Origin of the sequence: Streptomyces gelaticus (assembly GCF_014649535.1) — a bacterium.
GTDB classification, from domain to species: domain Bacteria; phylum Actinomycetota; class Actinomycetes; order Streptomycetales; family Streptomycetaceae; genus Streptomyces; species Streptomyces gelaticus.
The window spans coordinates 15,829-70,466 of sequence record NZ_BMTF01000032.1 but is presented as its reverse complement, the minus strand read 5'-3'; the positions used below and the strand labels follow the sequence as shown (position 1 = coordinate 70,466).

The following is a 54,638-nucleotide window of genomic DNA, read 5'->3' as shown; positions in this document are numbered from 1 at the left end:
GCATCGAGAAGAACACCCACGACAACCCCTTCGGCGCCGTCCTCTCCTTCCGCGGCACCGTCACCGACACCACCGTCGAGCACGCGCTCTCCGGCAAGGTCATCGAGCTCACCGACACCTTCCCGGTCCCCGACGCGGGGGCGTTCGAGGTCGGTCAGTGGTGGTCCGTGCAGGTCGCCCCGGTCGCGGGCGGCGGCCGTGACGAACGCGAGCTGCAGAAGCTGGTCGAGATCACCGAGATCGTCGACGCGCGACACATCCGGATCGGCTACCTCAACGGCTGGGAACTCGCCGAGGGCCGCAAGCTCACCTGGACCCGCATCGAACCGGTCCGGGGCACCCACATCCGCAACATGGTCTTCGAGGGCGCCGGCCCCGACGAGTACACCGGCTCCCACCCCGTCAGCTTCGAGTACGCCGTGGGCTGCGACGTCTCCGGAATCCACGCCACCGGCACCTTCTGGCCGGTCATCATGCGCCGCTGGTGCACCCGCTTCCGCACCGAGGAGTGCTCGCTGAAGAACCCGCCCACCGTCGAGTACGGCGGCGCGGGCTATCTCACCCAGCAGATCTACTGCCTGTACGGGCGGGTCGCGGACTGCACGACCAGCAATGTGCGCCACCTCAACGACCTCACCGCCTCCGCCTACTGCACCGTCGTGAACTGCCACGGCGACGGCGACGACGCGGGCGGCAACCCCTTCACCACACACGGGCAGTACGAACACGATCTGCTCTTCGACGGCAACTCCGGGCTGATGGACATCGCCAACTCCGGTGCGCAGTGGGGGATTTCCGCCAAGCGGATCACGGTGCGCAGACATGTCTGCTCCTGGTTCACCGCCAACACCAAGATCACCGATCTGACCCTCGAAGACATCACGGTGATCGCGCGCCCCACCTTCGACCAGGCCGGCACCCTCACCGTCAACGCCGACGGCGCCCAGGTGCGCGGCTGCACCGCGAAGACCTTCGCCGTCGCCCAGCGCTCCGCCCGCTCCACCCGGCCGACCACCATCAGCGACTGCTCCTTCGAGCCGTCCGCGGGCGCCGTCCTCGTCCAGACCCCGGTCACCACGCCCGTGCACTTCGTACGCTGCACGTTCAAGGGTGTCGACGGCGCGATCCTGCGCGGGGCGGGGCCCGTCCACTTCACCGACTGCACCGTCACCGGCGCCGGGAACGCGGCCCCGCTCTCGGTGGGATCCGCGGATCTGCGCATCGACGGCGGCAGTTACGACAACACCGGCATCGAACTCAGTGCCGTGCGCGACCAGCGGATCACCGTCACCGGCGGCGCCCGGCTCACCGGCAGCAACAAGGCCAAGGCGCTGCTCGGCCGCGCCGCCGGTCCGGGAAGGGTGACCTGGCACATCGGCGCGCTCAGCAGCGCCACCTCCGGAGCGGACACCGCCCATGTCCGCATCGCCGACGGCAGCAATCACTACGCGGCGACGGGAGCCCGCTTCACCGGCGGCACGCTCCACCTCGCCCCCGGCGCGCTGGACTCGGTCCTGCACACCTCGTGCGTGGAGGACGGGACCGAGCGCGGCACCATGCCCGCGAACAGCGAAAAGGTGCGTACGGACGGGAACCTGATCCTGTGAGCGCCGTGATCCGCACCGCGACGCCGGCCGACGCCCCGGCCCTGGCCGCCCTGTGGCAGCGGTGCTTCGACGCCCCGCAGATCACCGATCTGCACGCCCTCGACCCGGACCGCCACCGGCACACCTTCGTCGCGCAGAACGCCGCCGGGGACGGGATCGACGCGGTCGTCGTCTACGTACCGAGGCTGATCCGCGACGCGGGCGGCACCCCGCGACGGGTCGGCGGCATCGGCAGCGTCGCCACCCGCCCCGAGGCCCGCGGCCAGGGACTGGTGCGGCGGCTGCTGGTGGCTGCGGAGCACACCATGAGGGCCGAACAGTGCGACTGGTCACTGCTGTTCACCGGGACCCCGGGCGTCTACCGGGGCTCGGGATGGCAGGAGTTCGGCAGTTCGTACACCGAGGGGCGGCTCGCGCCCCCGTCCGCCGCCGGGGAGTTCCGGATCCGCGAGGCGACCGCGCGGGACGCCGCGGAGGTGGCCGCGCTGCACCACGCGTACAACGTGAACCGGCCGCTCAGCTCCTTGCGCGGTCCCGAGGACTGGGCGGTGCGGGTGCCCGCCTGGTACGGCCCCCTCGAACGGTCGTCGCTCGTGGCCGAGGACCCCCGTTCCGGGGCGCTCGTCGGCTGGATGGTGGCCCAGCACGAGGGGGAGTGCGTGGAGGTGCGCGAGTTCGCGGGCGCGTCCGGGGCCCTGGGCGGGCTGTTCGCCGCCGTCGGTGAGCGGGGCCGGGCAGCAGGACTGGGCCGGGCCCGGGTCCGGCTTCCCGACGACCCGGAGATCCGGGCGGCGCTCCCGGCCCTGCTGGCGGACGCCCGGCAGGTGACGGAGCACGTGGGGATGGCCCGCCCGCTGCACGCCGGCGCGGACACCGTCCGGGCCACGGTCACGGCACCCGGCGCGGTCCACTGGTACGGCGACTGCTTCTGAGGTCCCGGCGGGGCGCCGTCAGCGATGCGGCGCGAGCGGACGGCGCCCCGCCGGCCCCGCCTCGACCGCTGTCGGAACTCCTCGGCCGACAGCGGCACATCTCACAGCCGCCACAGCACCGGCAACAGCCGCGGCATACACCCGCACCGGGCGTCGTACCGGCCCCCGTTCCGGTACGGCAGGAGCCCTACGCCTCGTGCTTCGGCGCCTGCTCGCCGTACGCCGACGTGCCCGAGTCCAGCAGGGGCTCCTGGGTCTTGAGGTGGGCCGGGGCGAAGGCGCGCAGCACGTGGTAGCCGGTGATCACCACGATGGTGCCCAGCGCGATCCCGCTCAGCTCGAAGTTGTCGGTGATCTTCAGGCTGACCCCGCCGACGCCGATGATGATGCCCGCCGCGGCCGGCACCAGGTTCAGCGGGTTGCGCAGATCGACCTTGGCGTGCAGCCAGATCTGGGCGCCGAGGAGGCCGATCATGCCGTAGAGGATGACGGTGATGCCGCCGAGCACACCGCCGGGGATGGCGGCGACGACCGCGCCGAACTTGGGGCAGAGGCCGAAGAGCAGGGCGAAGCAGGCGGCGGCCCAGTACGCGGCGGTGGAGTAGACCCGGGTCGCAGCCATGACGCCGATGTTCTCCGAGTACGTGGTGTTCGGCGGACCGCCCACCGCGGTCGACAGCATCGACGCGGCGCCGTCCGCGGCGATCGCGGTGCCCAGCTTGCCGTCCAGCGAGGCGCCGGTCATCTCGCCGACGGCCTTCACATGTCCGGCGTTCTCCGCGATCAGCGCGATGACCACCGGCAGGGCGACCAGGATCGCCGACCACTCGAAGCTCGGCGCGTGGAAGGAGGGCAGCCCGATCCAGTCGGCCTTGGCGACACCCGACAGGTCGAGCCGCCAGTGGTCCACGGCCTCGGCGCCGCCGACCGGGGAGTGGATCTTGCCGAAGATCCGGTCGAGGACCCAGGACAGCGCGTACCCGAAGACCAGGCCGAGGAAGATCGCGATGCGCGAGAAGAATCCGCGCAGGCACACTACGGCCAGTCCGGTGAACAGCATGACCAGCAGCGCCGTCCACTGGTCCTGCGGCCAGTACGTCGACGCGGTCACCGGAGCGAGGTTGAAACCGATCAGCATGACGACGGCACCGGTGACGACCGGCGGCATGGCCGCGTGGATGATCCGGGCGCCGAACCGCTGCACGGCGAGACCGGCGAGGAAGAGCACCACGCCGACGGCGAAGACCGCGCCGGTGACCACTGCGCTGTCGCCGCCGCTCGCCCGGATCGTCGCCGCGACCCCGACGAAGGAGAGCGAACAGCCGAGGTAGCTGGGCACCTGACCGCGCGTGGCCAGCAGGAAGATGGCCGTCGCGACACCCGACATCATGATCGCCAGGTTCGGGTCCAGGCCCATCAGCACCGGGGCGACGAACGAGGCGCCGAACATCGCGACCACGTGCTGGGCGCCCAGTCCGAACGTACGGGGCCAGGAGAGCCGTTCGTCCGGCCGGACCACGGCCCCCGGTGCGGGGGTCTTCCCGTCGCCGTGCAAGGTCCAGCGCACGCCGAGGCCCATGGTCGCTCCCTGTTGTGTAGGTGTGGAGTCGAGCGCCTCGCCGGGCACGTCGCTGCCGCAGAAATGATCAGCGCCATGGTAATGCCGGACCGTGGCGTGCTCGCGGCCGGGCCATGGCCCCTGAGCACGGCCGATGCGCAGGACGCGGGGGTTCAGGGACGCCGCTCGGCCGCCGCCGTGCCCGGGGCACCGGCGTCCGAGGACGCCACCGCCCTGCGGTCGCCGGCCCGCAGCACCCCGGCCCCCAGCACCAGGCCGAACGCGAGCACCGTCACCAGGCCGAAGGAGACGACCAGCGAGGTCGCCTCGGCCAGCGAGCCGATCGCGGACGGCGCGATCAGCCCCGAGGTGTACGTGATCGTGGCGACGCCCGCGATCGCCTGGCTCGGGTTCGGACCGCTGCGCCCGGCCGCCGCGAAGGCGAGCGGGACGACCACCGCCACACCGAGGCCCAGGAACCCGAAGCCGCACATCGCGAGCGCCGCGTCCGGCGAAGCGACCACGAGCACCCCGCCGAGCGTCGCGAGCACCCCGCCGACCCGTACGGTCCGGACCGCGCCGAAGCGGTCGACGACCTTGTCACCGGCGATCCGGGCGACCGCCATGGTCAGCGCGAACGCCGTGGTGGAAGCCGCGGCGAGCCCCGCGGAGGTGTCCATGACGTCCCGGAGGTAGACCGCCGACCAGTCCAGGCTGGCGCCCTCGGCGAACACCGCGCAGAAGCCCACCGCGCCGATGATCAGCGCCGACCTCGGCGGCAGGGTGAAGCGCGGCGGCGGCTCCTCGTCCGGCTCGCTGCGCAGGTCCAGCACGCCCTGGCAGGCGATCAGGCCGAGCGTGGTGAGCACGAGGGCGGCCAGTGCGTGGTGCAGCCGGGCATCGGCGCCCAGATGGGCGGCCACCGTGCCCGCCGCCGAACCGATCAGCGCGCCCACGCTCCACATCCCGTGCAGCCCGGACATGATCGACCTGTCGAGGCGGTTCTCCACCTCGACGCCGAGGGCGTTCATCGCCACGTCCGACATGCCGGCCGTCGCCCCGTACACGAAGAGTGCGGCGCACAGCGTCAGCAGGTCGGGGGCCATCGAGGGGAGGACCAGTGCCAGCGTCCACAGGGCGAGCAGTCCGCGCAGCGCGGTCCTGGCGCCGAAGCGGTGGCTGATCGCACCGGCGAGCGGCATGGCGAGCGAGGCGCCGATCGCCGGGAAGGCGAGGGCGAGGCCGAGCTGGCCGGCACCGATCCCGGCGTGATCCTGGATCCAGGGCACCCGGGTGGCGAAGCTGCCGGTCACCGCGCCGTGCACGGTGAAGACGGCGGCGACGGCGAACCTGGCCCGTTTCACCTGCTCCATGCCGAAGACCGTGTCTGTGGAATCCGTCGTCATGCCGCCGTGCCCTCCCTTGGGAAATCCTCTGCTGCCGGTGGCCCCGGCGCCCGTCTCCACGGTGCGGGCCGTAAACTATCAGGAACCCTGCCTGATAAATAGTGCGCCTGTGCGTCCCGTACGCCAGTGATCTGGAAGGATCCCGGCATGCCCGCATCACCGAGCACCGCACGGGCCATCAACGACCGGCTCGCCCTGCGACTGCTCCAGCAGGAGGGCCCGCTGACGGCCACCCAGCTGAAGACCCTGACCGGCCTCTCCCGGCCCACCGTCGCCGACCTCGTCGAACGGTTGCAGGGAGCCGGTCTGATCCGTGTCGTCGGCGAGGCCGGTGCCGAGCGCCGCGGCCCCAACGCCCGGCTGTACGGGATCGCCGCCGACCGCGCCCATCTCGCCGCGCTCGACGTACGCACCGGCAGTGTCGCCGTCGTCGTCGCCGACCTCCTCGGCACCACGCTCGCCGAGGCCACCATGCCCATCAGCGGCGACACCGGCACCGAGGCCGCCGCCGAACAGGCCGCCGCACTGCTGGAACGCACCGCCCGCGAGGCCGGTGCCGGACCGCTGCACAGCGTCGGCATCGGCGCACCCGGGCTGATCGACCCGGTCACCGGCGATCTGCGCGACACCACCGGACTGCCCGCCTGGCACCGGCGGCTGGTGCGGGTGCTCCAGCAGCGGCTGCCCGCGACCGTGCTGGTGGAGAACGAGACCAATCTCGCCGCCGTCGCCGAACACCGCGACGGCGCGGCCACCGACCGCGACACCTTTGTGCTCTTCTGGCTCGGCCACGGCGTCGGTGCCGGCGTCATGCTGGACGGGAAGCTCCGCCGCGGAGCCTCCGGCGGCGCGGGCGAGATCGGCTTCCTGCCGGTACCGGGCATTCCCGGCACGCCCTCGGCCCTCAACTGCGACGGCGGCTTCCATGCGCTGGTGGGCTCGGCCCCGGTCTGCGAACTGGCCGCCACCCACGGAATCGCCGTGCCTCCGGGTACCGCAGAGGGGGACAAGGAGCCGGGCGCGGCCGTCGCGGTGCGGGCCGCGCTGGCGGGGGAGGGGGACGGCGAGGCATTCCTGGACGCCCTCGCCGGCCGTCTCGCCCTCGGCGCCGCCGCCATCGCCGCGGTCCTCGACCCGGGCTGCGTGCTGCTGGCGGGCGAGGTCGGCCACGCGGGCGGCGACGCGCTCGCGGCCCGGGTCGAGGAGCGGCTCACCCTGATGTCACCGCTGCGAACCGAGGTCAGGGCCGGACGGCTCGGCGGCGCGGCTGTGCTCCGCGGCGCGCTCCTCACCGCACGGGAGGCGGCTCAGGACGAGCTGTTCACACCGTCCGGCTGAACCGCCGGGTGGGGCCCCGCCGGGCACGGCCGAGCCGTCGGCGTCGGCCGCCATCGAGTGGAAGCCGCCCGGATCCACCCGCCTGCCGCTGTCTTCGAAGTAGCCGCTCCGCCCAACCGCCCACCGGCACCATGGACTTCACGCCCGAGTGCTTCATCTTGAACTTGTTGAGCAGGTTGAAATGGCCCTTGTAGAGAGGTCCGGGTCCATCTCGGCGCCGGCGACAACCGGCCAGGGCGAGCCGGTCGAGGCGTTGTCCGGCCCTTCGGCGCCCACGGGGGCCCGTTGCCACCGTCGACATGGGCGAACGCGTCATTCAAATGGGTGACTTTGTCCCAGAGGATGCCGGAGGCGAGGGAGGCGGGCTTGCCGTCCTTGCCGGTCCGTCGACCGGTGAAGTATCCGACGACCCGCCGCTGGTGGTCGGCGCCCATCTTCTCCCGGCCCTCGGTGTCGTAGATGGCAGAGCAACTGGCCAGGGGGCGGGGCGTGTTGGTGCCCCGGGTGTGCGCATAACCGTGGGGGGCTCCTCGAAGACGGCGCAGAGATCCAAGGGTCCAGACCCATTGGGTCAACGGGGCTGGACCCCCGGATGGCGACTTCTTCGGCCGCACCCCTCGTCGCGGTCGTCCTGTGAGCCAGTCCACAGGTCCTCACCCGCATGGCCCGCCGCCGGGCGTGGCACACTGATCGTGTACCAGCAGCAGCGCACTCCGGGGTCGGTGCAATTCCGAACCGGCGGTTATAGTCCGCGACCCGTCCGCATCCAGCGGCCGGTTGACCAGGTGGGATTCCTGGACCGACGGTTAAAGTCCGGATGGGAGGCAGTGCGCGGCGGGCCGTTTTGCGGGTACGCCGCCGTCGGCGGATGGTTTTCGGGCGACCGATCCATCCGCGCTTTCCGGCATTTCCGGCGTTCCTCCTGGCGTTCCCGCTTCATCTGTCGTCATCGACAGGCCCCGGAGTCCGTGCCCGAAGAGGCAGGAGGACCCGGTGGACACCGCAGCCGACATCACCGCCATGCGCCGTGCGATCACGCTCGCCGCCCGCGGTCTCGGCTCCACCAGCCCCAACCCCGTCGTCGGCTGCGTCGTCCTCGACGCCGCGGGCCGCCACGCCGGGGAGGGATTCCACCAGCGGGCCGGCGGACCGCACGCCGAGATCCACGCCCTGCGCGACGCGGGCGACAGGGCCCGCGGCGGCACCGCCTACGTCACCCTCGAACCCTGCAACCACACCGGCCGCACCGGCCCCTGCGCCCGGGCGCTCGTCGACGCCGGGATCGCCCGGGTCGTCTACGCGGTCGGCGACCCGGACCCGCAGGCCACCGGCGGTGCCGGCACCCTGCGCGCGGCCGGGATCAAGGCCGAGCAGGGACTCCTGGCGGCCGAGGCCGAGGCGGGCAACGCGGCCTGGCTGACCTCGGTGCGCCTGGGCCGCCCGTACGTCCTGTGGAAGTACGCGGCGAGCCTCGACGGCCGGATCGCGGCCGCCGACGCCACCAGCCGCTGGATCACCTCTCCGGAGTCCCGCGCCGACGTCCACCGGCTGCGCGCCGAGGCCGACGCCGTCGTGGTCGGCTCCGGCACCGCCCGCACCGACGACCCGCAGCTCGGCGTGCGCGGCATCGAGGACGCCGTGCAGCCGCTGCGGGTGGTCGTCGACACCGGCGCCACCGCCGTACACCCCGGCGCCCGCGTCCTCGACGGCAGCGCGCCCACCGTGATCGCCGTCGCCGAGGACGCCGACGCCCGGCATCTGCCCCGGGCGGCCGTCCTGCGGCTGCCGCGCGCCGCCACCGGCCCCGGCCTCGACATCCCCGCCCTGCTCCGTGCCCTGCACGGGCGCGGCATCCGCTCCGTACTCCTCGAAGGCGGCCCGACCCTGGCCGGGGCCTTCGTCGCCGCGGGGACGGTCGACAAGGTCGTCGGCTATCTCGCTCCTGTGCTCCTCGGCGCCGGCCCCGCGGCCCTCGCCGACGCCGGAATCTCCACCATCGCCGAGGCGTTGCGCCTCGATGTGACCGAGACCGTCCGTATCGGCCCCGATCTGCGCATCACCGCCGTCCCCGGCCCTGCCCGGAAGGGAAACTGAGTGTTCACCGGAATTGTCGAAGAACTGGGTGAGGTCACCGCCGTCGAGAAGCTCGGCGACGCCTCCCGATTCCGCCTGCGCGGCCGTGTGGTCACCGAGGGCGCCAGGCACGGCGACTCCATCGCCGTCAACGGTGTCTGCCTCACCGTCGTCGACCTCGGCGACGGCGAGTTCACCGCGGACGTGATGGCCGAGACCCTCAACAGGTCCAGCCTTGGCGCCCTGGACACCGGCTCCCGGGTCAACCTGGAACGCCCCATGGCGGTCGGCGGCCGGCTCGGCGGCCACATCGTCCAGGGCCATGTCGACGGCACCGGGCGCATCGTCGAACGCAGGATCTCCGAGAACTGGGAGATCGTGAAGGTCTCCCTCCCCACGGAGCTGGCCCGCTACGTGGTGGAGAAGGGCTCGATCACCGTCGACGGCGTCAGCCTCACCGTCGTGGAGGCCGGACCCGACTACTTCACCATCAGCCTCATCCCCACCACCCTGGCCCTGACCACGCTCGGCATCAAGGAGCCCGGCGACCCGGTCAACCTGGAGGTGGACGTCATCGCGAAGTACGTCGAGCGGCTGCTCGGCCACCCCGCGCAGGAGCCCGAGGAGCCGGCGAAGTGACCACCCTGAACTGGCTGAACTCGGAGGCGTTCACCGTCTTCGGGCAGCACATCATCTGGTCCGACATGATCGGCAACACCGTCGGTCTGATCGCGCTGACCCTGGGCTGGCTCCGCTCGATCTGGACCTGGCCCGCCCAGCTGCTGTCCGGCGTCGTCCTGGTCGCGGCCAACGCCTCCGTGCACCAGGCGGGCAGCGTCGGCAAGCAGGTCGTCGTCATCGCCGTGGCCGTGTGGGGCTGGCGGCAGTGGACCCGGGGCAGGCAGCAGGCCCAGGACGGCTCCATCGCCGTCCGGTTCGCCACCTGGCGCGAGCGCGGCTACCTGCTGGGCGGCGCCGCACTCGGCACCCTCGCGGTCGGCGGCCTGTTCACCGCGTTCCCCTCGCTCTCCTGGAGCCCGTGGGCGGACGCGTACATATTCGCCGGCACGCTCGTCGCCATGCTCGCCCAGGCCCGCGGCATGGTCGAGTTCTGGTTCGCCTGGCTGCTGGTCGACCTGGTCGGCGTACCGCTGAACTTCCACAGCGGACTCGCCTTCTCCGGTCTCATCTACGTCGTGTACGGCGCCCTCGTCCTGTGGGGCATGCGCGACTGGTGGCTGCGTTCGCGGACACCCGCTCTGGAAGGAGCCACGGCATGACTGCCCAGCCCACCTGGCTGCACCGGGAATACGAGGACGCCGCCGAGGACCTCCGCCTGGATCCCGTAGAGCAGGCGATCCGCGACATCGCCGCCGGCCGGCCCGTCGTGGTCGTCGACGACGAGGACCGGGAGAACGAGGGCGACCTCGTCGTCGCCGCCGAGAAGGCCACCCCCGAGATCGTCGCGTTCATGATGAGCGAATGCCGCGGCCTGATCTGCGCGCCCATGGCGAACGACGAGCTGGAACGGCTCGAACTGCCGCAGATGGTCGACCACAACACCGAGTCGATGCGCACGGCGTTCACCGTCTCCGTCGACGCTTCCGCCGCCCACGGCGTCACCACCGGCATCTCCGCCGCCGACCGGGCCACCACGCTCCGGCTGCTGGCCGGCGGCGAGGCCGGCCCCGGCGACTTCGTACGGCCCGGCCACATCTTTCCGCTCCGCGCCCGCTCCGGCGGTGTACTGGTCCGCAACGGCCACACCGAGGCCGCCGTCGACCTCGCCCGGCTCGCCGGAATGCGGCCCGCCGGGGCCATCGTGGAGATCGCCGGCGAGGACGGCGTGATGCTGCGGCTGCCCCAGCTGGTCCCGTTCGCCCGCAAGCACGGCCTCACGATCATCTCCATCGAGGACCTGATCGCCTACCGCCGCAGCTCGGAGCCGACCGTCCGCCGCGAGGCCGAGGTACGGCTGCCGACGAGCTTCGGCCCGTTCACCGCGTACGGCTACCGCTCCGCCACCGACGGCGTCGAACACGTCGCGCTCGTCCACGGCGACCTCGGCGACGGCAGTGACGTCCTGGTCCGGGTCCACTCCGAGTGCCTGACCGGTGACATCTTCCAGTCCCAGCGCTGCGACTGCGGACCCCAGCTGCACGCGTCCATGCGCCGGATCACCGAGGAGGGCCGCGGCGTCGTCGTCTACCTGCGCGGCCACGAGGGCCGGGGCATCGGCCTGCTGTCCAAGCTCCGCGCGTACGAACTCCAGGAGCGCGGCGTCGACACCCTGGACGCCAACCTGGAGCTCGGCCTGCCCGCCGACGCCCGGGACTACGCGGCCGGCGCCCAGATCCTCAAGGACCTCGGCGTCCACAGCCTCAGGCTGATGACCAACAACCCCGACAAGACGGCCGCCATCCTGCGGCACGGACTCGCCGTCACCGGCCGCGAGCCGATGCCCGTCCAAGCCGGTGAACACAATCTGCGCTATCTGCGCACCAAACGCGACCGCATGGGGCACGACCTGCCCTGGCTCGACACCGCCACGGTGTCGACCTGCGGCAACCAGTGAGATCACGGAAACGAGCGACAGGAGAGACATGAGCGGCAAGGGCGCACCCGAACTGTCCGTACGCAACTGCGGTGATCTGCGCGTGGCGGTCGTCGCCGCGCAGTGGCACGAGAAGATCATGGACGGACTCGTCGACGGCGCCCTGCGCGCCCTGCACGAGCTGGGCATCGACGAGCCGACCCTGCTCCGGGTGCCCGGCAGTTTCGAACTGCCGGTCGTGGCCAAGGTCCTCGCCGGCCGCGGCTACGACGCGATCGTCGCCCTCGGTGTGATCATCCGCGGCGGCACCCCGCACTTCGAGTACGTCTCCCACGGCGTCACCAACGGCCTCACCCAGGTCGCCGTCGACACGGGGGTCCCGGTCGGCTTCGGCGTACTCACGTGCGACACCGAGGAGCAGGCGCTCGACCGGGCAGGACTGGAGGGCTCCAACGAGGACAAGGGGCATGAAGCGGTCACCGCGGCCGTCGCCACCGCCGCGACGCTGCGCACGATCAGCGAGCCCTGGCGCTGAGAGCAGGGCGCGGACCCCGTACTCTAAGACCATCATGGCGAACAAAACCTTCGAAGAGCTCTTCGCCGAGCTGCAGCTCAAGGCCGCCAACGGCGATCCCTCCACCTCCCGTACCGCCGAGCTCGTGGACAAGGGCGTCCACGCCATCGGCAAGAAGGTCGTCGAAGAGGCCGCCGAGGTCTGGATGGCCGCCGAGCACGAGAGCAAGGACGCGGCCGCCGAGGAGATCTCCCAGCTGCTGTACCACGTCCAGGTGATGATGGTCGCCCGCGGGATCTCGCTCGACGACGTCTACGCCCACCTCTGAGCACCACCTCCGCACCACGTACGTCCGCACGTCCGCAGAAGAATCCCTCCTCGCAAAGGAAACCTGACCTCATGCTGCGCATCGCCGTCCCCAACAAGGGTTCACTCTCCGGGCCTGCGATGGCGATGCTCCATGAGGCCGGCTACCAGCAGCGCAAGGAGTCCAAGGAACTCGTCCTCGTCGACCCGGAGAACGAGGTCGAATTCTTCTACCTGCGGCCGCGCGACATCGCGATCTACGTCAGTTCCGGCCGGCTCGACATCGGCATCACCGGCCGTGACCTGCTGCTGGACTCCGGCGCCGACTCCGAGGAGATCCTCCAGCTCGGCTTCGCCCGCTCCACCTTCCGCTACGCCACCAAGCCCGGCACGGCCGAGGGCCCGCAGGACTTCGACGGCAAGACGATCGCCACCTCCTACGAGGGAATCGTCGCCAAGCACCTCGCCGACGCCGGTGTCAACGCCTCCGTCGTCCACCTCGACGGGGCGGTCGAGACCGCCATCGAGCTCGGTGTCGCCCAGGTCATCGCCGATGTCGTGGAGACCGGCACCAGCCTGCGCAACGCCGGACTCGAAGTGATCGGCGAGCCGATCATGAAGTCGGAGGCCGTCGTCATCCGCCGCACCGGCGCCCCGGACGACGACCCCAAGGTGCAGCAGTTCCTCCGCCGCCTCCAGGGCGTCCTGGTCGCCCGCTCCTACGTGATGATGGACTACGACTGCCGCGTCGAGCACCTGGAGCGTGCGGTCGCCCTCACCCCGGGCCTGGAGTCGCCGACCATCTCGCCGCTGCACCACGAGGGCTGGGTCGCCGTCCGTTCCATGGTCGCCGCCCGCGAGGCCCAGCGGATCATGGACGATCTGTACGACCTCGGCGCCCGCGCCATCCTCACCACCGCCATCCACGCCTGCCGCCTCTGACGGCCGGGCGCCCCGCCCCGGAAGACAGAAGAACATCATGTCCGCCCCCGCACCCCGGTCCGAACTCCCCACCCTCCCGGTCACGTTCCGGCCGACCCGAACCAGGGTGGTCCTGCTGACCGTGGGGGCGGCGATGTTCCTCGTCATCACCGTCGTCGCCATGACCCTGGAGCAGCTGAGCCCGGGGGAGCGGGCCAGCTTCGTCTTCACGGCACTGCTGTTCTTCGGCGTGCTCGCGCTGCTCAGCCGCCCGAAGATCGTCGCGAACGAGGACGGGGTGACCGTGGTCAATCTCACCCGGACGCGCCGGCTGTCCTGGGCGGAGATCGTCCGGGTCAACCTGCGCGTGGGTGACCCCTGGGTCTTTCTCGACCTGAGCGACGGAACCAGCATGCCGGCCCTCGGCATCCAGCCCGGGATCGCCAAACAGCAGGCCATCCGCGACGCCCGTGCGCTCCGTGCCCTCGCCGAGAACCACGGCACCGGAACGGACATCGGCTGAGCCCCCTGCCCCGCGCGGCCTCTTCTTGATTACTCTGGAGGGCGGCGGTGTCCCTGTGCACCCCGCCCCGCAGCAGAGGTCCAGGAGAATCGGGACCGGCGGGGCTTTCCTGCGACCCGAGGAGTGACTCCTTCCAGCAATGGACGGACCGTCCGGTAGTACCTGCGCCGCCCCTTCCCCGGAGGCGGCGGCATGACCACCCCCTTGCTGCTTCTGAGCGCGGCATTCCTTCTCATCCTCGCCAACGGATTCTTCGTGGCAGCCGAATTCGGGCTCGTCACGGTGGAGCGGCCGGACGCCGAGCGCGCCGCGGCCGAGGGCGACCGGCGGGCCCGCACCGTCGTCGAAGCCCTGCGCGAACTCTCCTTCCAGCTCTCCGGCACCCAGCTCGGCATCACCATCACCTCACTGGTCGTCGGCATGCTCGCCGAACCGGCACTCGCCCAGCTGCTGAAGGGCCCTCTCACCGCGACCGGGCTGCCCGACGGCGCCGTACCCGGCATCAGCGTGGTGATCGGGATGATGGCGGCCTCCGCCGTCCAGATGGTGATCGGTGAACTCGTGCCCAAGAACTGGGCGGTCTCCCGGCCGCTCCAGGTCGCCCGGTTCGTCGCCGGCCCTCAGCACCGCTTCTCCGCCGCCCTGCGGCCGGTGATCACTCTGCTGAACACCGTCGCCAACCGGCTGGTGCGACTGCTGGGCGTCGAACCCACCGACGAACTGGCCTCCGCCCGCACCCCCGGGGAGCTGGTCTCCCTGGCCCGTCATTCGGCCGAGGCCGGCACCCTCGAACAGGACACCGCGGATCTCTTCGTACGGACCCTGTCGCTCGCCGGGCTCACCACCCAGCACGTCATGACCCCGCGGGTGAAGGTCAGCGCCCTGCAGTCCTCGGCGACCGCGCAGGACGTCCTCAACCTCACCCGTGCCACCGGCCTCTCCCGCTTCCCCGTCTACCGGGAGCGGATCGACGAGGTCGTCGGCATGATCCACCTCAAGGACGCGCTCGCCGTGCCCGCCCAGGACCGGCTGCGCACCCCGGCCGGACGGATCGCCGTGCCGCCGCTGCTGGTCCCGGAGACCCTGCCCGTCGAACAGCTGCTCCAGCGGCTGCGCAACGAGCAGCCGATCGCCGTCGTGGTCGACGAGTACGGCGGCACCGCCGGGGTCGTCACCCTCGAGGACATCATCGAGGAACTCGTCGGCGAGGTCAGGGACGAGCACGACGCCGAAGGCGCCGACCGGCCCGAACTGGCCCCCGCCGCCCCGGAGGACGGGCGCCCGGCCTGGGACGCCGAGGGCAGCTGCCGGGTCCTCACACTGCGCCGGATAGGACTCGACGTCCCCGACGGACCGTACGAGACCGTGGCCGGACTCGTCGCCGATCTGCTGGGACGCATCCCCGCCCCCGGCGACCGGGCCGAGCTGCCCGGCTGGCGGATCTCCGTCCGCCAGGTCGGCCACTACCGCGCCGAGAAGGTCCGCTTCGTCCGCACGGCCGAGCCGACCATCCCCCTCACCGGGGACCCGGTGGCCCGGGAAGTCCTGGAGGCCGTGCGATGAGCCTGGTCCAACTGCTCTTCGCCGCGCTCCTGGTGCTGGCGAACGGCTTCTTCGTCGGTGCCGAGTTCGCCCTCGTCTCCGTACGGCGCAGCCAGGTCGAGCCGCTCGCGGCAGCCGGCTCGGGCCGGGCCCGCCAGGTGCTGTACGGCCTGGAGAACCTGCCGCAGATGATGGCCGCCGCCCAGTTCGGCATCACCGTCTGCTCACTGACCCTCGGCGCCGTCGCCGAACCGACCGTCGCCCATCTGCTCGAGCCGGTCTTCCAGGCGGTCCATCTGCCCGAGGGCCTCATCCACCCGCTCGGCTACGTCCTGGCCCTCGTCCTGGTGGTCTTCCTCCACCTCGTCATCGGCGAGATGGTCCCGAAGAACCTCGCGATGGCGGCGCCGGAGAAGACCGCGCTCTGGTTCAGCCCCGGCCTCGTCGGCTTCGCCCGCCTCTGCCGCCCGGTCACCGCCGCACTGGGGGCCTGTGCCCGGCTGGTGCTGCGGATCTTCGGTGTCGAACCGAAGGACGAGGTGGAGGCCGTCTTCACCAGCGAGCAGCTCAACCGGCTGGTCGAGGACTCCGGCCAGGCCGGCCTGCTGGAGCCGGAGGCGCAGGAGCGGCTGGAGGACGCGCTGGAGCTGGGCAGCAGGCCGGTCACCGACGTACTGCTGCGCCGGGCCTCGCTGGTGACCGTGGACCCGTCCGTCACCCCGCACCGGATCGAGGAGCTGACCGTACGCACCGGCTACTCGCGCTTCCCGGTGTGCGCGGAGGGCGGCGGCCCGTTCATGGGCTATCTGCATGTCAAGGACGTCCTGGACCTGGAGGACGGCGAACGGGCCGTCCCCCAGCACGTATGGCGCCCGATGGCGACCGTACGGGCCGAGCTGCCCCTGGACGACGCCCTGACCGTGATGCGCAGGGCAGCCACGCACCTGGCCCAGGTCGCCGACGCCTCCGGCCGGATCCTCGGCCTGGTCGCCATGGAGGACGTCCTGGAGATGCTCGTGGGCGAGGTGCGCGACCCGGCCCACCGGGTGGCGGTACCGCGCCGTGCGGCGGAGCCCGCGCGCACGACGACCGGCTACGGCGAACTCACCGCGTCGGTCCGCTAGGGCCTGTCCGGCGGATCGGGGCCGGGGGCGGTGTACCGATTGCCGGAGGGGCCCGCCGCCCGGTCCCTCCGGCAGCCGGGTACTTCGTGGACCCGGCCCGGGCCTGTCGGGCGGATCCGGGCCGGGCAGGCCCGGGCCCTGTCGTCGGGCGGCAGGCGGCAGTCCAACGACAGGCCTAGAAGGCCGGTGGCTCCTGCGGGCCCCGGTCCGTCGGCCCGCGGCCGGACAGCACCTCGCCGTACGCCTGCATCAGGTCCGGCAGCCGCAGGGTGGCCAGATCGTCCCGGTCCGGCACTGCCGCACAGCCGGAGAGCCGCAGATCGCGGTAGGCGCAGCTCTTCTCGTACAGGGTGCGCAGGAACCGTCCGTTGCCCAGCTCGTCGATCCAGCCCTGCTCGACCACATGGCCGCTGATGGAGCGCAGTTCGTCCAGGGACTCCTCGTCCCACACGTCGCCGTTCTCCGCCGCCAGCACCTCGCCGATCGAGGTGAGCTCCAGCGGCCGGTAGCTCGGGAAGTCCACCCGGGTGGTGAAGCGGGAGGAGAGCCCCGGATTGGTGGCCAGCAGCCGGTCCATGCCCTCCGGGTAGCCCGCGAGAATGACGACGAGATGGTCCCGGTTGTCCTCCGCGCGCTTCAGGAGGACCTGCAGGGCCTCGTCGCCGTACGCGTCGCCCTTGCTGTAGCCGCTGTTGGCGAGGCTGTACGCCTCGTCGACGAAGAGCACCCCGCCGAGCGCCGAGTCGATCAGCTCATTGGCCTTGACCGCGGTCTGGCCGAGGAACTCGCCCACCAGATCCGCCCGTTGGGCCTCGATGAGGTGATCACCGCCGAGCAGCCCCAGCGCGTAGAAGACCCGGCCCAGGATGCGGGCCACGGTGGTCTTGCCGGTGCCCGACGGGCCCGAGAAGACGAAATGGCGCTTGGGCGGCTGCACGGGCAGTCCCTGACCGGCCCTCAGCCGCGCCATGTTCAGCTGCGCGGACAAGGCCTTGACCTGGCGTTTTACCGGCTCCAGCCCCACCATCCGCTCCAGCTCGGCCAGCGCCTCGGCGAGCAGCACCGGATCGCTGGGCCCCGCCGGGAACGGCAACGGCGGCTGTCCGGGCACCGCCGCCCTGCGCCGCGTCCCGCCGGAGGGCGGGGGCATTCCGAGGCCCGGAAGACCGGGCCCCTCACCGCCGGCCCGTGGCTCCCGGCCGTCCACCGGTTCGGTGCCGAGCACCGGATCCGTGTCCGGCTGCGCCTCCGAGACGGTGCCGTCCGTGCCCGGCCCGGCCAGCGACACGGCGGCCAGTCCTGCGGCCTCGTCGGAGTCCAGACCGTCGTAGTCCGCGATCGCGGCGAGCCGCGCCGAGGTGTCCATGAACGCCGGGTCGATGCGGTGCACCGCCCGGTAGAGCGGCAGGGCGGCGGCGCTGCGGCCGGTGCCCTCGTGCGCGCGGGCCAGCCAGTAGCGCAGCTCCTTGCGCTGGGGCTGCTCGCTGCGGCAGCGCATCAGGGCGGTGGCGAGCAGCGGCTCGGCCTGCCCGTACATCTCCAGACGCACCCGGGCCATGCCGCCGAACAGCCCGGCCTCGATGCCGAGCAGTGGATCGTCCACCAGCTGCTCGGTGTTGCGTACGAGCTGCTCCCAGTCCTTGACCAGATACGAGCGGCAGGCATGCAGGAAACGCACCTGCGGGTCCGCGTCGACGGGTGGCAGCCCCGCGAGCGCCCGGTCCAGCTCGGGGACATGGCGGCCGTCCAGCCAGTGCGAGGCGTGCGCGAGCAGCAGATCGCGGGCGCTCTCCAGCACCGGCTGCACCCACCATCCCAGCCAGTACCAGGAGTTGAGCGTGCGGCGATGACGGGTGCGCTGCTCGCCGAAGCGCTCGCGGTGGTGGTACATGCGCAGCAGCGCCGTCGTCGTGTCGACCCTCAGCGCATGGAGGCCGAGCCAGCCGTCGGCCATGCCGGGATCGAGGCGAACCGCCGCCCTGAACTCCTCTTCGGCCTGTGGGTAGGCGCCCATGGTGTAGGCGTCCACGCCACGCAGCCAGGCGAGGTCGGCCGGGGCCTGCGCGCCCTGCGTGCCGATGTCCATCTGGTCCCCCACAAACCGTGCCCCCGGGATGTCCCGCCGCACGATTCTGCCCATCGAAGAGCGCCGAATCACTTTGTCACGGACGGGAATTGACCGCACCGAGAAGCATCGTACCTGCGCAGGAGTGTGCAACTGAGAGCACCGCAGCAGAAGGGAGACCGTGACCCAGGGTGAGCGGAATCCGTCGTACCGGCAAGCGGGAGGGGGTGCGGGGACAGAACGAAGCCCCCGATCACGGGGGAACAACCGGGGGCTTCGTGTCCGTGGGGGCTCCGAAAAGCCGCACATTGAGAACGTAAGACCTGTACCGCTCCTGGGTCAAGCGGAGTTGAGGTACTTCCGGGGGGATTTCTCACCATTCAGGACGACGGCGCGAAGTGCTCACGTTCGGTGACGGAATGGTTCGTTCCTGCTGTCGTTGTCGGGCCCTTCAGCAACGCGTAGCCCACCGGCAACTGCGTTACCAGGGTGTCCGCGTGGGGACGCGAAGGATCGGCCGAGAAGTGCTCCGCCTCGGCCGCCGTCCACCCGTCCCAGAAGCCCGAGAGTGCCGGCCCGTCCCTGCGCCGGCCGCGCTCCCAGGACTCCGCGGCGGTGAGGTCCATCCACAACAGCCGGGCCAGCGCGGGCCGCAGCGCCCGACGGCCGGCCCCGACCCCCTCGATCAGAACCACCGGCGCGGGCTCCAGGGCGCGCGGCGCGCCGAAGCTCCGGGCGGTCCAGTCGTACGGCGCGTACCGCGCGCACTCGCCGCGCTCCAGCGGCCCGAGCACCTGCTCGCGCAGCCGGTCCACCCAGGTGAAGAAGGACTCATGGGTGGCCATGTCGTCCAGATGCAGGACCGGGGCGTCGCCGAGCGCCGTGGCCAGGCGGCCGGTGAAGGTGCTCTTCCCCGACCCCGCGTGGCCGTCGACGGCGATCAGCCGCACCGGCCCGCAGGAAGGCGGCAGGGTATGCAGCCGCGCGGCGAGGGGTGAGAGCTCGTTCATGCCCATCAGCCTACGAGCCGTGCCGGAGCAGCCGCAGGTCACGCCAGTGGACCAGACCAATATTGGTTTACCGGCGCGAGTCGAATCGCTGGCCGGATCCGGCCACGACCCGCAATAGTTGGCGCACTGTCGTGCACCTGCAAGCCTCATTCCGCTTACGACCGGGGGTCTCGCCCATGAACCGACCGACCTCACGCAGAACCGTGCTGACTGCCGCACTCGCGGCAGCGGCCACCGCCGGTGCGGTGTCGTCGTCCGCCGGCCCCGCGACCGCCGCCGCGCCCTCCCACCCGTCCTCCACGGCGGGCCCCGCCGTGGACAACAGCTCCTGGCACACCTACACCGACTGGCGCGCCGGCTCCGGCGCCGGGACGCGGGTCGTCGCGGGCCGCCGCCCAGGCCTGGTGATCGGTCACGCCGAGGGGCGCACCGACTACACCGATCCGCACACCGGCACCACCGCCACCTGGGAGTACGCGACCTGGACCTCGCCGGTCCACCGATCCACCGTCCCGGCGACCGAGGTGATCGCCTCCTGGAACGCGGACACCCCGGCGGGCACCTGGATCCAGATCGAGCTCCAGGGCGGCTACTCGGACGGCACCTCGACGCCCTGGTACGTGATGGGCCGCTGGGCCGCCGGTGACGGCGACATCCGCCGTACCTCCGTCGACGGCCAGACCGACGGCAGGAGCTCCGTCTGGACCGACACCTTCTCGGTGGACGATCCGGCGAGCGGACTGCGACTGGCCTCCTACCGGCTGCGGCTCACCCTCCACCGCACCCCGGGCACCCGGCTGACTCCCACCGTCCGGCGGCTCGGCGCGATGGCCTCCGACATCCCGGACCGCTTCACCGTGCCGGCCAGCACCCCCGGCCTCGCCCGCGAGCTGCTGGTGCCGCGCTACTCGCAGAACATCCACGCGGGCGAGTACCCCGAGTACGACAACGGCGGCGAGGCATGGTGCAGCCCCACCTCCTCACAGATGATCATCGAGTACTGGGGGCGCCGGCCCACCGCCGAGGACCTCGCCTGGGTCAAGCCCGGTCTGGCCGACCCACAGGTCTGCCATGCCGCCCGGTTCACCTACGACTACCAGTACGAGGGCTGTGGCAACTGGCCGTTCAACGCAGCGTACGCCGCGACGTACGACGAGATGAGCGCGGTGGTGACCCGGCTGAACTCGCTCACGGATCTGGAGACGCTGATCCGCGCGGGCATCCCGGTCATAACGTCGCAGTCCTTCCTCAAGGAGGAGCTGACCGGCGCGGGATACGGGACCTCCGGCCACCTGATGACCGTGATCGGCTTCACCGCCGACGGCGACGTGATCGCGAACGACCCGGCCTCGCCGAGCAACGAGGCCGTGCGCCGGGTCTACAAGCGCCGGGAGTGGGAGAACATCTGGCTCCGCACCAAGCGCTACGACGCGAACGGCAAGGTCAGAAGCGGTACGGGCGGGGTCTGCTACCTCTACTGGCCCGCCCGGCCGACACCGGTTCAGCGCCGGGTGCTGAAGTCGTTCGGCCTGCTGTGAGCATGTGCGGCGCCATGGCCGCCCCGACCGCCTGACGGCGGCGTTGCCGGCCGTCCTGGGTGAGGTGGCCGTACTCGACCACCGTGACCTTGATCGAGCGATGCCCGAGCCTGCGCGACACTGGGGAAAGGACACGCCGCTCGTCAAGGTCGCGGTGGTCCATTTGCGTCGCGAGCCGTGCGGACCCCGTACGGGCAGCCCGAGTTTCGAATCGCCGAGTACTGAAGATCCATCGGGGATCACCGCGTCGCCCGCCACAACCCGAGCGGGGGCGCATACCGGCCACCACGGAGGTGGCTGCGCCGGTGCGCCCCGCGTGCGTACATGCCGACGCACACCAGGCCCCGGACGATGGGAACAAGAGGTGCAGAAGCGATCCGTGAGGAGGAGTACGGCATGACGGCATCAGACTCCAAGGGTTCCACGGGCTCCGCAGGCTCGGCGGGCGGCGGCAAGGCGCGGTTCGACGACATCTACGACCGGCCGGATCCGCGTGCGTACTTCACCCGGCTGGCTCCGCTGGAATACGAGATCCCGGCCCATGCCCAGCCCGTCTTCCGGCAGGCCATGGCCGAACGGGCCGCCTTCGACGACGGCCGCCCCGGCACCCCGGCGGTGCTGGACCTGTGCTGCTCGTACGGCATCAACGCCGCGCTGCTCAATCACGATGTGACCCTGGCGGAGATGTACGAGCGGTACACCTCACCTGCCGCACAAGCCATGACGACGGCCGAACTCACTGCCTGGGACAAGGAGTTCTACGCCGGACGCCGCCGACCCGACGCCGTCCCCGTGATCGGCCTGGACATCGCGGCACCCGCCGTGGCGTACGCGCACGCGGTGGGCCTGCTGGACTCGGCCTTCACCGACAACCTGGAGCAGCGCCCGCCCGGCCCCGGGCTGAGCCGCGCGCTCGCGGAGGCGGGCCTCATCACCCTGACCGGTGGCGGCAGCTACATCACGGCACGGACCTTCACCGCCCTGCTGGAACAGGCCCGACGCCCCCTGTGGGTCAGTGCGTTCGTACTGCGGACCGTCTCCTACGGCCCCATCGAGCGGGCGCTGGCCGCACACGGGCTGCGCACCGTCCTCGATTCCTCCCGCACCTACACGCAGCGGCTCTTCGCCGACCCCCGCGAACAGCGGTACGCCATTGCGGCGGCGCGAGCGGCGGGCCACGACCCCGCCGGACACGAACAGGCCGGCCGCTTCCACACCCTGTACTACGCGTCCCGCCCGGATGCTGCGGACGGCCGGCACTGAGCATGAGCAGGCCCCTGGTCCCGTCCGGCAGGCCGCTCGTGCCGGACGGGACCAGGGGCCGGTCACCGGGGCGGTCAGTGCACCCGGAGCGCCTCGCGGATGGTGGTGAACAGGTCGGTCTGGTCGGTGACACCCAGGACGCGGTAGGCCTGCGGGCCCTGCGCCGCGATCCGGACCTCGGTGCCGGTGTGCTCCTGCGACTGGCCGGGCGTGTTGGTCGAGTAGTTGACCTTGATCTGCTGGCCCTCGTCGGTGACGAGCGTGGAGCTCAGGCCGGGCGGCTGGGCCTCCAGAGGCACGATCTGGCTGCTGTGGCCGTGGTCGGCGGTGGTGACGACGAGGGTGTCGGGGTGCTTGGCGGCGTACGCGCGGGCCGTCTTCACCGCGCGGTCGAACGCCGCGGTCTCGCCGATCTGGCCGCACGGGTCGGCCGCGTGGTCCTGCTTGTCGATCGAGGCACCCTCGACCTGGAGGAAGAAGCCCTTCTCGCTGTGGTTCCGCTTCTGCTTCGCCTCCAGGAGCTGGATGGCCCTGGCGGTCTGGTCGGCGAGGTCCGGGGTGTCGGCGGGCCGGTTCGGATTGGAGGTGACGCAGCGCTGCGGATCGGTCCCGCCGACCGCGGCGGCCTTGCCGGTCCACTCGGTGGGGACGTTGCCGGGCGCGAAGAGGCCGAGCACCGGCTTGCCGGCCTTGACCGTCTTCAGGGAGGCGCCGTCGGTGACGACCTGGTAGCCCAGCTTCCGCGCCTGCTCGGTGACGGTCAGGCCCTGGTACTTGCCCTCGGTCACCTTCTGATCGAAGCGCTGCTTGCCGCCGCCGAGGAGCACATCGACCTTGTGATTGACGCTCTGCTCGGCGATGGAGCCGGGGCCGCCCTTGGCGATGGTGTCGGTGGGGCACTTGGCCATGTCGGCGGGGCCCTGGCAGGAGCGGTCGGTGGCGTGCGAGGCGAGGACGGCCGGCGTGGCGTCGGTCAGCTCGGCGGTGGTCACCGAACCGGTCGCGTAGCCGCCCTTCTGCGCCAGCTCCAGAATGGTCGGCACGGCCTTGTCGGTGCCCGGCGTCTTGGAGATCCGCCCGTTGACGGTCTTCACGCCGGTCGCCCAGCCGGTGCCGCTGGCCGCGGAGTCGGTGACGTAGTCCGGCGTGCCGTCGGCGTGCACCGCGTAGGTCGTGTACGCGCCGGTCAGCGGGAACCTGTCCATGTTCAGGCGGCCGGCCGCGCCCACGGTGTAGTCGCGGGCGAGGGTGATCTCCGAGTCGCCCATGCCGTCACCGATGAGCAGGATGACGTTCTTCGCCCTGCCGCCCTTGACGGCGTCCTTGGCGTGTTCCTTCGTGCCGGACGCACCGGCCGTCGCCGTGAGGGCGACCGCGGCGGTGGCGGCGGCGACGAGGACCGCACCGGTGGCCGTCAGGTGACTGCGGGACAGGCGCTGTCTGGGCATGGAGATCTCCTTGATCCGGTCGGCCGGAGCACCGACGAGGATCACCTCACCAGCGGCGGATGAACCGCCGGTGACGCCGAGGCCGCTTCCGCCCAGCCGGAACATGGCATGAGGAGCCCGCTGACGTCCGCCGCCGCGGGCACCGCCGCACGGCAGCGGGCCCCGGCGGAACCGAATCCGCCGGGGCCCGCTGCCCGGTGCGTACGACCGGTGGCCGGTCTCAGTCCGTGCCGGACTCCATCGCGGCGCGGTCCAGCATCGTCTCCTCGTCCGTGGCCTCGCCGCGCGAGGCGATCGCCTGCGCGCCGCCCCGGTCCATCGCGCCGATCAGGCCGGTCGAGGCGGCCTGCGCGGCGCCGATCGGCGTCGGGTGGCCGGTGCCGACCAGGCCCAGGCCCGCGTACTGCTCAAGCCGCGCCCGCGAGTCGGCGATGTCCAGGTTCCGCATGGTGAGCTGGCCGATCCGGTCCACCGGGCCGAACGCCGAGTCCTCGGTGCGCTCCATGGAGAGCTTGTCCGGGTGGTAGCTGAACGCCGGGCCCGTGGTGTCGAGGATCGAGTAGTCCTCGCCGCGCCGCAGCCGCAGCGTCACCTCTCCGGTGACGGCCGCGCCGACCCAGCGCTGGAGCGACTCACGGATCATCAGCGCCTGCGGGTCCAGCCAGCGGCCCTCGTACATCAGCCGGCCGAGCCGCCGGCCCTCGTTGTGGTAGGCGGCCAGGGTGTCTTCGTTGTGGATCGCGTTGACCAGGCGCTCGTAGGCGATGTGCAGCAGCGCCATGCCGGGCGCCTCGTAGATGCCGCGGCTCTTGGCCTCGATGATCCGGTTCTCGATCTGGTCGGACATACCCAGGCCATGGCGGCCGCCGATCGCGTTGGCCTCCATCACGAGGTCGACGGGGGAGGCAAACTCCTTGCCGTTGACGGTGACGGGGCGGCCCTGGTCGAAGCCGATCGTCACGTCCTCCGTGGCGATCTCCACCGACGGGTCCCAGAACCGCACACCCATGATCGGTTCGACCGTCTCGACGCCGGTGTCCAGGTGCTCCAGGGTCTTGGCCTCGTGGGTGGCGCCCCAGATGTTGGCGTCCGTGGAGTACGCCTTCTCCGTCGAGTCCCGGTACGGCAGCCCGTGCGCGAGCAGCCACTCGGACATCTCCTTGCGGCCGCCGAGCTCCGTGACGAAGTCCGCGTCCAGCCAGGGCTTGTAGATCCGCAGGTGGGGGTTGGCGAGCAGCCCGTACCGGTAGAACCGCTCGATGTCGTTGCCCTTGAACGTGGAGCCGTCGCCCCAGATCTGCACCCCGTCCTCGAGCATCGCCCGCACCAGCAGTGTGCCGGTCACGGCACGTCCCAGCGGCGTGGTGTTGAAGTACGGGCGCCCGCCCGACCTGATGTGGAACGCGCCGCAGGCGAGCGCGGCCAGCCCCTCCTCGACCAGCGCCGCACGGCAGTCGACGAGCCGGGTGATCTCGGCGCCGTACGCGGAGGCACGGCCGGGCACGGACGCGATGTCGGGCTCGTCGTACTGGCCGATGTCGGCGGTGTACGTGCAGGGGACGGCGCCCTTGTCACGCATCCAGGCGACGGCTACGGAGGTGTCGAGCCCGCCGGAGAAGGCGATGCCGACGCGCTCGCCGGCGGGGAGGGAGGTGAGGACTTTGGACATGGCAAGACTATGCATCACTTCGCATGATCATGCAACATGGCACTCCCGGTGAAACACCGCACGGCCGGGCGGATCGCCCGGCCGTGCGGCCTCGAAGCGGTGTTACGGGGGGCGGGCGGTCCTCAGTCGATCGCCTTGATCAGCTCTCCGTCGGCGGTGTCACCGCTGAGCTCCCAGAAGAAGGTGCCGCCGAGACCCTGCTGGTTCTTCCAGTTCATCTTGGTGGCGATGGTGGCCGGGGTGTCGTAGCTCCACCAGTTGGTGCCGCAGCGGGCGTAGGCCGTGCCTGCGACGGTGCCGGTGGCCGGGCAGCTGTTCTTGAGGATCTTGTAGTCCTCGATGCCGGCCTCGTAGGTGCCGGGGGCGGCGCCGGTGGCGGTGCCGCCGGGTGCGTCCTGGGTGACGCCGGTCCAGCCGCGGCCGTAGAAGCCGATGCCGAGCAGCATCTTGGCGGCGGGGACGCCCTGGGCCTTCAGTTTGGCGATGGCGTCGGCGGAGTTGAAGCCGGCCTGTGGGATGCCGTCGTAGGAGGTGAGGGGGGAGTGTGGGGCGGTCGGGCCCTTGGCGGCCCAGGCGCCGAAGAAGTCGTAGGTCATCACGTTGTACCAGTCCAGGGGCTGGGCGGCGCCGGCGTAGTCGGCGGCGTCGATCTTGCCGCCGTCGGAGCCGTCGGCGGTGATGGCGGCCGTCACGAGGTTGTTGGCGCCGAACTTCGAGCGCAGTGCGGTGGTGAGGCCTTTGAGGGCGGCGGGGCCGCTGGTGTCGCAGGTCAGGCCGCAGGCGTTGGGGTACTCCCAGTCGATGTCGATGCCGTCGAAGACATCGGCCCAGCGCGGGTCCTCGACCAGGTTGTGGCAGGACTCGGCGAACGCGGCCGGGTTCTTCGCGGCCTCGCCGAAGCCGCCGGACCACGTCCAGCCGCCGAACGACCAGATGACCTTCAGATCCGGGTGCAGCTTCTTCAGCTTGCGCAGCTGGTTGAAGTTGCCGCGAAGGTCCTGGTCCCAGGTGTCGGCGACGCCGTCGACGGACTGGTCGGCGGTGTACGCCTTCTCGTAGTCCGCGTACGAGTCACCGATCGCGCACTTGCCGCCGGTGACGTTGCCGAAGGCGTAGTTGATGTGCGTGAGCTTGTCGGCCGAGCCGGACGTCTCGATGTTCCTGACGTGGTAATTGCGGCCGTATACACCCCAGTTGGTGAAGTATCCGACCACCTTGTCACCGGCTGCCGTGGGGGTGGCGTCGGCAGGGGCGGGGGTCGCTGTCCGCGCGGTGGTGGGGGGTGTGCCGGCCGACGCGGTGCCCGCGACACCCAGCAGGGTGGCGCCGAGGGCGGCGGTGCAGGCGGCTGCGGCGAGCGCCCGGAAGCGGGCGCGGGGACGATGCGGTCCGAACATCTTGTCTCCTCGTGGGGGAGGGAACTCGGTGGGGGCGAGTGGGTCGACCGTTCGCGTACATTTGACATGAACGCGAAAAGGCCGTTCCGCTGGGAACCGTAGATGGACTAGACCAGTCAGGTCAATGGTTCGGACCAGCTCCGGTGATCGTTCCGTTCGGTGCCGAGTCGCCCGGTCACCCCGTGACGGATATCGTCCGATCGGGCATACTCAAGCCGCCACAGCCGCTGGCCAGCAGCTCTCGTAATCCGAGGGGGCCGGCGCCGGCTGGCAGCAGTGCTTTTCCGGGCGCCGCCCGGAAGTTCCCGGCGGCGCCGCCCACACCCCTCGCGCGCGACCGCCGCAACGCCCGACAGGGAGGAGAGCGCCGTCATGACCGACCGTGCTTCGCAATGGGTGGAACGCCGTCTGCCCACCGAGGAGTCCAGGCAACTCGTCGCGCTCGTCCGCGACATCGCCCAGCGAGAGATCGCGCCCGGGGCGGCCGAGGAGGAGGAAGCGGGCCGGTTCCCGCGCGAAGTCTTCACGCTGCTCTCCGACTCCGGACTGCTCGGACTGCCCTACGACTCCGCGTACGGCGGTGGCGACCAGCCGTACGAGGTCTACCTCCAGGTGCTCGAAGAGCTCGCGGCCGCCCGGCTCACCGTCGGCCTCGGTGTCAGCGTCCATTCCCTCGCCTGCCACGCGGTCGCCGGATACGGCACCAAGGAGCAGCGGGCGGAACACCTCCCGGCGATGCTGGGAGGCGGCCTGCTGGGCGCCTACTGCCTCTCGGAGCCCGCCGCGGGCTCCGATGCCGCCTCGCTCCGTACGAAGGCCGTACGGGACGGCGACGACTGGGTCATCACCGGCACCAAGGCGTGGATCACCCACGGCGGCATCGCCGACTTCTACACGGTCCTGGCCCGCACCGGGGCCGAGGGCGCCCGCGGCATCACCGCGTTCCTGGTACCCGGTGACGCCGCGGGGCTCAGCGCGGCAGCCCCCGAGAAGAAGATGGGCATGAAGGGCTCGCCCACCGCCCAGCTGAACTTCGACGGCGTACGGGTGTCCGACGCACGCCGGATCGGCGACGAGGGCCAGGGCTTCGCGATCGCCCTGTCCGCACTCGACTCGGGGCGGCTGGGCATCGCCGCCTGCGCGATCGGCGTCGCCCAGGCCGCCCTGAGCGAGGCCGTCGGCTACGCCGCCGGACGGCAGCAATTCGGCCGCCCCATCGCGGACTTCCAGGGTCTGCGCTTCATGCTCGCCGACATGGCCACCCAGATCGAGGCGGGCCGCGCGCTCTACCTGGAGGCGGCCCGGCTCCGCGACGAGGGCAAGCCCTTCTCGCGCCAGGCGGCCATGGCCAAGCTGTTCTGCACGGACACGGCCATGCGGGTCACCGTCGACGCCGTCCAGGTGCTCGGCGGATACGGCTACACCCTCGACTTCCCGGTCGAGCGGCTGATGCGCGAGGCCAAGGTGCTGCAGATCGTCGAGGGCACCAATCAGATCCAGCGGATGGTCATCGCGCGCCACCTCGCGGGTCCCGAGACGCGCTGACCCACATCGGCCGGCCCGACCACACGGGCGTCGCCATGATCCGGTTCCACTCCTGATCATGGCGGCCCGGCAGGGTCCGGTCGGCGCTCTCCCAACGGCGCAGCAGGGCCCGGTAGATGGGCGGATCGGTGGAGTGCGGCACCGGCCGCGGTACGGACGGGGGAGGTACGGGTCGGGGCACTGGCTGCGAGCCGGGCTGCGGAACCGATTCTTCGACGAGGGGAGCGGCGAGGCGGCGACGGCCGGTACCAGCCGTTGAGTGCAGCGGGGTCATGCCTGGCCAACGGCGCGGGGCGGGCCCTGGTCACTGTCAGGCCGAATCGAGAGCCCGTTCGCCCCGTCCCCGGGCGGTCCTCGTCGCGGGCACCACGCCGGTCGGGCCGTCGTGGTGCGGGCGCGGATGTGCCGGGCGGGCCCGGACGTGTGTCCGGGCCGGTCCCGCGCGGACGCGGGAGCGGCTGTCAGGCGGCGTCGCGCTGCATCCGCGGCATGCGCAGCGGACGGGAGCCGGGGCCGCCGGCGTGCGAGAACGGCTGCATTCTCCAGTCGAGCCCCTGAGGGAGCGTCAACAGCAGGCCCGTTTCCTGCTCCTGGACATCGAGCGAATCGTCGGCGGGCCGCGACTGCGACGCCGCACGGCCCGTACCCGCGCAGACGGTCAGCACGAACGGGTTCCACGGCGTCGGGCACAGCGCGTGCTCCGGCAGTACCTCCTCGCCCGCCAGCAGTGCGATCGGCTGCGCGCAGTCCGGGCAGATCACCCGGTACATCTCGAAGGTGTCGTACGCGTCGGGAGCGGTGTCCTCGACGGGATCGACGGGATCCGGTTCGGTACGTCCGGTGAGCTTCAGGCTCTGCATGGGAAATTCCCCCCTCAGGTGGGCCGACCAGGCGACAGGGCCTCGACCACAGCAAGCACTTCCCGTCGCGCATCGGCCGTAACCGCGAGGTGGACGGCTACCCATCCGTAAACCTGTGGCATTCGTCACATGACCGCCGCAGGTGCGCCTTCCGGAGCCCCTGCCGCTGTGCCTGGAGGGACCCGGGGCAATAGGTTGATCCGTATGGAGGAGCTGGACCGACAGATCGTGGATTTGCTCGTCAAGGACGGGCGGATGAGCTACACCGACCTGGGCAAGGCCACGGGCCTGTCCACATCGGCCGTTCATCAGCGTGTCCGCAGGCTGGAGCAGCGCGGGGTGATCCGGGGCTACGCCGCGGTCGTCGACCCCGAGGCCGTCGGCCTGCCGCTCACCGCGTTCATCTCGGTGAAACCCTTCGACCCGAGCGCGCCGGACGACATCGCCGAGCGGCTCGCCGACGTCCCCGAACTGGAAGCGTGCCACAGCGTCGCGGGTGACGAGAACTACATCCTCAAGGCCCGCGTCGCCACGCCGCTGGAGCTGGAACACCTGCTCACCCGGATCCGCTCGCTCGCCGGGGTCTCCACCCGGACCACGGTCGTGCTGTCCACGCCGTACGAGGCGCGGCCGCCGCGGGTCTGAGGGGGGCGGGGGCCGCGCGGGTCCCGGCAGGCGCGAGACTGGTCCCATGACCGAGAGCACCGCCCCCCAGAGCGAACACCACACCGTGCTGCTGCGCGGTGGAGATGTCCACAGCCCCGCCGACCCCTTCGCCACCGCCATGGTGGTCGAACGCGGCCATGTCGCCTGGGTGGGCTCGGAAGGGGCCGCCGACTCCTTCGCGAGCGGCGTCGACGAAGTGATCGACCTCGACGGTGCGCTGGTCACCCCGGCGTTCACCGACGCCCATGTGCACACCACGTCGACCGGCCTGGCCCTCACCGGCCTCGACCTGTCCGGCGCCAGGACCCTCGACGAGGCGCTCGGCCTGCTGCGCGCGTACGTGGCCGCCCACCCCGGGGACCGGGTCGTCCTCGGCCACGGCTGGGACGCCACGCGCTGGCCGGAGCAGCGCCACCCGTCGCGCGGCGAGCTCGACGCGGCGGCCGGCGGACGCCCGGTCTACCTGCCCCGGGTCGATGTGCACTCCGCGGTCGTCACCACCGCCCTGCTCGACCTGGTCCCCGGCGTCACCGGACTGACCGGCTTCCACCCCGACGCCCCGCTGACCGGCGCCGCCCACCACGCGGTCCGCTCCGCGGCCCACGGCGCCGTGTCGCCACAGCAGCGTGCCGACGCCCAGCGCGCCGCCCTGCGGCACGCCGCGTCGCTCGGCATCGGCACCGTCCACGAGTGCGGCGGCCCCGACATCTCCGACGAGGAGGACTTCGCCGCACTGCTGAAGCTGGCTGCCGCGGAGAGCGGACCGCGGGTCTTCGGCTACTGGGCCGAGCAGGTCGCCGACGAGAAGGACGCCCGCCGGATCGGGGAACTCGGCGCCGTCGGAGCGGCCGGGGACCTCTTCGTGGACGGCTCGCTCGGTTCGCACACCGCCTGCCTGCACGAGCCGTACGCCGACGGCCCGGCCGGACGCACGGGCACCGCCCACCTGGACGCGGCGCAGATCGCCGCCCATGTCACCGCGTGCACCGAGGCGGGGCTGCAGGCCGGCTTCCACGCCATCGGGGACGCCGCGGTCTCCGCCGTGGTCGAGGGGGTCCGGGCCGCCGCCGAGACGCTCGGCCTGCCCCGGATCCGGGGCGCCCGGCACCGGGTCGAGCACGCCGAGATGCTCACCCCCGAGACCGTCGCCGCGTTCGCGGAGCTCGGGCTGACCGCCTCCGTCCAGCCCGCCTTCGACGCGGCCTGGGGCGGCGAGGAGGGCATGTACGCGCAGCGGCTCGGCGTCGAGCGGGCCAGGACCCTCAACCCGTACGCGGCGCTCCTGCGGGCCGGTGTGCCCCTGGCCTTCGGCTCCGACAGCCCGGTGACCCCGCTCGACCCGTGGGGCACCGTACGGGCCGCTGCCTTCCACCGCACGCCCGAGCACCGGGTCTCCGTACGGGCGGGCTTCACCGCCCACACCCGGGGCGGCTGGCGCGCCGTCGGCCGCGACGACGCGGGCATCCTGGTGCCCGGCGCCCCGGCGGACTACGCGGTCTGGCGCACCGCCGACCTGGTGGTCCAGGCGCCGGACGACCGGGTCGCCCGCTGGTCGACCGACCCCCGGTCGGGAACGCCCGGCCTGCCCGATCTCACCCCTGGCGCCGAGCTGCCGGTCTGCCTGCGGACCGTGGTCTTCGGACATACTGTCTATGCACGGCCGAACGAGTGACGTGCGAACATTTCGCATCGTCACCGAGAGTGGTCCCCGCTCCGCCGCGACCTGCGGATCTTCGCTACTGACCAGGCAAGTTTCGTAAATATTGCAGGTCAGACGGCTATTGACAGAACGCGCCCACCGGCCGGTAGGTTCGGCCGAGTCCACCACAGGACGTCCGACCGGTTGAACCTCCACGCAGTCGTCGAACGCCGCTGGGTCATGGGATGGTGTGCCGCACCGGCACACCATCACTGACAGCCAGGTTCAGCGTCCGCGCCTCGGGGGCGAGGGAAGGTTTCATCCGGGCGGCGGTGCGACCCGGGTGGGGCCCGGACGTTCAGTAGACAACGGCTCTAGGTCGACCCGCAGCCAGCGGGTCCCAGGTCGGCCCGAAGGGCGCTGGGCCCCCATCCGCAGTTCCCGTCCGCGTGCGCACCCGGGCTTCTGTCCGTACTTCCCTCCTTCTGTCCCGGGCGTCGGCCGGCCCCGTCCGACCATGTCGGGCGAGAGGCCCCTGCCCGCTGGATATGGTGTGCACCTGCGTACGGACTTAAGGGGCAGTAAGTGAACGACGGCGGTCAGCGGCGGTACGGCCCGCTCGGCAGAATCCTGGTGATCATTCCGACCTACAACGAGGCCGAGAACATCACGCCGATCGTCAGCCGGGTGCGCGCCGCGGTGCCGGACGCCGACATCCTGGTCGCCGACGACAACAGCCCGGACGGCACCGGCAAGATCGCCGACGAGATCGCCGCCGGGGACAGCCGGGTCCAGGTGCTGCACCGCAAGGGCAAGGAAGGGCTGGGCGCGGCCTATCTCGCGGGTTTCCGCTGGGGCACCGAGCGCGGCTACGGCGTGCTCGTGGAGATGGACGCCGACGGATCCCACCAGCCCGAGGAACTGCCCAGGCTGCTGACCGCGCTCAAGGGTGCCGACCTGGTGCTCGGCTCCCGCTGGGTGCCGGGCGGGCGCGTGGTCAACTGGCCGAAGTCCCGCGAAATGATCTCCCGCGGCGGCAGCACGTACTCCCGGCTCCTCCTCGGGCTGCGGACCAGGGACGTCACCGGCGGCTACCGGGCCTTCCGTGCCGAGACCCTGGACGGCATCGGCCTCGACCAGGTCGCCTCGCAGGGCTACTGCTTCCAGGTCGACCTGGCCCGCCGGGCCGTCGAGGCCGGCTACCACGTCGTCGAGGTCCCCATCACCTTCGTCGACCGGGAGATCGGCGACTCGAAGATGAGCCGTGACATCCTGGTCGAGGCGCTCTGGCGGGTCACGTCCTGGGGCGTCACCTCCCGTACGAACCGGGTCCTGGGCCGCAAGGCGCTCTGATCCGCCGCCGGCGGCGGGCACCGGTCCGCCGCCCGTGATCACCCCCTTGTGCCGTTCGGACGGCCGTACGGGCACACTGGGGACCATGACGACCGGCACACCGCCCCCGACCGCCCCCAGGCGCTCCCGCGCCCGTACCCTCGCCCCCCTCGCCGTCGCCGCCTGGGCGGTGCTGGAGATCTGGCTGCTCACCGTCGTGGCCGACGCGGCGGGCGGTTTCACCGTGCTGCTGCTCCTGGTGGGCGGCATCGTGCTCGGGGCCGCCGTGATGAAGCGGGCCGGCCGCAGGGCCTTCCGCAACCTCACCGAGACGCTCCAGCAGATGCCGGGACAGCCCGGGGCCGACGCCCAGCCGGCCACCGGCTCGGGCGGCAGGGGCAACGGCTTCCTGATGCTCGCCGGGCTGCTGCTGATGATTCCGGGCATCGTCTCGGACGCGGCGGGGCTCCTGCTGCTGGTGCCGCCGGTCCGCCAGTGGCTCGGCCGGTACGCGGAGCGGTCGCTGGAGCGCCGGATGCGTACCGCGAGCCCCGGCAGCTTCTCCGACGCCTTCCAGCAGGCCCGCATTCACCGGCCGGACGGAAAGATCGTGCAGGGCGAGGTCATCCGCCAGGAAGGCGCACAGCCGGGCGCACGCCCCGACGAGGCCCCCCGGCCGCCGCTGACCCCCTGAGCGGGGGGAAGTCACCACCACGCTGCGACGGAACACGCCACGACAGAGCCGCGGGCCGTGACACGCATTCGGTGTCACGGCCCGCGGCTCTGTCGTACTGCGGTGTTACGCGGTCAGTCAGGCAGACTTCCTGCTGTCCCGCGGGTGCACGGCGATGTTCATGGCTCCGGAGCGCAGGACCGCCAGCCTCTCGGCGAGCACTTCCTCCAGCTCCTCGCGTGTGCGCCGCTCCATGAGCATGTCCCAGTGCGTACGCGCAGGCTTGCCCTTCTTCTCCTCGGGGCCATCCCCGTCCACCAGAAGTGCCATGGCGCCGCACGCCTTGCACTCCCACTCCGGCGGAATTTCCGCCTCTACCGAGAACGGCATCTCAAAACGATGTCCGTTCTGGCATGCGTACTCCACCGCCTGGCGCGGGGCCAGATCGATGCCGCGGTCCGTCTCGTAGCTGGTAACCACGAGTCGCGTGCCGCGGAGAGCTCGCTCACTCATGAATCGTGCCTCCCGGGCTTGTCGCCCACAGGACAGGTGTCGCTGTCGTCGTCATCCGGTCAACGTCCGGTCGGCGGTAAAGATTCCCGTTGCCGGTCATGCGTCGCCCGTCGTGCCGCTGCTTTTTCAGGTTTCCCAGGGTTCCAAGTACCCAGCGATGCCCGGATTGTCACCTATGGCGGAAGTTGTCACCCAACGGTTTGGCTGCTTCCGCTCGCAGTAACGGTCCTCCGGGCAGGCCAAAGGCGTACACTACCGGCCTTTCACTTCGACGTCTAAATCCGTTCCGGCACGGGATTGCCCGCGGCTGCCACGGCCCGCCTGATCGGCACCCTCGCGAGCAGCACCGAACCGACCACGAAGAAGATCACCAACGAGATGATCGCATCCCGGTAGCTGCCGGTCAGCTGATATGCGAGACCGAACACCAGTGGCCCCAGCCAGCTCAGCCCGCGGTCGCTCATCTCGTACGCGGAGAAGTACTCGGCCTCCTTGCCGCGCGGTACCAGATGGGAGAAGAGCGAGCGCGACAGAGCCTGACTGCCGCCGAGCACCAGGCCGATGGCCGATGCCAGTACATAGAAGAAGACCGGCGCTCCGGCGGGGAGGAAATAGCCGGCGACGAGAATCAGCGTCCAGACGACGAGCGAGCCGAGGATCGTGCGCTTCGCGCCGTACGACCGTGCCAGCCGGCCCATTCCCAGCGCCCCGGCCACCGCGAGCACCTGGACCAGCAGCACCGCCGTGATCAGGGTCGTCTGGTCGAGGCCCAGTTCCTCGGAGCCGTAGACCGAGGCCTGGGAGATCACCGTCTGCACACCGTCGTTGTAGACGAGGTACGCCAGCAGGAAGGAGAGCGTCAGCGGGTGGCGGCGCATGTCGCGCAGGGTGGCCATCAGCTGCCGCCAGCCCGAACCGACCGCCCCCTCGCCGCTCGCCGTCACGCGCCGGTCGCGCAGCCGGCGCAGCGGCACCAGTGTGAAGGCACCCCACCACAGGCCGGCCGACGCCAGACAGATCCGTACCGCATCGGACTGGGAGAGGCCGAAGGAGTCGTGGCCCGTGTACAGGACCAGGTTCAGGACCAGGACGAGCGCGCCCGAGGTATAGCCGAAGGCCCACCCGCGGGAGGAGACCGCGTCGCGCTCCTCCGGCTCGGCGATCTGCGGCAGATACGCGTTGTAGAGCACCATCGAGACCGAGATCGCGGCGTTCGCCACGATCAACAGGAACGCGCCCAGCAGATAGCGGTGACCGTCCAGGAAGAACATGCCGGTGGTCGCGGCGGCACCCGCGTATGCGGCGGCCGCGAGGAGCGGCTTCTTGCGCCCCGTACGGTCCGCGGCGGCGCCCACGATCGGCATCAGGATCACGGCGACCACCACGGACACGGAGACCGCGTAGGCGAACAGCGACCCGGCGCGGACCGGAATGCCGAGCGGGTGAACGAAGCCGTCGGCGTCGGCGGCCGCCTTGGCTATGGAGGTGAGATAGGGGCCGATGAACACCGTCAGGACGCTCGTCGAGTAGACGGAGCAGGCGAAGTCGTAGAAATACCAGCCGCGTTGTTCGCTTCTGCGGCTCGCGGCAGCGGCGGAATCCGCAGTCGGTTCCGTCGGCTCAGCGGTTTCCGCGGTTTCGGCGCTCAACCCGCACCCCCTCGTCTCTCCCCGTGAAGACCTGGCACGGCCGGCGTCAGGCCCAGGCCCCCCGCTCGCTCAGCACCGTGCGCAGCGTCTCGATGTGATCGGTCATGATGCCATCCACGCCGAGATCGAGGAGCGCTGCCATCCGCTCGGGCTCGTTCACGGTCCAGACGTGCACCTGGAGCCCGCGCGCGTGCGCCTCGCGCACGAAGCGCCGGTCGACCACCCGGACGCCGTTCTGGCTCTCCGGCACCTGCGCGCACACCGCGCCCGCCCGCAGTGCGGCCGGAATCCCGTACGAGCGCAGCCGCAGGCCGAGCACGCCGCGCACGCCGTACGAAGTGGCGAGCCGGGGGCCTGCCAGCCGGTGCGCCCTGGCGACCCGGGCCTCCGAGAACGAGCCGACGCACACCCGGTCCCAGGCGTCCGTGCGGCGGATCAGCCCGACCAGCGGGACCAGTGCGGACGCGGCCTTGATGTCGACGTTCCAGCGGGCCTCGGGGAAGGTCTCCAGCAGCTCCTCGAACAGCGGCAGCGGCTCCCGGCCCGCCACCCTGGCGCGCCGCACCTCGCTCCACGGCAGCTCGGCTATCCGGCCGCGGGCGTCCGTCACCCGGTCCAGGGTGGCGTCGTGGAAGGCGACCAGGCGGCCGTCCGAGGTGGTGTGCACATCGGTCTCGAAATACCGGTACCCGGCGTCGGCGGCCCGGCGGAACGCGGCCGTGGTGTTCTCGATCCCGTCCGCCGCACCGCCTCGGTGGGCGAAGGGGATCGTCGCGGGATGGTCCAGATAGGGATGGCGTACGGAGGTCACTGCGGAAGTATGGCCTGCCCCGGTGTCCGGGGGGTGACGGTGGTGTCGCCACTGTCCGGCGCGGGCGCGACGGTGTTCTCCCCGGCCCCGGTCTCCTCGACGGCGCCGCTCTCCGCCGCGGGCCCGTCGCCGATCGCGAAGAAGCGCAGGAAGAACTGGGCGAGCGGGCCGATGGCCAGGGCGTACACGACCGTGCCCGCCCCGAGGGTGCCACCGAGGAGGAAGCCGGTCACCACGACCGCCACCTCGATCAGCGTCCGTACCAGCCGGATGGACCGGCCGGTGCGCAGATGCAGCCCGGTCATCAGCCCGTCGCGGGGCCCCGGGCCGAACCGTGCCGTGATGTACAGCCCAGTGGCGACGCCGTTGACCACGACCCCCGCGGCCATCACGGCTATTTGTGCGGTGAGGCCGTGCACGTCGGGCACCAGCGCCAGCGTGCCGTCCATGGCTATGCCCACGGCGAAGACATTGGAGACGGTGCCCAGGCCCGGACGCTGCCTGAGCGGGATCCACAGCAGCAGGACGGCGGCACCGACGATGATCGATACGACCCCGATGGACAGCCCGGTGCGCTCGGCGAGCCCCTGATGCAGCACTCCCCAGGGTTCGAGCCCCAGACCGGCGCGGACCAGGAACGCGGCGCTGGCCCCGTACAGCGCGAGACCGGCGTACAGCTGGATCAGCCGTCGGGTGAGGTGAGCCCCGCGAGGGGTGGCGGTGGCGGACAAGAGGGCCCCCTGGTGTGGTGGTGGTGGACTGCCGCGTGTCACTCTGTGGCAGGGGATTGGCTGCCAACTATGGCCAATCCGAGGAAGGTGGACTGATTTCCATGGCTCAGTGGACTTCGGCGGTGGGTGCGGCGCAGCTCGCCCGGCAGCTCCAGGCCCAACAGCCCCGGCCCGTCGGACCGGGCGCCCGCAGGCCGCCCGCCTATCGTGCGCTGGCCGACGGAATCCGTCTCCTCGTCCTCGAAGGCCGGGTGCCGGTCGCCGCCAGGCTCCCCGCCGAACGCGAACTGGCGCTCGCCCTGTCCGTCAGCCGCACCACCGTCGCAGCCGCGTACGAGGCGCTGCGGACCGAGGGGTTCCTGGAGTCCCGCCGCGGAGCCGGCAGCTGGACCGCCGTGCCGGCCGGGAACCCGCTGCCCGCACGCGGTCTGGAGCCGCTGCCCCCGGAGTCCCTCGGCTCGATGATCGACCTGGGCTGCGCCTCGCTGCCCGCTCCCGAGCCGTGGCTGACCCGGGCGGTCCAGGGCGCCATCGAGGAGCTCGCACCGTACGCGCACACGCACGGCGACTATCCGGCCGGGCTGCCCGCGCTGCGGCAGATGATCGCCGACCGCTACACCGCGCGCGGCATCCCGACCATGCCCGAACAGATCATGGTCACCACCGGTGCGATGGGCGCGATCGACGCGATCTGCCATCTCTTCGCGGGCCGCGGCGAGCGGATCGCGGTGGAGTCCCCGAGCTATGCCAACATCCTGCAGCTGATGCGGGAGGCGGGTGCCCGGCTGGTGCCGGTGGCGATGGAGGAGGGGCTCGGTGGCTGGGACATGAACCGGTGGCGGCAGGTGCTGCGGGACGCGGCGCCGCGGCTCGCCTATGTCGTGGCCGACTTCCACAACCCCACCGGCGCGCTGGCCGACGACGACCGGCGGCGTGACCTGGTGGACGCGGCCCGTTCCGCCGGTACGGTCCTGGTCGTCGACGAGACCATGAACGAACTCTGCCTGGACCCCGATGTCCGGATGCCCCGCCGGGTCTGTGCCTTCGATCCGGCCGGCTCCACCGTGATCACGGTCGGATCGGCGAGCAAGGCCTTCTGGGCGGGCATGCGGATCGGCTGGGTGCGCGCGGCCCCGGACGTGATCCGCAGCCTGGTGGCCGCCCGCGCCTACGCCGACATGGGCACCCCCGTCCTCGAACAGCTCGCCCTGAACTGGCTGATGCGCACCGGCGGCTGGGCGGAGGCCGTGCAGGTCCGGCGCGAACAGGCGCGGGAGAACCGGGACGCGCTGGTCGCCGCGGTCCGCCGGGAGCTGCCCGACTGGGAGTTCTCCGTTCCGCTCGGTGGCCTGACGCTCTGGGTGCGCACCGGCGGCCTCTCCGGCTCCCGGCTGGCGGTGGCCGGGGAGCGGGTCGGGGTACGCGTCCCGTCCGGTCCCCGGTTCGGGGTCGACGGCGCCTTCGAGGGGTACGTGCGGCTGCCGTTCACGGTCGCGGGGCCGGTCGCGGACGAGGCGGCGGTACGGCTGGCTGCGGCGGCGCAGCTGGTCGGTTCGGGGGCGGCCGCGGGGGCCGAGGCGCCGCGGACGTTCGTCGCCTGACCGGGAAACGGTGCGGGGTGACGGGCCGCCGGCCCGTCACCCCGCGGGCGCGTCCGTTCAGTCGGTGACCGCCATGCCGTCGACGGCCACGGCCATGGAGCGCGGCAGCACCGGCTCCGGGACGCCCGCCCCGACGGCCGGCGCCTGCCGCTCGGGGAGCAGTCCGAGGACCGCCTGCCGCTCCGCCTCGCCGGTGGCCTCGTCGTACGGATCGGGCGTGGCCGGGACCTGGAGCCGGAGCACCGGACCGGTGCCGAGCCGGGCGTAGCCGCGGCCGGGCGGTACATCGGCGGCCGGGGTGGTGTGCGGCTCGGTGCCGAGCACCGACTCCACCTGCTCGCGGGAGCAGTGGCCGAGCACGACCCGAGCCCTGCAGTGCGTCCGCACGGTCTCGCCGAGGGTGTCCAGGCCGTCGAACTGATCGGTGAGCACCACGGTGACGTTGGCCGCCCTGCCGTGCCGCAGCGGCACCTGGAGCAGCTCCTGCGGATCGGGCCTGCCGTCGGTGGCGGCCAGGTGTCCGAGGAAACCGGGCCGGTCCAGCAGGATCCAGAGCGGGCGCTTGATGTCGTCGGGCACGGGGTGGCCGGCCTGCCGGGCCCGGTTCGCGGCGATCAGCCGCCGCTCCGTCTCGTGGGCGGCCCACTCCAGGGTGGCCAGTGCGCCGGCCAGCCCGCACTCCACGGCGAGCACGCCGTCCCGCCCGCTCAGGCAGGCGTATTCGCCGGTTCCGCTGCCTTCGACGATCAGGACGTCGCCGTGCTGGAGTGCCTGCAGGGCGATGGAGCGCATCAGCGTGGTGGTGCCGCTGCCGGGCTGCCCGATCACCAGCAGGTGCGGCTCGGTGGAGCGGGCGCCGGTGCGCCAGACGACCGGAGGGGCGTCGCGGGTCGCGTCGCCGTCGTGCACCGGAACCGTGCGCTGCACCGCGTCGTCGTCGGTGAAGCCCAGGACGGTCTCGCCGGGGGCGGTGACGAAGCGCTGGGCGCCGATCGAGGTGGGCAGGGCGCCGAGGACGCTCATGACGAGCGCGTTGCCCTCCTCGTCCCAGGCGAAGTGGTATTCGCGGCCGCGGCCGGACTTGGCGTGCAGCAGCCGCTCGATCCGGGCGCGGGAGGCGGCCTCGCTGTCGGTGAAGTAGGCGGGGTACGCCACCTGGAGGCGGGTCAGCCGCCCGTCGCCGTCGAACTCGTAACCGCTGAAGGCCTTCTCCCAGTCGCCGCCGTGGGAGAAGAGCGGGGCGGGGTCGTCGGCCACCGAGAAGTACGGCACGAGCGCCTCGTACAGCGAGCGAAGCCGCGCCGTCTCCGCCTCGTCGGGGCCGGTCTTCACGGGGGTGCGCTCCCGCCCCGCCCAGGCGGCTGCGCCCATCACCGTGACGAGGGCGATCAGGCCCCCGTACGGCATGAGCGCGAACGCGAGCACGCAGGCCGCGACGAGGAACAGCGTGGGGCCACGCTTGTCCTTGGGCGTCGCGGCCCACTTCTGCCGTCCGGCTCCGGCCAGCAGCCGCAGCCCACGAGTGATCGTGATCAGCGGTTGGAGGACGTCCGTGGCGTTGTCGGCGGCCGTGCGCGCGAACTCGCGACTGCGAGTGATCGAGGCGCTGCCGCTGCTCAGAATGCGGGGAAGTGGTCGCCTGGCCACGTCGGCCTCCTGACGGGGTGGGAACGGTGGCGGAGGGTCAGAACTTGATCCCGCCCAGGAGGCCGGCGAGACTCGCGCCGCCCGCGGTGATACTCGGTGCGATGGCGGTGCCTGCCAGATAGAAGCCGAACAGGGCAGTGACGAGGGCGTGCGAGGCCTTGAGGCCGTCCTTCCTGAAGAACAGGAAGACGATGATGCCGAGGATGACGACGCCTGACATGGACAGGATCATGAGTGGTTCTCCTGGTTGGGGGGGACAGTCACCATGAGTCCTTCCAGGTTCACCGGAAGTATCTATGCGATAAAAGCCGCAAACGGGTGAAAAGTCGTTATTTTCACTTGAATGGCCGTCCCGGTGATCCCGAGGGGGCGGAACAGCCGGTGTCGCGTACCGTTCCGCCGCACCATTCGTGATCCTTTGCGGCGGGTGGGCCGGGCCATGTGACCGGCCGGGCAGTACCCTGTCGGTTCACTCGTACGGCCCCCATGGCGTACGCCATGGCAGGTCGACAGTGGTGAAACCGATTGATGGAAGGCGGTCCGTCCGATGAGCGAAACACCCGATCCCGAGGTGGTCGAGCTGGCGACGAAGGTCTTCGACCTCGCCCGCCACGGTGAGGCCGACGCGCTCGCCGCGTACGTCGACGCCGGTGTCCCCGCCAACCTCACCAACGACCGGGGCGATTCGCTGCTGATGCTCGCCGCCTACCACGGGCACGCCGCCGCAGTCACAGCTCTCGTCGGCCGGGGCGCCGACCCGGACCGGGCCAACGACCGCGGGCAGACGCCGCTGGCCGGTGCCGTCTTCAAGGGTGAGGACGCGGTGATCGCGGCACTGCTCTCCGCAGGGGCCGATCCGGCCGCCGGAACGCCCTCCGCCGTCGACACGGCCCGCATGTTCGGCAAGGCCGACCTGCTGGAACTCTTCGGCGCCCGCTGACCGGGTACGCGGTAAATGTGGTCGCGGTGGCGAAATGGCTGGGTCATCATGACGTCGCGGGCCCGGCCCCGGGCCACCGACGAGAGGCAGAGGAAGATGGTCTACACCAAGCAGAAGACGGCGGTCGGCCGATCATGTTGCTGCGCGGCGTAGTGCCCACCCGGCACTTGGAACTGCACAGTCCCGGTTGCGTCGACAGCTTGATGTGAGGCTTTTTCCATGTTTGATCCGTTCATAGCGCCGAGCGGCACCCTGCTCGGCCTGCTGCAGAGGGGCCGCGGCGACGGCACGCTCCACGCGCTCGCCGCACCACGCCCCGAGGCCCTGGCGGCTCTCAACCACTGCGTCCTGAGCGATCCACGTCACGACTGGCAGGTGGAGAACCGCTCCCTCTACTACGCGCGCCTGTATCTCGACCTCGACGGCGGCATCGAAGAGATCGAGCGGCACCTGTGCGATCCCGACGACCGCCTCGACACCGACGACTCGCGCACCGGGCTGGCCCTCGCCGTGCTCGGCCACCTCGCCTCGTACGGACGCGACGACGCCCTGGCCCTGCTGCGGCGGTACGCCGCGACCGGCGCCAACTGGGCCTGGGCCCTCGACGAGCTCGCCCTGCGCGACGACGACGCGGGACTCCGTGCCCTCGCCGTACCCGTGCTCGGGCGGTTCCCGGCCACCGAGGAGGGCGCCGCCGAGCTGGCCGCCGCTGTGCGGGACGCCTACGAACCCCGCCCCTGGCGGCTCTGGGCGGACGATCCGCGCGACACGGTCGGCCCCAGGGTCAGGGCCGCCTCGGAACAGGGCTCCTTCGACCGCTGGCAGCGCCAGCTGCGGCCCGGCGGCCCCCGACCCGGCTGGAGCGTGCAGGCGGTCTTCGACTGGGCCCAGCAGGGACTCGAACGCGGCAGCACCCTCCATGTGCCGGCCGCCCGCTGCCTCACCGCCGTCGCGGGCCCCGAAGACCGGCCCACGATCATCGAGGCCGCCCGCAGCGGCCCGGAGGGCGCACGCTGTGCCGCGCTGCACTACCTGGCGGAGGCCAAGGACCCGGCCGTGCTCGACCTGATCGAGGCCGGAGCGGTCAGTGCCTCGCGCACCGTCGCCGAGGCGTCCGTCGCCGCCTTCGAGCGGATGTGCGGCGATGCGGCGGTGGACCGCGCCCGGCGCTGGGCCCGGCGGCTCGACGCGCTCGGCGCCTCCGCGGCCGGCGTGCTCGCCTGCCGGGGCGGTGCCCAGGACGCGCCGCTGGTTCTCGGCGCACTCCGCGAGGCCGTACGGGGCGAGGGGCCGGACGCACCACGCCTGTGGACCCTCGTCGACGGCGCGGGACGTCTCGGAATCGGCTGCGCCGCCCCCGTGCTGCGGCACGTCTACCGGGAGACCTCCTCCTCGCACCTGCGCGGCCGGGCGGCCCGCGCACTGGCCGCCACCGATCCCTCCTTCGCCACCGGCTTCGCCGTCGAATGCCTGTGGGACTGCGAGGAGACCACCCGCGAGGTCGCCGCACTCCACGCGGAGACCGGCGACATCAGGGTCGCCGAGCGACTCCGCCGCCTCGCCGCCGACCCGGCCGAGGAGGCCGAGGTACAGACGGCGGTACGCAGCCGGATCGGGCCCGACACCCCCGCGGCCTGACCGAGCAGACACAGCGACGCGCGTCGGGGGCGCGCGGCGCGAACGGGCGGCCCCGACGTGCCCGGCCCAAACGCTCACAGGACGTTCCCGGGCGGAAAGATCGAAGTCGGCCCGGTCACGCCCGGCATGGCGGCCATACGAATTTGCGTGCCGTCGTCACCGAATCCTGCCCGCCCGATGTCAACAGCGTGGCCCGGTGCACCCTCCGGACGGCCCGGCATCTCGCCGGCCGCGGCCACGAACCGCTCGGCGTCGCCCCGGCCACCGCCGGTGCGCGACGACCACGTCCCCTCCGGACCGCTCCGATGTCTCCGGCACTCTTGATGCCGACGCCCCTGTCCTGCGGTACGTGTCCCTTCCCTCCCCCTGCCCGACTGCCCCCGGGTCGCATCGCGCTGCCCAGCCGCCGGCTGACCGCTGCTCCTGCGGTACGGGCGCCCACCTCGACCGGCCCGCAGCGGGCCGCGCCGTCCGGGCCGTTGTCCGTGCCGTGGGTCAGTATGGAGGGATGAGCGGGCGCTGGGAGTTCTGGATCGACCGGGGCGGGACATTCACCGATGTCGTGGGCCGGGATCCCGGCGGACACCTGGTCACCCGCAAGCTGCTCTCCCACGACCCGGACCGCTACCGCGACGCCGCCGTGGCCGGAATCCGGGCGCTGCTCGGCCTCGGCCCCACCGACCCGGTCCCGGCCGACCGGGTCGCTGCGGTGCGGATCGGTACGACGGTCGCCACCAACGCCCTGCTGGAGAGGCGCGGCGAGCCGACCGTCCTGGTCATCACGGAAGGCTTCCGGGACGCCCTGCGCATCGCGTACCAGAACCGGCCGCGGCTCTTCGACCGCCGCATCCTGCTGCCCGAGGCGGTGTACGAGCGGGTGATCGAGGTCCCCGAGCGGATCGATGCCCACGGCCGGGTCGTCAGACCACTGGAGCGGGAAGCGGTCACCGAGCGGCTGCGGGCGGCCCGCGCCGACGGACTGTGCAGCGCGGCCGTCGTCCTGATGCACGGCTACCGCCACCCCGGACACGAGAGCGCCGTGGCCGAGGCGGCCCGCGAGGCGGGCTTCACCCAGGTCAGCTGCTCGCACGAGGTGAGCCCGCTGATCAAGCTCGTACCGCGGGGCGACACCACCGTCGTCGACGCCTATCTCTCGCCGATCCTGCGCCGGTACGTCGACGAGGTCGCCGGCGAACTCGACGGCATCCGGCTGATGTTCATGCAGTCCAACGGAGGGCTGCGCGAAGCCTCCCACTTCCGGGGCAAGGACGCGGTGCTCTCCGGCCCGGCGGGGGGCGTGGTCGGTATGGCCCGCACCTCCGAACAGGCCGGATTCGGCCGGGTCATCGGCTTCGACATGGGCGGAACGTCCACCGACGTGTCCCACTACGCGGGCGGGTTCGAACGCGAACTCGGCACCCAGGTCGCCGGGGTGCGGATGCGCGCCCCGATGATGAGCATCCACACCGTCGCGGCCGGCGGCGGCTCCATCCTGCACTTCGACGGCCGGCGCTACCGGGTCGGCCCCGACTCGGCGGGCGCGATCCCCGGCCCGGCCTGCTACCGCCGCGGCGGCCCGCTGACCGTCACCGACGCCAATGTGATGCTCGGCCGGATCCAGCCGGCGCACTTCCCGGCTGTCTTCGGACCCGACGGCGACCTCCCGCTCGACGCGGACCTGGTGCGCGAACGCTTCGAGGCGCTCGCCGAGGACGTGGCGCGCGCCACCGGAACACGGCGCACGGCCGCCGGGACCGCCGCCGGATTCCTGGAGATCGCCGTGCTCAACATGGCGAACGCGGTCAAGAAGATCTCCGTGCAGCGCGGCCACGACATCACCCGCTACGCCCTGACCGGCTTCGGCGGCGCCGGTGGCCAGCACGTCTGCGCCGTCGCCGACTCCCTGGGCATCGACACGGTTCTCGTACCGCCGCTGGCCGGTGTGCTGTCCGCGTACGGCATCGGTCTCGCGGACACCACCGCGATGCGTGAACAGTCCGTGGAGGCCGAACTGACCGCGGCGACCCGGACCGCAGTGGGCGAACTCTGCGAGGAACTGGCTGTCCGGACCCGCGCCGAACTGCGCGCCGACGCCGTCCCCGACAGCGCGATCAGCACCCGTGCCCGCGTACTGCTGCGCTACGCCGGTACGGATTCGAGCCTGCCCGTCGACCTGGACACCGCGCCCGCCATGGCCGAGGCATTCACCGCCGAGCACCGGGCGCGCTACGCGTTCACCATGGACAAACCCCTGATCGTCGAGGCCGTCTCGGTCGAGGCGACCGGAACGGCGGGCCGGCACGAGCCGCCCCCGGCCGGCCCTGCGCCCCGCACGGACACGAAACCCCGACCGCACGACACCGTACGGATGTTCGCCGACGGCCGGTGGCAGGACACTCCGCTCCACCGCCGCGAGGAACTGCGTCCCGCGGACACCGTGACCGGCCCCGCCGTGATCGCCGAGGCGGAGGCCACCACCGTCGTCGACCCGGGCTGGCAGGCCGCTCTCGCCGACACCGGCCATCTGCTGCTCACCCGGGTCCGCCCGCGCCCCGACCGCACGGCCGTCGGCACCCGCGTCGACCCCGTCATGCTGGAGGTCTTCAACAACCTCTTCATGTCGATCGCCGAGCAGATGGGGGTGCGCCTGGAGAACACGGCGCACTCCGTCAACATCAAGGAGCGGCTCGACTTCTCCTGCGCGCTCTTCGACGCGGACGGCAACCTGATCGCCAACGCCCCGCACATTCCCGTCCACCTCGGCTCGATGGGGGAGTCCATCAAGGAGGTGCTGCGGCGCAACGACGGCACGATGCGTCCCGGCGACGCGTACGCCATCAACGACCCGTACCACGGGGGAACCCATCTGCCCGATGTGACCGTGGTGACCCCGGTGTTCGACGGCGCCGGCGGCGGGCCGCCGGAGCTGAGCTTCCTCGTGGCCTCACGCGGACACCACGCCGAGATCGGCGGCATCACCCCCGGCTCCATGCCCGCCTTCAGCCGCACCATCCACGAGGAGGGCGTGCTGTTCGACAACTGGCTGCTCGTACGCGACGGCAGATTCCGCGAGGACGAGACGCGCGAACTGCTCACCACCGCCGCGTACCCCTCCCGTGACCCGGAGGCCAACCTCGCCGACCTGCGCGCCCAGATCGCCGCCAACGAAAAGGGCATCGCCGAACTCCGCCGCATGGTCGAGCAGTTCGGGCCCGACGCCGTCGCCGCGTACATGGGACACGTGCAGGACAACGCCGAGGAGTCCGTCCGCCGGATCATCGCCGCACTGCACGACGGCTCCTACCGCTACGAGACCGACAACGGCGCGGTCATCGAGGTCGCTCTCACCGTGGACCGGGCCGCCCGCGGCGCGGTCGTCGACTTCACGGGCACCTCGCCGCAGCAGCCGGGCAACTTCAACGCGCCGAAGTCCGTGGTCATGGCCGCCGTGCTGTACGTCTTCCGGACCCTGGTCGCCGAGGACATCCCCCTCAACAGCGGCTGCCTCAAACCCCTGGAGGTCCGGATTCCGGAAGGCTCCATGCTGGCCCCCGTCCATCCCGCCGCCACCGTCGCGGGAAACGTGGAGACGTCCCAGGCCGTCACCGGCGCCCTGTACGCGGCCCTCGGCATCCAGGCAGAGGGCTCGGGCACCATGAACAACCTCACCTTCGGCAACGAACGCGTCCAGTACTACGAGACGGTGGCGAGCGGCTCGGGCGCGGGCGACGGCTTCGACGGCGCCGACGCCGTACAGACCCACATGACCAACTCCCGCCTCACCGACCCCGAAGTCCTCGAATGGCGCTACCCCGTCCTGCTGGAGAGCTTCCAGGTGCGCGAGGGCAGCGGGGGCGGCGGGCGCTGGCACGGCGGCTGCGGCGTGGAGCGGCGGATCCGCTTCCTGGAACCCGTCACCGTGGCCCTGCTCTCCGGCCACCGCCGGATCCGGCCGTACGGCATGGCGGGCGGCGAACCCGGCGCACGGGGCGACCAGCACATCGAGCACCCGGACGACCGGGCGGTCACACCGCTGCGCGGCTGCGACACGGCCGAGCTGGAGCCGGGGGACGTACTGGTGCTGCGCACACCGGGCGGCGGGGGCTACGGAACCCCGGAGCCGGGCCGCGACGACGGCGTGCGACGCGGCGGGGAACGGCCGTGACGCCACTGCCGGCCGGTCCCGGACCAGGGGGTCGCTTCTGCGCCGTTTCGACCGTTGTCAGTCCGAGGACCTAATCTGTGCACCGTGACTTCGCCTGCCTGCACGGACAACGCTGCGCCCCAGCTCGGCGCGGGGCCGCGGCCCGCCCCGGGCCCGGCCGCCGACGAGGGGCTCTCGCGGCGGCTGCGCGCGCTCGCCTGCACGGCGCCGCTGCACGACCTCGATGTGCGCAAGGCGAACCTGGCAGGTGAGTACACGGTCTACGCGATGGCCGAGGTCGCCCTCGCCGCGATCGACCTCGTCACGCTCAACATGGACTTCGACACGGGCGCCGACCACGACCAGATAGTGACCAGACTGCTTCCCCGCGTCGCCGCCCAGGCCCCGCACCGCCCCGTGGCCGAGCACGAGCGGGTCGCGCGCTGGGTGCTGGAGAACCTGATCAACGTCGGCAGCGTGGACCGCGGATTCCGCGTGGTGTACGGCACGTTCGGCCCCGACGGGGTGTACGTCCGCCGGGACTACGACTTCAAGCTGATCGAAGAAGTACCGGGACACGGCGGCACCGTCTACCTCCGCGCCACCGACGAGGCCGTCAACGTTCTGGTGGGCGCCCTCGACACGGACGTCACCAGCGCCCAGATCGCCGCCGAGGTGAAGCTGGAGGTCCTCATCAGCCGGGGCCGCCTCGCGGACGCCCAGCTCGCCGCCGAACAGGCCCGCTACCGCACCGTGCAGTACGCGGAGACCCTCCGCAAGACGCTGGAGGCCACCCGGCGCAACGTCCGCGCGGTCGACTGGCTCAACGCGGTGCCCGACATGATCGCCGAAGCGCTGGACCACGTCGCCGACCGCTACCGCCACGAGAACGCGATCCTCACCAACATCCGCAAGGCGCGCGACGAGGCGGAGGAGCCCGAGCACAAGCGCCGCGCCGCCGAGCTCGTCGACATCGTCAAGGACTGCATCCGCCGCCACACCCAGCTGCAGTCCCGCCTGCTGGAAGCCGGACCGCTGTTCCGCGCCGAACAGGACCGACAGGCGTTCGCCACCCCCATGGCCCGCGCCGGCCTCGATCTGTACGGCCAACTGGTCGCCCCGCTGCTGCCGCTCCCCGTCGAACAGGCGATCCGCGTCACCGACGCCTTCTTCGCCCGCGGCACCGGGCTGCGCACCCCCACCTCGGTACGGGTCGGCGACCTCGTCGACATGCTGCTCACCCCGCCCCTGGAGCGCGAACACCTGGGCGCCGAGATGCCCGAGCCCGATCTGATCGCCACCCCCGACGACAGCAGGTTCAGCGAGGAGCAGCTCGCGAGCGCCATGGAGCTCCTGGATCTGGAACACGACGCCCCGCGCCGCCTGTCCGGCCTCCTCGCCGAGGCCCGGCTACGCGATCCCGAACTGCCCTACCTGGTCGCCCTGCTCGCGGTGCACGCCGCGAGTCCTCCGGTCGGCACCGCCTACCGGCAGGGAGAGCAGCGCCTGCTGTTCTCCGTCGACGACGGCACGCAGCTCGACGACTTCGAGTTCGGCGGCGCGGACCTGATCGTGGGCACGGCTCTGCTGGACGCGGCCGGCATGGCCGCCGACCGCACGGAGGCGTCATGACCGGCGCGGTGCGCGCGGCACATCGCCCGCCGACCGGGCAGGCCCCCGTCGGCACCCATGCCGCGGACCGGACCGCGCAGCCCTGGACGGACACCGCGAGACCCAGCGCCGTCCACCCCGTACCGAAGAGTTTCCGCAGCAAGGAGCGACCGTCGTGAGCGACCACCGCGCACAGCACGCCGACGCGTGGGGCGAGCCGGCCGCCGCGTACGCGACCGAGGGCGCGGGGCCCGCCGAGCCGGTGGGCCCCGCGGCCACCGCGTCCGCCGCAACCCCGGCCGACGCGGCCGACGCCGCCCGGCTCGTCGCCTTCGGCCTCCAGCCCAAGCTGCTGCCCGCACGCGACGCGGAGTACGCCGAACTGCTCCGCCGCTACCGGGAGGAGCCCGCGTTCGCCCGGCTCGCCGACGCCGTGGCGACCGGACTCGGACTGGTCGTCCTGGAGGTGTCCACCCGCGCGGGCATGGCCGTGACCGCCGGTGAGGACTCCGTCTTCGCCGTCCGCATGGGCGACTACGCCCGCCGCGCCTCGTCCGACTCCGCCGACCGCTTCCTGCACGGGCTCGCACACCTGGCCGTCGCCGCGATGGCCTTTCCCCGCCCCGAGGATCTCGCCGACGACGCGTACATCGGCCGGATCACGGTCAACGGGGTCGACTCCTTCGTCCGTCAGGCCTGCCACCGCCTGGAGGAGCGCGCCGAGGAGCACGGCGACAACACCGACCCGGCCACCGACGCCCCCGGACTCGAAGCGGCCTGGCGGATCTACGCCCGGCGCAGCTCCACCGGCGCCACCAAGGACGCCCGGCGGCTGGCCGGCTCCACCACCGGCATCGTCGGCAAGGCCGTCGCCTTCCTCACCGACTCCGGCTTCCTCCAGCGCACCGGGGACGACTCCGGGGGCGCCTTCCGCACCACCGCCCGCTACCAGCTCCAGGTCCGCGACATGGCCGGCAGTGCCGCCATGGCCGAACTGCTGGAGCTGGGCATCGTCCCGGTCACCGACGGCACGGCGACGCTGCTGCCGCCGCCCGGCGCCGACGATCTGGAGCTGGCCGCCGACGCCGGTCTGCCCTTCCACGCCTGACCGGCCCGCCCCGCCACCGCCCTCTGCCTCCCGCTGCCTGAACGACGAGAGTCCGCCGCCATGTACGAGCTGTCCCGGGTCCGCCTCTACTCCATCGGGCCTGCCGGCGCGCGCTACGCCGACACCGTGCTCGACCTGCGCGGAGTGGGCGAGCCGGTGCCCAACCCCGCGCCGGCCCAGGCGGAGTTCTTCGAGGAGGAACCGGTCGGTCCTCCGCGCCGGCCCGCCCCCGCCGGTGTGCTCTTCCTGGAGAACGGCGGCGGCAAGTCGGTGCTGCTGAAGCTGATCTTCTCGGTGATGCTGCCCGGCCACCGCAACACCCTGGGCGGCGCCAGCTCCGGCGTGCTGCGCAAGTTCCTGCTCGCCGACGACTGCGGGCATGTCGCCCTGGAGTGGCAGCACACCCTCACCGGCGAGTGCGTGGTCGTCGGCAAGGTCAGCGAATGGCGTGGGCGTCAGGTATCCAACGACCCGCGGAAGTTCGCCGAGGCCTGGTACTCCTTCCGGCCCGGACCCGGCCTCAGCCTGGACTCCCTGCCGGTGGCCGAGGCGACATCCGTACGCCGGCCGGTCGAAGGCGTCTCCGGCGCGCAGGGCAGACGGCGCACGATGAAGGGCTTCCGTGACGCCCTCACCGAGGCGGGCAAGTTCTACCAACACCTCGATGTGCACTGGGAAGAGATCCACGACCGCTGGAACGAGCACCTCGGGGGCCTCGGACTCGACCCCGAACTCTTCCGCTACCAGCGCGAGATGAACGCCGACGAGGGCGAGGCGGCGGGGCTCTTCGCGGTCAAGAAGGACTCCGACTTCACCGACCTGCTGCTCCGCGCCGTCACCGACACCCGCGACACCGACGGACTCGCCGACCTGGTGAGCGGCTTCGGCAACAAGCTGGGCCGCCGCGCCGAACTGACCGCCGAACGCGACTTCACCGCCGGCTCGGTCGACCTCCTCGGCCGGATCGTGGAGGCCGCAGGCACCCGCTCCCGCGCCCGGGACATCCACGCCGGCGCAGAGCGCCGCACCCGTACGCTCGCCCGCAGGCTCTCCGCCCGCGCCGGACAGGAACGCGGCCGGACCGCCGAGCTGGCCCAGCAGGTGACGAGCGCCGCGCACACCGTCACCACGGCCGAACAGGCCCGCAGCCGCAGCGCCCTGATCGCCGCCGAACTCGCCTTCCGGCACGCCTCCCTGGCCCTGACCGCGGCAGAGAAGGGCGCCGCCGCCCAGCGCCGCGAACTGGTCGACGCGCGCACCCTGCACTCCGCCTGGCAGGCCGCCGAGGCGGTACTGCGCCACCGCGCCGCCGCCGACCGCTCCGCACGGGTGGCCGCCGCCATCCGCGAGGCCGAGCGGGACGCCGCGCCCGCACTCGCCGCCCGCGCCAGGGCCGCCGCCGATCTCGTCCAGGCACTGCACACCGCCGCCGAGGCCGGCGAGATGCACGCCAATGAGGAGGAGGAGCGCTCGGACACCCTCCAGACCGCGGGCGAGACCGCCCACCGGGACGCCACCACCGCCGCCACCGAGGCCCAGCGCGCCCGCAGCGAGGCCGGACATCTGCGCCAGCGCCTCGCCGAGGTCGAGCAGGAGACGGCACAGGCGGTACGGGCCGGCTGGCTCGACGACACCGCGCCGGACGCCGACCCGGCGCGCGCCGCCCTCGCCGCCAGCGACGCCGAGACCTCCGCCGTCGCCGCGTGGGACACCGCGAGGGAGGCCGCCCGCTCGGCGGCCGACGTGGCCAGGGAAGCCACGGCCGCCGAGAGCCGCGCCGAACTCGCGGCGGCGCGCGCCGCAGACGCCGCGCAGGCCGCGGAACAGTCCTACGAGGCCGAGCTCCGGGCCGCCGAGTCGATCGCCGCCGACCACCGGCTGGCCGACCTGCTGGGTCTGCCCACCGCCCAGGGCACCGGCGTGCCCCGGCCCCGCCGGGGCGCGGCCGGAACGGACCCGGATGTACCGAACGACGCGGACCCCACCGGCACGGTCGCCACCGCCCGACGGCCCGCCACGGAGGCGACCGGCCGCCCGGACGAGCCGGCCGGGCCCGGCGACACGGCCCAGGGCACCCGCACCGCCACGGCCGGACGGACCACCGCCCACGAACAGCCGCTCACCGCCCAGGAGCTCGACCGCAGCGCCGACGAACTGCGGGAGCTGCTCGACCAGTCCATCGCCTCCGCCGAACGCCGCCTCTTCGAGCTGCGCACCGCGGCGGCCGACGACTCCCGCATCCTCGGCGCACTCGGCGACGGCGGACTGCTGCCGCCCGGACCCGATGTCCTCGCCACCGTCGAGTACCTCGGCGAGCACGGCATCCCCGCCCTGCCCGGCTGGCGCTACCTCGCCCAGGCCGTCGACCCCGCCGACCACGCGGCCGTCCTCGCCGCCCGGCCCGAACTCGTCGACGGTGTGGTCATCACCGACCCCGACTCGCACGCCCGCGCCCGCGAGGTGCTGAGCGGCGCCGCGCTGCTGCCGCGCTCCGCGGTCGCCGTCGGCACCGCTGCCGCGCTGCTCGCCCCCGTCCCGGCTGCGGGCACGGGCACGGCGGCGGGGACGGAGGGCGTGTTCCTCGTCCCGCCGAACCCGGCGATGCACGACGAACACGCGGCCGACGAGGAGCGGCAGGCCCTCAGGAGCAGGGCCGCGGCCCGCGACGAGGACATCCGCACCCTCGCGGCCCGCCTCACCGGCGACCGTTCCCTCGCCGCCCGCATCGGCTCCTGGCGGGCCGACTGCCCGCCCGGCATGCTCGCCGAGCTCGCCGAGGCCGCCCGCACCGCCCGCACGGCCGCCGAGAGCGCCGAGGCCGAGCTCGCCGAAGCCCGTACGGTCCGCGCCGAGGCGGACGAGGCCGCGGCGGACACCGCCCGTGTCCGGGACGAGCGGCAGGAAGCCGCACAGCGCGCCCGCCGTGCCGCCGACGCCCTCGCGGGCCTCGCGTACCGGCTTCGCGAGCGTGCGGGCTGGCAGGCGAAGCTCCGTGAACTCGTCGACGAGGCAGCCGAGTCCGAAGCCCGAGCCACCGTCTGCCTGGAACGGGCCCGCGCCGCCGACGAGGACCGCAGAGCCGCCCAGCGCGCCGCCGACGACGCCCGGCGCACCGCTCGCGCCCTGCGCGCCGAACGGGCGGAGATCGCCGGCGCCCCCGAGCAGCTCCCGGAGCCCGGGGACGACCACCCGCGCGCCGCGCTCCCCGCCCTGCGCGAGGCGTACCGGGCCGCTTCCCAGCTGTACGAGAAGGTCGGCGTCGGCGCCGATCTGCGCGCCGAACAGGCCCGCGCGGAGAGCGACGAGAGCGCCGCCCTCGCCGAACTGGACCGGCTCACCAACAAGGTCCGCACCCGTGCCGCCCAGCTGCTAGAGGGCACCGACGGCGCGGACGGCCCCTCCCGGCAGGCGGCAGCCGCCCGCGCCGAGTCCCTGGTCCAGCTCCTGGAGACCAGGGCCGCCACGGCGAGCGAACAGCTGGGCCGGCTCCGCGGCGAGGCCGAGCGCCTGGCTCCGGCCGACGGCGAGCCCCACCACACCGAACTCCCCGATGAGCTGGTCCCCGCCGACGCCGACCGGGCCCAGGCGCTCCTGCGTACCGCCACGGCCGAGCTGGCCTCCGCCACCGCGACCCTGGACACCGCCCGCGCCGCCCACGCCGAGCTGCTGCACGCCCACCGCACCGCGGAGGACTCGGCAGGCGGCTTCGACGAGACCGCGGCCCTCCTGCGCGACGTGCTCAGGGACCACGGCGCGGACGACGAGACCGAGACCCCCGAGCCGTACCCCGGCAGCCTCGACGAGGCCCGGCAGTCCGCCGCCGAGGCCCGCCGCTCCCTGCGCGGCTGCGCCGCCGACCTGTCCGCTGCCGAGAGCGCCGTACGGGAAGCGAGCGACGTCCTCGTGCGGCACGCCAACTCCACGCGCTACGAACAGGTCCGCACCCCCGCCCGTCAGCAGATCCGCGAGCTGCCCGCGGCGGCGCTGCCCGAGCACGCCGAGAAGTGGGCCGCCGCCTTCGCACCCCGGCTCCGGGTACTCACCGACGAGCTGGCCCAGCTGGAGCGCAATCGCGACTCCATCGTCGACCGGCTCCGCGGTCTCGTGGAGTCCGCGCTCACCACCCTCCGCTCCGCCCAGCGGCTCTCCCGGCTCCCCGAAGGACTGGGAGAGTGGTCCGGTCAGGAATTCCTCCGGATCCGTTTCGAGGAGCCGGACCAGGCGACGCTCACCGAGCGGCTCGGCGAGGTCGTCGACGAGGCGACCCGAGCCGCGCTGAAGAAGAACTCCGATCTGCGCAGGGACGGCATGTCCCTGCTGCTGCGCGGTGTGCAGGCGGCGCTGGAGCCCAGGGGCATCGCCGTGGAGATCCTCAAGCCGGACGCGGTGCTCCGCGCCGAGCGCGTCCCGGTCGGACAGATGGGCGACGTCTTCTCCGGCGGCCAGCTGCTCACCGCGGCCATCGCGCTGTACTGCACGATGGCCGCGCTGCGCAGCAACGACCGGGGCCGTGACCGGCACCAGCACCGGCATGCGGGCACCCTCTTCCTGGACAACCCCATCGGCCGCGCCAACGCCACCTATCTGCTGGAGCTCCAGCGCGCGGTGTCGGACGCCCTGGGCGTGCAGCTGCTCTATACGACCGGACTGTTCGACACCACGGCGCTCGCCGAATTCCCGCTGGTCATCCGGTTGCGCAATGACGCGGATCTGCGTGCCGGGCTGAAATACATCAGCGTGGA

At 72.2% G+C, this 54,638-nt stretch carries 42 protein-coding genes, 1 pseudogene and 1 riboswitch; of the genes and pseudogenes, 28 read left to right on the top strand and 15 right to left on the bottom strand.

The window, feature by feature from the left end; genetic code table 11:
* Both IE107_RS31050 and IE107_RS31045 read left to right on the top strand, forming a co-directional pair.
* On the top strand, nucleotides 1-1,607 hold a 1,607-nt coding region (locus IE107_RS31050; RefSeq protein ID WP_189547700.1), incomplete at its 5' end, for a peptidase C14.
* Nucleotides 1,604-2,539, top strand: a complete 936-nt coding sequence (locus IE107_RS31045; protein ID WP_189547699.1) for a GNAT family N-acetyltransferase — start codon at nucleotides 1,604-1,606, stop codon at nucleotides 2,537-2,539. The genes IE107_RS31050 and IE107_RS31045, both read left to right, overlap by 4 nt.
* A gap of 187 nt (nucleotides 2,540-2,726) precedes the next feature.
* Here the strand turns inward: IE107_RS31045 and IE107_RS31040 are convergent, their stop codons facing one another.
* Both IE107_RS31040 and IE107_RS31035 read right to left on the bottom strand, forming a co-directional pair.
* Nucleotides 2,727-4,118, bottom strand: a complete 1,392-nt coding sequence (locus tag IE107_RS31040; RefSeq protein ID WP_189547698.1) for a uracil-xanthine permease family protein — start codon at nucleotides 4,116-4,118, stop codon at nucleotides 2,727-2,729.
* A gap of 152 nt (nucleotides 4,119-4,270) precedes the next feature.
* On the bottom strand, nucleotides 4,271-5,503 hold the full coding sequence (locus IE107_RS31035) for an MFS transporter (RefSeq protein WP_189547697.1): 1,233 nt from the start codon (nucleotides 5,501-5,503) through the stop codon (nucleotides 4,271-4,273).
* Nucleotides 5,504-5,650: 147 nt separating this feature from the next.
* Here IE107_RS31035 and IE107_RS31030 point away from each other — a divergent pair, with 147 nt between their 5' ends.
* Entirely contained in the window at nucleotides 5,651-6,841 is a 1,191-nt protein-coding gene (locus IE107_RS31030) for an ROK family transcriptional regulator (RefSeq protein ID WP_189547696.1), read from the top strand.
* A gap of 15 nt (nucleotides 6,842-6,856) precedes the next feature.
* Here IE107_RS31030 and IE107_RS35435 read toward each other — a convergent pair.
* A pseudogene (locus IE107_RS35435) lies at nucleotides 6,857-7,365 on the bottom strand (glycosyl hydrolase family 18 protein); the annotation flags it as partial.
* A gap of 180 nt (nucleotides 7,366-7,545) precedes the next feature.
* A riboswitch (FMN riboswitch) is annotated at nucleotides 7,546-7,676 on the top strand.
* A 158-nt stretch (nucleotides 7,677-7,834) separates the two neighbouring features.
* On the opposite strand from IE107_RS35435, the gene ribD reads away from it, so the two are divergent.
* From ribD to IE107_RS30980, 10 genes are all read left to right on the top strand, one after another.
* Nucleotides 7,835-8,935 (top strand): bifunctional diaminohydroxyphosphoribosylaminopyrimidine deaminase/5-amino-6-(5-phosphoribosylamino)uracil reductase RibD, encoded by a 1,101-nt coding sequence (gene ribD, locus IE107_RS31025; protein ID WP_189547695.1) that lies wholly within the window; start codon nucleotides 7,835-7,837, stop codon nucleotides 8,933-8,935.
* Nucleotides 8,936-9,553 carry a riboflavin synthase gene (locus IE107_RS31020; protein WP_189547694.1) on the top strand — a complete coding sequence of 206 codons (618 nt, stop codon included), beginning with the start codon at nucleotides 8,936-8,938 and terminating at the stop codon, nucleotides 9,551-9,553.
* Complete coding sequence (locus tag IE107_RS31015; RefSeq protein ID WP_189547693.1) at nucleotides 9,550-10,194, top strand: nicotinamide mononucleotide transporter family protein; 645 nt, start codon at nucleotides 9,550-9,552, stop codon at nucleotides 10,192-10,194. The genes IE107_RS31020 and IE107_RS31015 overlap by 4 nt, the downstream gene beginning before the upstream one ends.
* Nucleotides 10,191-11,489, top strand: a complete 1,299-nt coding sequence (locus IE107_RS31010; RefSeq protein ID WP_189547692.1) for a bifunctional 3,4-dihydroxy-2-butanone-4-phosphate synthase/GTP cyclohydrolase II — start codon at nucleotides 10,191-10,193, stop codon at nucleotides 11,487-11,489. The genes IE107_RS31015 and IE107_RS31010 overlap by 4 nt, the downstream gene beginning before the upstream one ends.
* Nucleotides 11,490-11,517: 28 nt before the next feature.
* A complete protein-coding gene (ribH, locus tag IE107_RS31005; RefSeq protein ID WP_189547691.1) occupies nucleotides 11,518-12,003 on the top strand; it encodes a 6,7-dimethyl-8-ribityllumazine synthase in 486 nt (161 codons plus the stop codon).
* A 34-nt stretch (nucleotides 12,004-12,037) separates the two neighbouring features.
* Complete coding sequence (locus IE107_RS31000; RefSeq protein WP_018524273.1) at nucleotides 12,038-12,310, top strand: phosphoribosyl-ATP diphosphatase; 273 nt, start codon at nucleotides 12,038-12,040, stop codon at nucleotides 12,308-12,310.
* A 71-nt stretch (nucleotides 12,311-12,381) separates the two neighbouring features.
* Nucleotides 12,382-13,230: an ATP phosphoribosyltransferase gene (hisG, locus tag IE107_RS30995; RefSeq protein ID WP_189547690.1), complete on the top strand. Its 849-nt coding sequence runs from the start codon at nucleotides 12,382-12,384 to the stop codon at nucleotides 13,228-13,230.
* Between the two features lie 37 nt (nucleotides 13,231-13,267).
* Nucleotides 13,268-13,732 (top strand): PH domain-containing protein, encoded by a 465-nt coding sequence (locus tag IE107_RS30990; protein WP_189547689.1) that lies wholly within the window; start codon nucleotides 13,268-13,270, stop codon nucleotides 13,730-13,732.
* Nucleotides 13,733-13,924: 192 nt separating this feature from the next.
* Nucleotides 13,925-15,295: a hemolysin family protein gene (locus IE107_RS30985; RefSeq protein WP_189547688.1), complete on the top strand. Its 1,371-nt coding sequence runs from the start codon at nucleotides 13,925-13,927 to the stop codon at nucleotides 15,293-15,295.
* Nucleotides 15,292-16,398, top strand: a complete 1,107-nt coding sequence (locus IE107_RS30980; RefSeq protein WP_189547687.1) for a hemolysin family protein — start codon at nucleotides 15,292-15,294, stop codon at nucleotides 16,396-16,398. The genes IE107_RS30985 and IE107_RS30980 overlap by 4 nt, the downstream gene beginning before the upstream one ends.
* A 175-nt stretch (nucleotides 16,399-16,573) precedes the next feature.
* Here the strand turns inward: IE107_RS30980 and IE107_RS30975 are convergent, their stop codons facing one another.
* On the bottom strand, nucleotides 16,574-18,484 hold the full coding sequence (locus IE107_RS30975; protein ID WP_189547686.1) for an AAA family ATPase: 1,911 nt from the start codon (nucleotides 18,482-18,484) through the stop codon (nucleotides 16,574-16,576).
* Nucleotides 18,485-18,843: 359 nt separating this feature from the next.
* Entirely contained in the window at nucleotides 18,844-19,473 is a 630-nt protein-coding gene (locus tag IE107_RS30970) for a uridine kinase family protein (RefSeq protein ID WP_189547685.1), read from the bottom strand.
* Between the two features lie 176 nt (nucleotides 19,474-19,649).
* Here IE107_RS30970 and IE107_RS30965 point away from each other — a divergent pair, with 176 nt between their 5' ends.
* Both IE107_RS30965 and IE107_RS30960 read left to right on the top strand, forming a co-directional pair.
* Entirely contained in the window at nucleotides 19,650-21,011 is a 1,362-nt protein-coding gene (locus tag IE107_RS30965) for a C39 family peptidase (protein WP_189547684.1), read from the top strand.
* Between the two features lie 396 nt (nucleotides 21,012-21,407).
* Nucleotides 21,408-22,274 carry a hypothetical protein gene (locus tag IE107_RS30960; protein ID WP_229867378.1) on the top strand — a complete coding sequence of 289 codons (867 nt, stop codon included), beginning with the start codon at nucleotides 21,408-21,410 and terminating at the stop codon, nucleotides 22,272-22,274.
* A 74-nt stretch (nucleotides 22,275-22,348) separates the two neighbouring features.
* On the opposite strand, the gene IE107_RS30955 is transcribed toward IE107_RS30960, so the two are convergent.
* The 3 genes from IE107_RS30955 to IE107_RS30945 form a co-directional block, all read right to left on the bottom strand.
* On the bottom strand, nucleotides 22,349-23,722 hold the full coding sequence (locus IE107_RS30955; protein ID WP_189547683.1) for an alkaline phosphatase: 1,374 nt from the start codon (nucleotides 23,720-23,722) through the stop codon (nucleotides 22,349-22,351).
* A 220-nt stretch (nucleotides 23,723-23,942) separates the two neighbouring features.
* The gene (argG, locus tag IE107_RS30950) at nucleotides 23,943-25,391 is read right to left on the bottom strand and encodes an argininosuccinate synthase (RefSeq protein ID WP_189547682.1); all 1,449 of its coding nucleotides are present in this window, start codon (nucleotides 25,389-25,391) and stop codon (nucleotides 23,943-23,945) included.
* Between the two features lie 122 nt (nucleotides 25,392-25,513).
* Nucleotides 25,514-26,788 (bottom strand): glycoside hydrolase family 18 protein, encoded by a 1,275-nt coding sequence (locus tag IE107_RS30945; RefSeq protein WP_189547681.1) that lies wholly within the window; start codon nucleotides 26,786-26,788, stop codon nucleotides 25,514-25,516.
* A 372-nt stretch (nucleotides 26,789-27,160) separates the two neighbouring features.
* On the opposite strand from IE107_RS30945, the gene IE107_RS30940 reads away from it, so the two are divergent.
* Nucleotides 27,161-28,333, top strand: a complete 1,173-nt coding sequence (locus tag IE107_RS30940; protein ID WP_189547680.1) for an acyl-CoA dehydrogenase family protein — start codon at nucleotides 27,161-27,163, stop codon at nucleotides 28,331-28,333.
* A gap of 461 nt (nucleotides 28,334-28,794) precedes the next feature.
* Here IE107_RS30940 and IE107_RS30935 read toward each other — a convergent pair whose 3' ends face one another.
* Nucleotides 28,795-29,193, bottom strand: coding sequence for a hypothetical protein (locus IE107_RS30935; protein ID WP_189547679.1), 399 nt, complete (start codon nucleotides 29,191-29,193; stop codon nucleotides 28,795-28,797).
* Between the two features lie 204 nt (nucleotides 29,194-29,397).
* Between IE107_RS30935 and IE107_RS30930 the strand changes: the two genes are divergently transcribed.
* The 4 genes from IE107_RS30930 (at nucleotide 29,398) to fxsA (ending at nucleotide 33,524) form a co-directional block, all read left to right on the top strand.
* Nucleotides 29,398-29,838 carry an Lrp/AsnC family transcriptional regulator gene (locus IE107_RS30930; protein ID WP_189547678.1) on the top strand — a complete coding sequence of 147 codons (441 nt, stop codon included), beginning with the start codon at nucleotides 29,398-29,400 and terminating at the stop codon, nucleotides 29,836-29,838.
* A 46-nt stretch (nucleotides 29,839-29,884) separates the two neighbouring features.
* Nucleotides 29,885-31,531 carry an amidohydrolase gene (locus IE107_RS30925; RefSeq protein WP_189547677.1) on the top strand — a complete coding sequence of 549 codons (1,647 nt, stop codon included), beginning with the start codon at nucleotides 29,885-29,887 and terminating at the stop codon, nucleotides 31,529-31,531.
* 552 nt (nucleotides 31,532-32,083) lie between these two features.
* Nucleotides 32,084-32,851, top strand: coding sequence for a polyprenol monophosphomannose synthase (locus tag IE107_RS30920; protein ID WP_189547676.1), 768 nt, complete (start codon nucleotides 32,084-32,086; stop codon nucleotides 32,849-32,851).
* A gap of 85 nt (nucleotides 32,852-32,936) precedes the next feature.
* Nucleotides 32,937-33,524 (top strand): FxsA family membrane protein, encoded by a 588-nt coding sequence (gene fxsA, locus IE107_RS30915; protein ID WP_189547675.1) that lies wholly within the window; start codon nucleotides 32,937-32,939, stop codon nucleotides 33,522-33,524.
* A gap of 117 nt (nucleotides 33,525-33,641) precedes the next feature.
* Here the strand turns inward: fxsA and IE107_RS30910 are convergent, their stop codons facing one another.
* The 4 genes from IE107_RS30910 to yczE all read right to left on the bottom strand — a co-directional run bounded on the left by IE107_RS30910 (nucleotide 33,642) and on the right by yczE (nucleotide 37,207).
* The gene (locus IE107_RS30910) at nucleotides 33,642-34,016 is read right to left on the bottom strand and encodes an RNA polymerase-binding protein RbpA (RefSeq protein WP_007262928.1); all 375 of its coding nucleotides are present in this window, start codon (nucleotides 34,014-34,016) and stop codon (nucleotides 33,642-33,644) included.
* Nucleotides 34,017-34,291: 275 nt separating this feature from the next.
* Nucleotides 34,292-35,665 (bottom strand): MFS transporter, encoded by a 1,374-nt coding sequence (locus tag IE107_RS30905; protein ID WP_189547674.1) that lies wholly within the window; start codon nucleotides 35,663-35,665, stop codon nucleotides 34,292-34,294.
* Between the two features lie 46 nt (nucleotides 35,666-35,711).
* Nucleotides 35,712-36,476, bottom strand: coding sequence for a glycerophosphodiester phosphodiesterase family protein (locus tag IE107_RS30900; RefSeq protein WP_189547673.1), 765 nt, complete (start codon nucleotides 36,474-36,476; stop codon nucleotides 35,712-35,714).
* Nucleotides 36,473-37,207 carry a membrane protein YczE gene (yczE, locus tag IE107_RS30895; RefSeq protein ID WP_189547672.1) on the bottom strand — a complete coding sequence of 245 codons (735 nt, stop codon included), beginning with the start codon at nucleotides 37,205-37,207 and terminating at the stop codon, nucleotides 36,473-36,475. Before yczE ends, IE107_RS30900 begins: the two co-directional genes overlap by 4 nt.
* Nucleotides 37,208-37,308: 101 nt before the next feature.
* On the opposite strand from yczE, the gene IE107_RS30890 reads away from it, so the two are divergent.
* The gene (locus IE107_RS30890; protein ID WP_189547671.1) at nucleotides 37,309-38,808 is read left to right on the top strand and encodes an SCO1417 family PLP biosynthesis transcription factor; all 1,500 of its coding nucleotides are present in this window, start codon (nucleotides 37,309-37,311) and stop codon (nucleotides 38,806-38,808) included.
* A 57-nt stretch (nucleotides 38,809-38,865) separates the two neighbouring features.
* On the opposite strand, the gene IE107_RS30885 is transcribed toward IE107_RS30890, so the two are convergent.
* Both IE107_RS30885 and IE107_RS30880 read right to left on the bottom strand, forming a co-directional pair.
* Nucleotides 38,866-40,455, bottom strand: a complete 1,590-nt coding sequence (locus IE107_RS30885; RefSeq protein WP_189547670.1) for an ATP-binding protein — start codon at nucleotides 40,453-40,455, stop codon at nucleotides 38,866-38,868.
* A gap of 37 nt (nucleotides 40,456-40,492) precedes the next feature.
* Nucleotides 40,493-40,687, bottom strand: coding sequence for a hypothetical protein (locus tag IE107_RS30880; RefSeq protein ID WP_018103962.1), 195 nt, complete (start codon nucleotides 40,685-40,687; stop codon nucleotides 40,493-40,495).
* A gap of 315 nt (nucleotides 40,688-41,002) precedes the next feature.
* On the opposite strand from IE107_RS30880, the gene IE107_RS30875 reads away from it, so the two are divergent.
* From IE107_RS30875 to IE107_RS30845, 7 genes are all read left to right on the top strand, one after another.
* Nucleotides 41,003-41,395, top strand: a complete 393-nt coding sequence (locus tag IE107_RS30875) for an ankyrin repeat domain-containing protein (RefSeq protein WP_189547669.1) — start codon at nucleotides 41,003-41,005, stop codon at nucleotides 41,393-41,395.
* Nucleotides 41,396-41,614: 219 nt separating this feature from the next.
* Nucleotides 41,615-43,033: a HEAT repeat domain-containing protein gene (locus tag IE107_RS30870; RefSeq protein WP_189547668.1), complete on the top strand. Its 1,419-nt coding sequence runs from the start codon at nucleotides 41,615-41,617 to the stop codon at nucleotides 43,031-43,033.
* A 508-nt stretch (nucleotides 43,034-43,541) separates the two neighbouring features.
* Nucleotides 43,542-47,198, top strand: a complete 3,657-nt coding sequence (locus tag IE107_RS30865; protein WP_189547667.1) for a hydantoinase B/oxoprolinase family protein — start codon at nucleotides 43,542-43,544, stop codon at nucleotides 47,196-47,198.
* Between the two features lie 84 nt (nucleotides 47,199-47,282).
* Nucleotides 47,283-48,809: a hypothetical protein gene (locus IE107_RS30860; protein WP_189547666.1), complete on the top strand. Its 1,527-nt coding sequence runs from the start codon at nucleotides 47,283-47,285 to the stop codon at nucleotides 48,807-48,809.
* Nucleotides 48,806-48,967, top strand: coding sequence for a hypothetical protein (locus IE107_RS30855; protein WP_189547665.1), 162 nt, complete (start codon nucleotides 48,806-48,808; stop codon nucleotides 48,965-48,967). Before IE107_RS30860 ends, IE107_RS30855 begins: the two co-directional genes overlap by 4 nt.
* Nucleotides 48,964-49,896 (top strand): hypothetical protein, encoded by a 933-nt coding sequence (locus IE107_RS30850; RefSeq protein ID WP_189547664.1) that lies wholly within the window; start codon nucleotides 48,964-48,966, stop codon nucleotides 49,894-49,896. The genes IE107_RS30855 and IE107_RS30850 overlap by 4 nt, the downstream gene beginning before the upstream one ends.
* Nucleotides 49,897-49,956: 60 nt before the next feature.
* Nucleotides 49,957-54,638 (top strand): coiled-coil domain-containing protein (locus tag IE107_RS30845; protein ID WP_229867377.1); only part of this gene is annotated, 4,682 nt, incomplete at its 3' end.

Coding starts and splice junctions, on each gene's coding strand:
- IE107_RS31040 (WP_189547698.1), bottom strand. CDS start 4,118: ATGGGCCTCGGCGTGCGCTGGACCTTGCACGGCGACGGGAAGACCCCC.
- IE107_RS31035 (WP_189547697.1), bottom strand. CDS start 5,503: ATGACGACGGATTCCACAGACACGGTCTTCGGCATGGAGCAGGTGAAA.
- IE107_RS31030 (WP_189547696.1), top strand. CDS start 5,651: ATGCCCGCATCACCGAGCACCGCACGGGCCATCAACGACCGGCTCGCC.
- IE107_RS31010 (WP_189547692.1), top strand. CDS start 10,191: ATGACTGCCCAGCCCACCTGGCTGCACCGGGAATACGAGGACGCCGCC.
- ribH (WP_189547691.1), top strand. CDS start 11,518: ATGAGCGGCAAGGGCGCACCCGAACTGTCCGTACGCAACTGCGGTGAT.
- IE107_RS31000 (WP_018524273.1), top strand. CDS start 12,038: ATGGCGAACAAAACCTTCGAAGAGCTCTTCGCCGAGCTGCAGCTCAAG.
- hisG (WP_189547690.1), top strand. CDS start 12,382: ATGCTGCGCATCGCCGTCCCCAACAAGGGTTCACTCTCCGGGCCTGCG.
- IE107_RS30990 (WP_189547689.1), top strand. CDS start 13,268: ATGTCCGCCCCCGCACCCCGGTCCGAACTCCCCACCCTCCCGGTCACG.
- IE107_RS30985 (WP_189547688.1), top strand. CDS start 13,925: ATGACCACCCCCTTGCTGCTTCTGAGCGCGGCATTCCTTCTCATCCTC.
- IE107_RS30980 (WP_189547687.1), top strand. CDS start 15,292: ATGAGCCTGGTCCAACTGCTCTTCGCCGCGCTCCTGGTGCTGGCGAAC.
- IE107_RS30975 (WP_189547686.1), bottom strand. CDS start 18,484: ATGGACATCGGCACGCAGGGCGCGCAGGCCCCGGCCGACCTCGCCTGG.
- IE107_RS30970 (WP_189547685.1), bottom strand. CDS start 19,473: ATGAACGAGCTCTCACCCCTCGCCGCGCGGCTGCATACCCTGCCGCCT.
- IE107_RS30965 (WP_189547684.1), top strand. CDS start 19,650: ATGAACCGACCGACCTCACGCAGAACCGTGCTGACTGCCGCACTCGCG.
- IE107_RS30960 (WP_229867378.1), top strand. CDS start 21,408: ATGACGGCATCAGACTCCAAGGGTTCCACGGGCTCCGCAGGCTCGGCG.
- IE107_RS30955 (WP_189547683.1), bottom strand. CDS start 23,722: ATGCCCAGACAGCGCCTGTCCCGCAGTCACCTGACGGCCACCGGTGCG.
- argG (WP_189547682.1), bottom strand. CDS start 25,391: ATGTCCAAAGTCCTCACCTCCCTCCCCGCCGGCGAGCGCGTCGGCATC.
- IE107_RS30945 (WP_189547681.1), bottom strand. CDS start 26,788: ATGTTCGGACCGCATCGTCCCCGCGCCCGCTTCCGGGCGCTCGCCGCA.
- IE107_RS30940 (WP_189547680.1), top strand. CDS start 27,161: ATGACCGACCGTGCTTCGCAATGGGTGGAACGCCGTCTGCCCACCGAG.
- IE107_RS30935 (WP_189547679.1), bottom strand. CDS start 29,193: ATGCAGAGCCTGAAGCTCACCGGACGTACCGAACCGGATCCCGTCGAT.
- IE107_RS30930 (WP_189547678.1), top strand. CDS start 29,398: ATGGAGGAGCTGGACCGACAGATCGTGGATTTGCTCGTCAAGGACGGG.
- IE107_RS30925 (WP_189547677.1), top strand. CDS start 29,885: ATGACCGAGAGCACCGCCCCCCAGAGCGAACACCACACCGTGCTGCTG.
- fxsA (WP_189547675.1), top strand. CDS start 32,937: ATGACGACCGGCACACCGCCCCCGACCGCCCCCAGGCGCTCCCGCGCC.
- IE107_RS30910 (WP_007262928.1), bottom strand. CDS start 34,016: ATGAGTGAGCGAGCTCTCCGCGGCACGCGACTCGTGGTTACCAGCTAC.
- IE107_RS30890 (WP_189547671.1), top strand. CDS start 37,309: ATGGCTCAGTGGACTTCGGCGGTGGGTGCGGCGCAGCTCGCCCGGCAG.
- IE107_RS30880 (WP_018103962.1), bottom strand. CDS start 40,687: ATGATCCTGTCCATGTCAGGCGTCGTCATCCTCGGCATCATCGTCTTC.
- IE107_RS30875 (WP_189547669.1), top strand. CDS start 41,003: ATGAGCGAAACACCCGATCCCGAGGTGGTCGAGCTGGCGACGAAGGTC.
- IE107_RS30870 (WP_189547668.1), top strand. CDS start 41,615: ATGTTTGATCCGTTCATAGCGCCGAGCGGCACCCTGCTCGGCCTGCTG.
- IE107_RS30865 (WP_189547667.1), top strand. CDS start 43,542: ATGAGCGGGCGCTGGGAGTTCTGGATCGACCGGGGCGGGACATTCACC.
- IE107_RS30855 (WP_189547665.1), top strand. CDS start 48,806: ATGACCGGCGCGGTGCGCGCGGCACATCGCCCGCCGACCGGGCAGGCC.